Origin of the sequence: Bradyrhizobium sp. U531, assembly GCF_051710265.1 — a bacterium.
Taxonomy (GTDB): domain Bacteria; phylum Pseudomonadota; class Alphaproteobacteria; order Rhizobiales; family Xanthobacteraceae; genus Bradyrhizobium.
On the sequence record NZ_JASVEN010000001.1, the window covers coordinates 886,265 to 942,036 of the forward strand.

The following is a 55,772-nucleotide window of genomic DNA, read 5'->3' on the forward strand; positions in this document are numbered from 1 at the left end:
GTTCGTGCCGCACCAGGCCAACAAGCGAATCATCGACGCCTCCGCGCACAAGCTGCACATCGCGCCCGAGAAGGTGGTGCTGACGGTGGACCGTCACGGCAACACCTCGGCGGCCTCGATTCCGCTGGCGCTGGCGGTGGCGCGCAAGGACGGCCGCATCAAGAAGGGCGATATGGTGCTGCTGGAAGCCATGGGCGGCGGATTCACCTGGGGCTCCGCGCTCGTGCGCTGGTAGAGCCACAGTCGATAAAATTTTGCCGGAATCAGCGTCGATTATCGATGCGTCTGCATTGATGAGCGCTGTTGACCGCCGTAACGTAAGCTCATAATTTCAGACAACAATTGTTCGCCGTGATGTGGGGCAGGGCGATGACCGATCAAAGTAAAACCGTAACGCGTGTCGATCTCTGCGAAGCCGTCTACCAGAAGGTGGGCCTGTCGCGGACGGAATCGTCCGCCTTCGTGGAACTCGTGCTGAAGGAGATCACCGACTGCCTGGAGAAGGGCGAGACGGTGAAGCTGTCCTCGTTCGGGTCCTTCATGGTGCGCAAGAAGGGCCAGCGCATCGGCCGCAACCCGAAGACGGGCACCGAGGTGCCGATCTCGCCGCGGCGCGTCATGGTGTTCAAGCCGTCGGCGATCCTCAAGCAGCGGATCAACGCCCAGCACCGCACCAACGGGGACGCCAGCAAGGCGCAACCCGAGGCGTAACCGCCTTTCGAAAAGGATTGGCATTTGGACAAGGCGCCGGATGCGTTCCGAACCATCAGCGAAGTAGCGCAGGAGCTCGATATCCCGCAGCACGTGCTGCGGTTCTGGGAGACCCGCTTCTCCCAGATCAAGCCGATGAAGCGCAGCGGCGGCCGCCGCTATTACCGCCCTGATGACGTCGACCTGCTCAAGGGCATCCGCCGGCTGCTGTACGGCGAGGGCTACACCATCCGCGGCGTGCAGCGGATCCTCAAGGAGCACGGCGTCAAATCGGTGCAGGGCCTTGCCGACAGCGCCGCCGCGGTCTCGTTCGGCGCCATCGAGGATGCCATCGGGGCGAGCCTGATGGAGCCCGACGACGAGGAGGCGCCGATCAAGGGCGTCGCCGACAGCGACGATGACGACTACCAGGGCGACGAAGAGGAAGGCATCGACTTCCGCTTCACCGAGGTCGACGACGAGGAAATCCTCACCACCTTCCGCAAGGGCGGCACTCCCGCCGCACCCGCCGGCCCAAGCGCGCTGGACCGCGAACGGCTGGGCCGGGCGCTCGCCGACCTCGTCGCAGCCAGGGAAATGCTGGATCAGGCCCTGAACGAGGTGTAGGGGCGGTCTTCGGACCGCCTGCGGCCAGTTCCCCGGCGCTTTGGCCTCCGAGCCGATCGAGGAGAGGCGCCAAAATGGCGTCGCTCGCCTTGCGCATCGCGCCGATCCTAGCTAATGGAACGACGTTCGGAGCGTGGCGCAGCCCGGTTAGCGCACTAGTCTGGGAGACTAGGGGTCGGAGGTTCAAATCCTCTCGCTCCGACCATTTTTTCAAGGCAGCTGTTGGTGGATTGAACGTCGGCGTGGAGCCTGCTCCCGCCCGTGGCGGAGGCGCGACTAGGATTGCCGGCAGCCGTTCTGGGGGCGGCAAACCAAAATCTCGAAAACAACCCCATGCACAGTAAGGAAGTCGTGGGCAGAATGATGTTTTTCCGAAGAGATTTGTCGCGTCGGGCGGACAGGGTATGGTGTCATTGTGCCGGCCTGTGGGGTGACCTGTAGCGTAGTGCTTGCTCAGCGCGTTCGCGTTGGCTCCGAGCCTCCCTTAGATTGCCCGAAAGAACTCTTTCGTCAGTGACCCGAGCAAGTCGTGTGCGGTCGATCTCATAGCTCAGTGCTTGGGGACGACGGGCTCCGCGAAGAGAGGTTGGGCTGAAAGCGCGACACTCAGGATCATTCCGCGGGTGAGATATTGGCCGATATCAAGCAGTCCGACCAACTGGCCGTTCCGGGAGAATATCGGACTACCAATCATTCCTGATGCGACAGGGATATCGAGATCAAAGCGCACCGCATCGTCGTCGCCTTCGCCAACGGACGTCCAGGATGGGAGTTCTCGCGCGCGAAAAACGAACCGGTCGTTGTTGTCGACGCCGATCTTTCGTGTCTCTGATCGATCGCGGAATAAGCCGTCGGAGCGTTCGAGATAGCCGACTACGAAAAGAGGATCGCTTTTCCAGGGCGTTTCATCGTCGGTCGGAAATGCAGGTGCAGGTGTTTTGACCTTTGCGCCGGGGACCACGAGCCGGAGATAAGGAGATTTTCCTGCCGGCGAGACAGGCGCAACGGATTCCATCTTGTGAGTCTCCACAATCTTGCCGCAGCTGACAACTTGAACTTCTGTGCCTGCAGGGAGCATTTGGAGTTGTCGCTTATACGAACCAACGGTTACGACCGTATCATCCGCGATAATGATTCCCGTCCTGACGAGCAATTGCTTGTCCTGACCGGAGATGATCCGTACCACGTTGTCATACTGGTGCTTGACCTTGTCCGGGACATTGCGTTGTCGGTCTGAGGAATCCGTAGTTTCGCAATCTGTGCTGATCTGATCAGCGAAGTATGCGCGATCAATAGCTTTTCGCTCCGTAACCTCGGGCGGAAGGTGTTTGATCCAATCCGTGTATCGCGATGTTGGCCGCATGGCGAAGAAACTGATGAGGTCGACGAGCGAACCGATGGTGGCGGTTGTCGTCGCCGACAGCGTGACTTTCTCGTCGCCGACGTATCGTTCGAGGCCTCTGAGCGAAGAGTAAATCAGATCGTATTCGGGTTGAGCAAGGGCGGCGGCTTGAAACATCTCGCGAAGAAAGTCGACGTCGTCCTTGTACTTTTGCCTTTGAAATTCGTACGAGGGCAGGGCGTCGAACGTGCTGCGGATGTAAAGTAGCCGTGCAACGCGGCAAAATTCGCTGAAGTTGACGCCGAAAACGCTATCCGACTTGGCGCCATCCCATTGAGACCAGAGCATGTAACATGCAATTCGGAATGCGGTTGCGGTATCGCTTTCAACTGAACCTGAGAGCAGTGCCGGCACTGGACGTGTCTCTTTGCCCTTCCCGACCGACGGCGCGGTGACAAACACACGGCGCGAATTGTTGCCGCTAAAAATGGACGCCTTTAGCTCTCGTGGACTCGGTGTGACCAAGCCCCCAAGAGCCGAAAACAGATTTCTGATGTTGACGCCCTGAACGGTGATTTCTAGTTGCTGCAGCTCGCTGCTTTTGCTGCTTAGCTCGGCCAGTTGCTCGTTCCGGATGGGTGGCAACCGGCCCGACCTGTCTTCCTCTCCCTTGTTCGGTTCGCCACTCTCAAACTTCGTGCGTCCAGCCTCATTTTGAATCAAGCGGACGATAAGGTTGTAGAATTCAAACGTCTCGGCGCGCATCTGCTCGCCAAAATCTGCCTTCTTGGCGCCGTCCGAGTAATAGTTGAAATCGCCAACGGTGATCTTGCCGGATTGCCAAGTCGAGATGAGGCTTCTTACAAGCACAGCAATGACCAAGATGATAAAAACGGAGTAGCCGACACGCGAAAGGGTGACATGTTCGATGAGTTGAGAAACCGTCTTGGTAACCCAATCGAAGGCCTGCATGACAACACCCGCGATGTTTCGGTTTTCGAGGCGCAGCTTTATACGTTCGATCTTGCGCATGCCTCAATCTCGTTCAGTCAATTCCGCGATTGAATGACCTTATTGCCCAGGAGAAAAGCTTTATCGAGGGCCGGGCTGAAAGCTGTCGCCGTCATCGCCATCTGCAAAGGCCGACGGAGCGCGACCGCTAGGCAAATCCAAAATGACATGATCAAACTTCAGTTGTAAAAAGTAATGCTGCACATAGTCTCAGCCGTGCGGATTGGCGAACTTGCTGACCCGAGAAAGGAATAGAGAAAATCCACCTGCGCAAATCGCAATCATGCACCAAATTTAGATTCGCGCAATACGTGTGGTGAACTGACCGCGCGCCCGGGACGACTATCCTTTTTGGCTGGCCAATGACGAGCCGTTGGTTGGAGACGCTGCGGGACGGCTCGCGGCGGCAGAGCATCAGGCCAACTGCATGAAGGTGCAAATACAGGCTGCTCACCGGAAGGCCTATGCTCACGGGCGAGATGGCCTCACCGAAAAGATGAGCCCCGGGCGCTCGCTCGAAAACATTCCAGCCGCTCAGCGCAAATACCCCACCACCAGCCTCGTCGTTTCCTCCACCAGCACCTTCACCATCTTCTCCGACAGCATCTCCGCCCCGTTCAGCACGGTGTTGTGCGCCACCGACTCGATCGCGCTGACGCAGATGAAAGTTGCGACATCCAGGTCGACCTTGCGCATCTCCTTGCGGCGGCTTTCGAGATAGGTGCGCACGAGGGTGTGGACTTCGCGGTTGAAGGCTTCGACGTCCTTGAGCTGGCCGGTGCGCGGGATCTGCTCGGCGAGCACCCGATGCAGTTTCGGGTTGATGCGGTGGGCCTCGATCGCGACGGTGACGAGGTTGCGCACCGCCTTGTCGATCGGCTGGTCAGCGACCTCGATCAGCGCGGTGCGGACGAGGCCCATGATCTCCTCGTTGTGCCGGTCGATCACGGCGGCGACGAGGGCTTCCTTGGTCGGAAAATACTGGTAGAGCGAGCCGACGCTGACGCCGGCGACTTCCGCGATGCGGTTGGTGCTGGTCTTCTCGAAACCGTCGCGCACCAGAATGCGAGCGGTCGCCTCGACCAGCGCATCGACGGTGGCGCGTGATCGCGCCTGCGGGGGCGTTTTTCCGGGGCTTTGTCGGCGGCGTGCGCGCCATGGCGTTGCGATCCGAATGCGAGTATGAAAAGCGAGCGAATGCTCGCATTATATTGGCCCATGGCGGCCTTCCGGCAAGCGTCTTCGTCGCCATATGGATGCGAAATCCAGGCGGAGAGGGACCATGAGCGTCGCAAGACTTGTGTCGGCCTTGCAGTTTTGTCCTGTGATGTGCGCGCCGCGACACCGTGATCCCGCGCCGAGCCTGCAGAGCCGCCTGTTGAACGCGGTGCTGGCGCAGCTTCCCTACAAGCAACAGCTCGCGTCCGCCGAAGCCGTGCAGGCGCATGTGCAGAAGCTCGCCTTGCGGCCGGCCTCGTTCGAGCCGGTGGGGCTCGGCTATGGTGTCGAGGCGACGCTGACCAAGATGGGCGGCTGGCCGGTCTATTACACCGCGCCGTCGTCGGGTCATGAAGGCTGCAACTTCGTCATGTTCCTGCATGGCGGCGGCTACATCAACGAGATCGTGCCGGCGCATTGGCGCTTCGTCGGACAGATGACGCGCAAGGCGAACGTCGTGTGCGTCGTGCCGATCTATCCGCTGGCGCCGCGCGCGACCGCGGAGCATGTGGTGCCGGCGACGGGCGAACTCCTGCGCATGCTGCTGGAAGACGCCGGGCCTGCAAAGGTCACTGTGGTCGGCAACTCCGCCGGTGCGGGGCTTGCGCTCGCGGCGTGCCAATGGCTGCGCGATCGCGGCCATCGGCAGCCGGACCAGATGATGCTGATCTCGCCCGCGGCCGATGCCTCGGTCGGCCGCCCCGAGCAGATCGAGATCGCAAGGCGCGATCCGCTCCAGGACATTCCGGGAATCGTCGAGGCCGGGCATCTCTATGCCGGCGCGCTCGATATCGGCCATCCCTTCGTCAGCCCGCTCAACGGCGCCTTCCGCGCGCTGGCGCCGATGACGATCTTCTCAGGCACGCGCGATCTGCTCTACCCCGACAGCGTCGATCTCGCCGCGCGGGCGCGGGCCGTGGGCGTGCCGGTGGAGCTGCATCTGATGCGTGACCAGCCGCACAATTATGCGCTGATGCCGACGCCGGAGGGGCGGCGCGCGCGGGCGGTCATCTTGCGGGCGGTGGCGTGACGGAAGAATTGCGTGAGCGATGTCACGAAGCGCGCCGTCTCTTCGCGACTGGCGCGGTGCGGCCCGTCGGAGGCGGCCTCCGGGGCGTTTCCTCTTAATCCGTGGTTCACGGATCAGTAGTTTTGCGGGGCCTTAGGCGTGGCCCTTGATCTCGTAATGACCCGGCACGCATTTGTAGCGATCGAGGCGCCAATTGGCGTGATAGATCGGATGCTCGCCCATCCATTTCGCAAGCGGTGCCTGTGCGCCGACCGCACATTGCATCATAGAAATCTCGGGCGTCATGTTGCTGTCGGTCACGATTTCCTCGACGCAACTGCCTGAGCTAGCTGCGCTAAGCCGGCAGAGCACGGCTACGACGGTCACGAACATTCCTGTCACCTCATCGGTAGTTAAGGACCACGAAGAGGATGCAAGCGGAGTGCCAGAGCCTGTGACACGCAAACAACACGCTGGCCTGGCCGACTCGACCCAGCGTCCGGAGTCCATTTGACGATTCGGATTGTAAAAAATTTACCCATAAACCGAAGCCGGGCAAATACGGGAACCGGGAGACTACGGCCCCGCGCTGGGCGCCGCGCCTAGCAACGGCGCTCCTCGCGACGACGGAGCAAGCGCCTCGTCCTTCGAGACGACCGCCTTCAGCGGTCTCCTCAGGATGAGGCTGATCGGCGTCGGTGCTCTCTGAAACCAGCGCAACGGACTCCGACCTCATCCTGAGGGCCCGCCGACGGCGGGCGTCTCGAAGGATGCGCCGCGGGTGGAGCTTTCTCACATGTGCGGACCGCGTGGTGACTGCATCGGAGCTGCCAATAGTCCGCGCACCGAAATAACGCTGAGCGATGGCATCGCCAATCTGCTTTCATTTGCGCATGCAGCGCTGCTACATTTTGCGCGCGCGCCGAGCGGCGCTGTAATGAAGAAACATACCGACAAGGGGAGGGGCCGAAAGTCCCATGAAGGATTTCGCTGGAAAGATCGCGGTCATCACCGGGGGCGGCACGGGAATGGGGCGCGAGCTCGCGCGGCAACTCGTGGCCGAGGGCTGCAACGTCGCGATGTGCGACGTCTCGGAGGCCGCGATGGCGGAGACCAAGCGGCTGTGCGAGGTCGAGAAGCTGCCGCAGGGCCTGCGCGTCACGACGCATGTCGCCGACGTCGCGATCGAGGATCACCTGAAGCGGTTTCGCGACGAGCTCGCCGAGCAGCAAAAGACCGACAGGATCCATCTGTTGTTCAACAATGCCGGCATCGGCGGCGGCGGCAGCCTGTTCACCAACACGCGCGAGCAGTGGGAGCGCACCTTCAACATCTGCTGGGGCGGCGTCTACTTGGGCGTGCGCACCTTCCTGCCGATGCTGGTCGCCGCCGACGAGGCGCACATCGTCAACACCGCCAGCGTCAACGGCTTCTGGGCCTCCATCGGCATGGGGCAGGCGCACACCGCCTACAGCTCCGCCAAGTTCGCCGTGAAGGGATTCACCGAAGCGCTGATCAACGATCTGCGCCTGCACGCGCCGCACGTCAAATGCTCGGTGGTGATGCCCGGCCATATCGGCACCTCGATCGTCTCCAACTCGCGCAAGGTGCAGAGCACCGACGGCTCGGAACGGCTCAATGCCGACGAGGTCGCGCTGACGCGCAAGCGCATGGTCGCGGCCGGCGTGCCCGATGCCGACAGGATGTCGGACGAGGACATCCAGGCGGCGTTCGCCGAACGCGCCCGCAGCTTCCTGGAGGATGCGCCGACCACGGCCGCGCAGGCCGCGAAGATCATTCTCGACGGCGTCAAGGCGGAGCGCTGGCGCATCCTCGTCGGCGATGACGCAAGGCGCCTGGACGAGCGCGTGCGTGCGACGCCCGAGCAGGCCTATGACCGCGCCTTCTACGAAAGCTTCACGCAGGAGGTCGGCTGGCGGCTCGGTTGAGTCGCCGGGCCGGCGCGGACGCCGGGCGCGCCCATGTAGGTATGATAGTCATCATGACAAGAGGTGCGCCGCTGATATTGCGTGCCACCTCTTGCCAATCTTTCTTGCCGATGTTCAGGCCTGCATGCCGAATTGGAATGTCATGCATGCGTCATGAACCAGCGTTCAAGCGATGGTGATCTTGAACGGCCCTCATTCGGCGCGCGGCTGCTTGGTCGGCGAACTGAAATGGTTTAGTCAATCAGGAGTAACGCGAGATAGAGCGTAGCTCCCAATGATACCCGCCTGCCTCTCCGACGACTGGACCCTTTGCCCGGAGCGAGAGGACATCTCCGCTGAATTCACCCGGCTCCTGACCGCGGCCCAGGAGGGCGGCGCCACCATCGCCGAATGCCTGATGATCGCGCGGCATCTCAAGCGCGGCGACGACCGATCCTGGCATCGCGAATGGAAGCGGCTGGCGCAAGCCAACCGGCAGCGTGCTGAAGCTGCCTTCGCCGAAGGCCACATGGCGAGCGCCCAGCGCAACTGGCTGCGCGCCATGAATTACTATGGTGCCGCGGCGATGCCGCTCGACCAGGCCGACGAGCGCCGCTGGGTCGCCGTGCTCGCGATGCAGGAATGCGCACGCCGCTACCTTTCGGCGCGCAGCCCGGCCGGCGAGGTCGTGACGATTCCCTGGCTCGACGGGCACGCGCTGCAGGGCTACTTCCTGCCGGCGCCGTCGGGCGGCGCGCGGGCTCCGACCGTGATCTGCATCGGCGAGCCCGGCCATCGCAAGGAGGAGTTCCTGTACAAGCTCGTGCCGCATGCGCGCGAGCGGGGCTTCTCGATGCTGGCGCTCGACCTGTTCGGCGACCAGCGCGACGATTACATCGACGTGCTGCTCCGGCGCGGCGATCTCGAAAGCGCGATTCCTTGCGTGATGGACCATCTGGAGGCGCGCAGCGACGTCGATTTCGCGCGGGTCGGGATCATCGCGGATGGCTGGGGCTCGTCCTTCGTGGCGCGCGCCGTGCTGCAGGAGCCGCGGCTGGCCGCGGCCGTCTGCGACGGCGGCCTGTGGGACCTGCACGAGCGCGCGTTCTTTGCCAGCCGATTCGCGCTGAGCGACGTCGGCATCGTGCCGGTGCCGCATGCGCCGTTAATGGCCTCCAGTGCCGACTGTCCGGTGCTGATCACGCTCGGCGAGGACGGCTGGCTCAAGGCCGACCGGGCGCGCCAGATCGTCCAGAGCTCGCGGCACGGCGCTTCGGAAGTGATGCTGAAGGTGTTCACCGCAGCCGAGACCGGCGCGGCGCAGGCCCATGCGGACAATCCGAGCCTTGCCAACGAATACATCTTCGACTGGCTCGAATCGCGGCTCGGTGCCGCCGCCCGGCGGATCTGAGCGCCGCCTGGGCTTATTGTGTGGGCATGATCTTATCGGAAAACCGCTGCGCACTTTTCCGGATCATGCTCTAGAAGTCGAGCGAGATCCGGACGCAGGCCTTCTCGAGGCGGTTCTTCAGCGTCGCCAGCTTTGTGGTGAATTCCGTCAGCTCGTCCTCGTCGAATTCCTGGAAGACGAATTCGCGAATCGTCTTGTACTGCTCGTTGAGGCTCGCGATGTGCTTCTGCGTCTTGTCGGTCAGCGACAGCCGCACCACGCGGGCGTCGGTCGGCGAGGGGCGACGGCGCAACAGGCTCTTCTTCTCCAGCAGCTTGGACTGCGTGGTGATGAAGGACGGATCGACGTGGAGCAGCTTGGAGACGACGTTGACGGGGATGCCGTCGTCCTTGTCGAGGTCGGAAATGGCCATCAGAATCAGCCATTGCGGGCCGCTGATGCCGAGCGTCTTGGCCCAGAACTGACGCAACTCCTCCAGATGCATGTTGATCGACGATATCTCCCAGGTGAAACGCCTGATGATATCCAGGTTGCCGATCGAGCGCATTCGCGCTCCTTCTTTCCTCGTCGCGGACACAGCGTCACTCCAGGGAACGATAGTTCAGGCCGGTGTTCGTGGAGGGCCATAGTCCACGCAAGCCTGCTCTGACGCAAGTGCAGAGCAGGGTAATTTCGTCACTAAAATTACAAAGATGATCAGCTCAAGGATTGGCTCCGGGGACATACGGTGTGGCGCGCGGAGCACAGCTCGGGTGAAACCACAAAGCTGATCTAATAAACTATTTTGATTAGCGAACGACGCACTGCATATTGTTCCACGACGGTGGGGGGTACTCGATCGTCCCGTTGCAGGTGGCTCGCTCACGTTCCTCGCTTCAAAGCCGAGGTGTCCGAGAGCCGCCGGGCGGATTTGAGAGATGGGGATCTTGGGGGGCCTCACGGTCCGGTCTCCGCAACTTGGAGGTTTTTATATGAAAGTGGTGAAGAGCCTTTTGCTCGGCACTGCGGCGGGTCTGATCGCCGTCGGTGGAGCCCAGGCGGCCGATCTTCCGGTCAAGGCCAAGGCAGTCGAGTACGTCAAGATCTGCTCGCTGTACGGCGCGGGCTACTACTACATCCCGGGCACCGACACCTGCATCAAGCTGGGTGGCTACGTGCGTGCGGAAGTCGCGCTCAACGCCGGCGGCAACTACAGCGCCCAGTACAACGGCGTGTTCGCGGCCAACAACCGCCTGAACAACTACTACTCGATGCGCGCTCGTGAAGATCTCAACATCGATACGCGCACCTCGACCGAATACGGCGTCGTTCGCACCTATTTCGACGCGGTCTTCACCTGGACGACCGGTAACTACGGCGGCACGGGTTCGGCCACCGGCGCGACTGCGTACAGCGGCACCGTCGGCCTCAACGCGGCCGGCACCGGCCTCACCGGTTCGGGTGGCGGCGCCATCAACGGCACCGACGGCGCCCTCTCGGGCGGCGCGCTCGGCGTCTACTACGCCTTCATCCAGTTCGCCGGCTTCACCATGGGTAAGGCCGTGTCGCAGTTCGACGCGCCCTGGATCAACTATCCCGGCAACAACTTCGACCAGCTCGTCGGCGGCAGCGGCTCCACCAACGGTGTCGCGCAGTTCACCTACACGGCCGATTTCGGCCAGGGCATCACGGCGGCGTTCTCGGCGCAGGACCAGACGCAGGTCTATCAGACCAGCCTCTGGAACACGGCCGGCATGTCCACCACCGGCGTGCTCGGCGGTGCCTACGGCTCGAACGACATCGGCGGCAGCCGCTCGCCCGACCTCGTCGCGATGGTTCGCGTCGATCAGGCCTGGGGTCTGTTCCAGGCGTCGTTCGCAGCTCACGACAACCATGTCGCCTACTACGGTGCTTCCGAAGCCACCGGTCATCCCGAAGACAAGTGGGGCTGGGCCGTTCAGCTCGCCTTGGGCATCAAGAACATCCCGACCGGTGCCGGCGACGTGATCAACATCTCGGGCGTCTACACCGAGGGCGCGAGCCGCTACAACTTCCAGGAGCTGGCCGCGACCAGCTACTCGATGTTCGGCAGCTCCAACGCCGCTTATCAGAGCATCGGCTTCGCCGGCGTGTCTGACGCGGTGTTCGCTCCGGGCGGCCAGCTCGAGCTGACCAAGACCTACGGCGTCCGTGGTGCCTACACCCACAACTGGAGCCCGAACTGGAACACGGCGCTTTACGGCGCGTGGGCTGCGGTCAACTACAGCGGTACCGCCAAGGGCCTGATCTGCGGCAGCGCCGCGTTCGCCACCCTGACCGGCGCCTGCAACCCGGACTTCAACATCGGCCAGATCGGTGTCATCACCCGCTGGACGCCGGTGAAGAACCTGACCTTCTCGGCTGACTTCACCTACAGCCACCTCGACCAGAAGTACTCGGGCGCGATCACGACCGGTGCTCTGACGGGCGTCGCCAAGCCGGCGGCCACCTACGAGCTGAAGGACCAGGACACCTACAGCATGCTGCTGCGCGCCCAGCGCAACTGGTAAGCTCGACGTCCTTCAATGCGACAAGGCCCCGGCGGGAAACCGCCGGGGCTTTTTGCTTGCGCAGGATCTTCGCAACCCGATCCTTCGTGCGGCGGACGAAGACGAGCTATGCGATTCAATCGCCTCAAATTAATTTACTTACCTGAGTTACTAAGCTATATAGCTCCAGGCCAAATACGAAAGTTGCGGCTCTTAGCTTCACGCTAAGCCTCCAGAGACCTCCGGTGATGCCCCACCGGAGGTTTTTCGTTGTCGGGTTGCTGCAGAGCGCTTCAGGCAGGGAGGCTAGCCGCGCATCACGCGGGCGCGCCCATTCGGCCGGTAGGCGAGGCGGCTGTGGCCGGCGCAATAGGACTGGCCGTCGGGCGCGGAATTGCCGCAGAAGCAGAAATCCTCGGCACCCGGCGACGAGATCGGCCAGCGGCAGCGGTTCTCGGAAAGCTCCAGCAGCGAGCAGCGATTGGCCTCGTCGATCGGCCCTGTAACCATCGGGACGTCGGTATCGCCATAGATCGTGGCGAGCATCTCGAATTGCAGCCGCGGCACCGCCTTCGGCCGCGCAAAACTCCTGTCCTGACCCTTGCGGTCGTCGCCGGTGCGGCCGCGCGTCAGATTGAGGCGGGACAGCTTGCCGATCACGGCGTTGCGGCTGACGCCGATATCGGCGGCGATCTCGCGGCAGGAGAGGCCGGCCTCGAAGTGCTGCTTCAGAAGTTCAATTCGCTCGTCGGTCCAGGTGGGTGAGAGAACAGGCATGTGTAACGGTCCCAGGTTGCAGATGTCGGCCATCCGCATCGAGATCCGTCCGCATCACGCACCGCGCGCGTTCACGTCCTGCCATTGTCGCGGATCGACAAAAGCCCGTCCTTGATGGCGAGACGGATGCCTTCCTCGATCAGGGTGCGTGCAACGCCGGGAACGCTGGTGCCGTGGGTGCCCTGTCTCACCAACTTCTCCAGGTAGGTGATGGTCGAGAGCGCCAAGGTTACGGGAATGCGGTCAGTCTCGGCTTTTTCGGTGGCCATGGTCCGAACGCTAGCCTCATACTCAGGTACATAAAAGTAACGATTAAGACTCTATTTAGGTTCGGGGCCGGAAGTCAAATGCAGCCTGCGCCTGGCGCTCAGCACGTTGGAATCGCACGGGAAAATAGCCACGACTCAGGGCACTGCGCGGAAGACCGCGCGGCGTGGAGGCATCGACAGGGCGGGAGGAGCGGCCCGGGTCAGCCGTGCACGATGGCCTTTTCGATCATGCAATGGATGCCCTTGGAGCCGTTGACGGTCTGGGTCACCCTGAGGTCGGCGGCCAGGCTGCACAGCGTGTAGGCATCCTCGCGCGACAGGTTTCGCCGCTCGCCGAGCAGGGCGATCATGTCGCGCAGCGCGCGCACCACGCACTGGTCGAGGTCGGGGTCCATCGCCATGGTCATGTAGTGGGTGGCGGTCTCGGCGCGGGGATAGTCGAACTTCAGGTCCTTGCGCAGTGTCAGGCGAAAGCGGCCTTGCAAAGCGGTCTCGATCGCGGTGACGCAGACTTCGCCGTCGCCCTGCACGCCGTGGCCGTCGCCGCAGGAGAACATCGCGCCCGGCACGAACACCGGCAGATAGAGCGTCGCGCCGGCGCCCAGCTCCTTGTTGTCGAGATTGCCGCCCATCGCGCGCGGGATCAGCGAGGAGATACGGCCCCAGCCGGGCGGCGGCGAGACGCCCATCACGCCGAAAAAGGGTTTGAGCGGCAGATCGAGGCCCCACGGCATGCGGCCGGTCATCCGCGTCCGGTCGAGCGGGATGTTCAGGATCCGCGTCTCGTGGAAATCGTCGGGCAGGGTGCCGGACAGCGGCTTGATCATGTTCCAGCCCCAATCCTGGCGGAGCTGAACGTCGAGGATCTCGACCGCGAGCACGTCGCCGGGCTCGGCGCCTTCGACCGCGATCGGTCCGGTGAGGATATGGCCGGGCAGCATGCGCTCGTTGTTGGCGTGAACCTCGAACATCTCGGGGGGAATGTGAAACTTGTTGCGGTCGGGCAGCATGTCCGGCCCGCCGCTAATGGTGTCGACGGTGACCTCGTCGCCGCTGGCAATGGTGAGGACCGGCTTGAGCGCGGCTTCGAAGAAGCCCCAATGGCAGGTCTTGGGGCTGGAATGCAGGTGGTGATGGGTCATGTGCCTCGTCCGGTCGCTTTCATCAGGCCGGGCTTGACCCGGCGATCGATCCTCTTTCAAGAAGATTTCTGAAGATCGCCGGGCAGGTCAAGCCCCGCGCAGACTGGCACGATCATTCCAGCGAGGCTCCCCTGTTTTTCGTTCTGTCCAAGACCCTCGGCACCGCGCTCTTGCCGATCAACCTTCTGGTCGAGCTCGGCATCGTCTCGCTGCTGCTGATGGCGACGCGCTTTGCCGCGCTCGGCCGCAAGCTTGCCGTGACCACGCTGGTGCTGCTGGCGCTGGCGGCGTTCTCGCCGCTCGGCAATCTGCTGATCTATCCGCTTGAATCGCGCTTTCCGGCGTGGGACGCCGCGCGCGGCGCGCCCGACGGCATCATCGTGCTCGGCGGCTCCGTGGACACCGATCTGTCTGCGGCGCATCGCACCCCTGTCGTCGCGCACGCCGCCGACCGTCTGTTCGCGCCGGCCGAGCTCGCGCGTCGCTATCCGAATGCGCGCATCGTCTTTACCGGAGGGACTGCGAACCTGGTCGCGACCGATGCCAGGGAAGCCGATTACTCCGCGCCGATCCTGGAAAATCTGGGCATCCCGAAAGAGCGCCTCGTTCTGGAGCGCAGCTCCCGCAACACCTGGGAGAATGCGATCTTCACCAAAGAGCTGGTGAAGCCGAAGCCGGGCGAACGCTGGCTTTTGGTGACGTCGGCCTTTCACATGCCGCGCTCGATGGGAATCTTCCGCAAGGCCGGATTCGACGTCGAGGCTTATCCGGTGGACTGGCGGATGGGCGGACGTGACGATCTGTTCTCCTTCACCAACATGGGCGCGGACGGCCTTGGCCGAACTGAAGTCGCCGTGCGCGAGTGGATCGGCCTCGTCGCCTACCGTCTGATGGGCAGGACCGGCGAGTTGCTTCCGGGACCCGCGAAGGACTAGAACCAAGACCGCAAAACAAGAACATGCGGCGGAACGCGCCGCTCCGGAGGAAGCCATGCAACAGCAGAGCGCAGACAGCATCGATCTTGCCGGCCTCGTCGCCGATCTCAACAGCCTGCTCCGGCTGAAGACGAATGTGATCGGCATGAAGCTGTTCGCGCGCGCCGCGGACATGGAGGCGATCTCGAAAGTCCGGCGGCCGAATGCGGTCCACACCACCGACCAGATCGTCAGCATGGCCTCGCGCCTGGGCTGGACCGTCGGCATCACCGCCGACGATCTCGTCGGCGCGCAATGCCGTGCGGTGATCGGGCTCAGCCCCCAGGACGACAAATGGCTCGCCGGCGAAAATTATGTCGGGGTCTGGCACGGCACCGCCGAGGACGCGCGCAAGCGCCAGGAGGCGCTGGACGTGGTTCCGTTCGGACAATATCAGGCGCTCGCCGTCAGCCCGCTCGCGAGCGGCCGGCTCGATCCGCCCGACATCTGCCTCGTCTATGCGACGCCCGGGCAGATGATCATCCTGATCAACGGGCTGCAATATACCGGCTACAAGAAGTTCGAATGGGGCGTGGTCGGCGAGACCGCGTGCGCGGATTCCTGGGGGCGGGCGCTCAAGACCGGGGAGCCGAGCCTGTCCTTGCCATGCTATGCCGAACGGCGCTATGGCGGCGTGCCGGACGAGGAGATGCTGATGGCCTTGAAGCCGTCGCATCTCGCCAAGGCAATCGAGGGTATGAAGGCGCTGGCGAAGAACGGCCTGCGCTATCCGATCCCGCCTTATGGCATTCAAAGCGACGTCCGTGCCGGCATGGGCGTGAGTTACGCGAAAAAGTAAGGGACGACCATGAGCTCTGCGAAATTCGACATCGTCGTCTATGGTGCGACCGGTTTCACCGGCCAGCTCGTCGCCGAATATCTGACGAGGCAATACAAAACCGACAATTCGCTCAAATGGGCGATGGCAGGCCGTAGCCTCGGCAAGCTCAAATCGGTCCGCGATGCGGTCGGCGCGCCCGGGAATACGCCGCTGATTGTTGCGGATGCGTCGGACGCAGCCTCGCTGAAGGCGATGGCGGAGCAGACGATGTCGGTGATCACGACGGTTGGTCCCTATCAGCTCTACGGCGAGGAATTGTTGGCGGCCTGCGTCGCCACCGGCACGGATTATTTCGATCTCTGCGGTGAGCCGATCTGGATGCGGCAGATGATCGACAAGTACGAGGCAGCTGCGAAAGAGAGCGGCGCGCGCATCGTGTTCTCCTGCGGCTTCGATTCCGTGCCGTTCGAGCTCGGCACCTTCTTCGTGCAGGAAGAGGCCAAGCGCGTGTTCGGCGCCCCCGCCGCGCGCGTGAAGGGCCGCGTGCGCGACATGCGCGGCACGCTGTCGGGCGGCACCGCGGCGAGCGCGAAGGCGACCTTCGACGCCGTGGCCAAGGATATCAGCCTCGTCGCGATCCTGAACGACCCGTTTGCGTTGACGCCGGGCTTCACCGGTCCGAAGCAGCCGAGGGGCAACAAGCCGCTGATCGAGGAAGACCTGAATTCCTGGGCCGCGCCGTTCATGATGGCGCTGATCAACACCCGCAATGTCCATCGCTCCAACATGCTGATGGGCTTTCCGTACGGCCAGGACTTCGTCTACGACGAGATGGTTCTGACCGGTCCGGGCGAGAAGGGTGAGGCCAACGCCAAGCGCGTGATGGCCGCGAACGCCGAGAAGACCGGTCCCAGCGCGCCGAAGCCGGGCGAGGGGCCCTCGAAGGAAGAGCGCGAGAACGGGCTGTTCAATCTGCTCTACGTCGCGACCGCGCCCGACGGCCGCATGGTCCGCGCCGGCGTCACCGGCGACCGCGATCCCGGCTACGGCTCGACCTCGAAGATGATCTCCGAATGCGCGATCTGCATGCTGCGTGACACCACCGACGTCGCCGCCGGTTTCTGGACGCCGGGCGCAGCGATGCAACATAAGCTCATCAAGCGGCTGCGGGACAATGCGGGGCTGACGTTCAACGTGGAAGCCTGAGGTCGGTGTCCGCGAAGTTCGACATCGTCGTCTACGGCGCGACGGGGTACACCGGCCAGCTCGTGGCCGAATATCTCGCTGCGAACTACGTCGGTGACGGCGCGCCAAGCTGGGCGATGGCGGGGCGGAGCGGAGACAAGCTCGCCTCGGTTCGCGACGCGATCGGTGCGCCCAGGGATACGCCGCTCATCGTTGCGGACGCATCCGATCCGGCGTCGCTGCAGGCGATGGTCGATCAGGCGAAGCTGGTCGTCACCACCGTCGGTCCTTACCAGCTTTACGGATCCGACCTGCTGGCCGCCTGCGTCGCATCGGGCACCGACTACATGGATCTCTGCGGCGAGCCGATCTGGCTGAAGCAGATGATCGACAAGCACGAGGTGGCCGCCAAAGCGAGCGGCGCGCGCATCCTTTTCTCCTGCGGTTTCGATTCCATCCCGTTCGAACTCGGCGCATTCTTCGTGCAGGAGGAAGCCAGGCGCGTGTTCGGCGCGCCGGCGCCGCGCGTCAAGGGGCGCGTGCGCGACCTCAGCTGGAAGTTCTCCGGCGGTACCTCGGCGAGCGCGAGGGTTACCTTCGAAGCGGTCGCGCAGGATCTCAGCCTGGTGTCGATCCTCAAGGACCCCTTCGCATTCACGCCGGGATTTGAAGGACCAAAGCAGCCGCGCGGCAACAAGCCTGTCTTCGAGGACGACCTGCAATCCTGGTCCGCGCCGTTCGCGATGGCGATATTGAACACGCGCAACGTCCATCGCTCCAACATGCTGATGGGTTTCCCGTATGGCCGCGACTTCGTCTACGACGAGATGGTGCTGACGGGGGCGGGCGAGGAAGGGCAGGCCAACGCGAAGCTGGTGATGGCCGCCAACGGCGAAAAGACCGGCCCAAAGGCGCTCAAGCCCGGTGAGGGCCCGTCGAAGGAAGAGCGCGACAACGGTCGTTACGACCTGCTCTATGTCGCAATCGCGCCCGACGGCCGTCAGGTGCGTGCTGCGGTGAAGGGCGATCTCGATCCCGGCTACGCGTCGACCGCGAAGATGATCTCCGAATGCGCGATCTGCCTGCTGCGCGACACGCCGGATGTTCTGGCCGGTCTGTGGACCCCGGGCGCGGCGATGCAGCACAAGCTGATCAAGCGGCTGGTCGATCATGCCGGACTGAAGTTCGAGGTGGAGAGCTAGGTCGCTTTCTTCGCCTCGCCCCGCCTGCGGGGAGAGGCCGACACGCGAAGCGTGGCGGGTGAGGGGGACTCTCCGCGAGTCCAGCTCTCACCGTCTTCGCGGACGCAGCCCCTCACCCCAACCCTCTCCCCGTAAGAACGGGGAGAGGGAGAACAAGAAGCTACACCGCCCGCGCGTCATACGCGTACATGAAGTCCATGCTCTTCGCGCCGAGCGGCAGCAGCCATTTCATCATCTGATTTCTGACCCACGCGCCGGTGGCGCTGAATTCGCGCTTGTTGTTGCCGTTGCGTCGCGCCAGCGCGACGATCTTCTCGGTGCGCGGGCGGCGCTCGGCTTCGAATGCCTGGAAGGTGGCGCCGAGCTCCTGGCCTTCCTGCATCAGGCGGGCGAGGCGCATCGCATCCTCGAGCGCGAGCGAGGCGCCCTGGCCCGCGTGGGGACTGGTCGCGTGCGCGGCGTCCCCGATCAGCAGCGAACGCTCGCGTGACCAGGCCGGCAGGGTCGCGACGTCGAGCGTGTCGGTGACCACGATGTTCTCGGCGGCCTCGATGATGTCAGGGATCGGATCGTGCCAGCCATGATGGAAGCCGCGCAGATGCTGCTTCAGCGTCGCAGGATCGAGCGCGCGAAACATCGCCGCATCCATTCCGTGCGCAGACTGCGTGCTCCACCACATCACGCCATCATTCGGATCCGGGCTGCAATAGCCGTAGCCGAAGAAGCCGCTCTGGCCGAACGTGGTCTCGACATGCCGGCCGATCGACCGGCCGTCGAGGACGGCATGCGGCACGAAGCCGCCGAAGCCGATCAGGCCGGTGTCGAAGGGTTGCGGCCCGTCCGGCACGACCTGGCGGCGCGTGACGGAATGAACGCCGTCGGCACCGATCAGGAAGTCGCCTTCGGCGGTGGTGCCGTCGGCGAAATAAGCGACGATCGGCTGGTCGCCGCGATCCTCGACCTTGATCAGGCGCTTCTCGAAATAGAGCGAGGCGCAGGCGCACCAGGCCTTGTCGATCAGCATCTCGTTCAGAGCGGCGCGGCACACGTTCACCGCGGGCTGGCCGAAGCGCTGTGCCATGTTGCGGTTGATCGAGCCGAGCTTTGCGCCGCCTTGCGAGTAGAAGTCGAAGGACTCCGCGACCGAGCCGCGGTTGACCAGCTCGTTCGCAAGCCCGATCTCGTCCATCACGTGCATGCCGTTCGGCGCGATCTGGAGGCCGCCGCCGATGCCCTTGGAATAGGGCCAGGCCTCGTAGATCGCGGATTCGATGCCGGCGCGGCGCAGCAGGATCGCGGCCACGGGGCCGGCGATGCCGGCGCCGATGATCAGGGCCTTGCGGGGACGATAGGACATGGCTTGCTCCCGACGTTTCCGTGGTGCTAGGAGAAATTACGGTCGCTAAATCTCTTAGTGACTAAGATATATATCGCCTAAGATATGAGGCCGACCTTGTCAAGGACGAAGGCGCGCACGGCGCTGTTGCAGGAGCTCGAGGAGGCGATGCGCAGGTCTTCCGCGCAGGGCGTGCTTTACGGGCAAACGGTTGCCAACGTTGCCGGAATTGCCAATTCCGACCTTGAATGCATGGACATCCTGTATCTCGAGGGCCGCGTCACCGCAGGCAGGCTCGCCGAGGTCACGGGCCTCACGACCGGCGCCATCACCGGCGTGGTCGACCGGCTCGAAAAGGCCGGCCTCGTCCGCCGCGAGCGCGACGATACCGATCGCCGCAAGGTCTTCATCGCCGTCGTGCCGGAAGCGATCGCGAAGATCAGCCAGTTCTATGTGCCCATGCAGCAGGCGATGGAGAAGGTCTATACCGGCTATACCGACGAGGAACTGCGCCTGCTGCTGCGCTTCGCGAACGAGGGCTACAGGGGTGTGGTCGCGGCAACCGAAGCGCTGAAGGGACTGCTCGACACGCCGCCGGAGAAACGTCCGGCGCTCAAGCTGAAGACGCGTCCGCGTCAGCCCTGATCCTGTAGATCTGCGCGGCCGCGATCATGCCCCACATCGCGCCCAGCATCATCCAGAAGTGCCGCCAGTGGTCGGTGTCGATCACGAAGCTTTCGCCGACGGTGCCGATGAAGGCGGCGAACACGGCGAGATAAGCGCGCTGCCAGGGCACGCGGACGAAGACGTGGCGGAAGCCTGTGATCACGGTGGTGAAGACCAGCGCGGGATAGCACACGCCGGACAGCCAGCCGCCGGACATGAAGGCGTTGAGATAGGAGTTGTGGGTGTCCTCGGGGAAGAAGCGGTGGAATTGCAGGGGGCCGATGCCGAACGGCAGGTCGAGCGCCATCTCCGCGCCGAGGATGTGCCGGCCGAACCGGCCGAAGCGGCCTTCGTCGTAGCTCTGGTCGAAGCTCGCGCGCTGCTTGAACATCTCGGCGGTGGCGTCGAACGACAGCAGCGCCGCGATCAAGGCGAGGCCCAGAACCGCCGCCACGATCGCCATGATGATGATGCGCGAGCGCTGCGCGTTGGTGCGGCTGGTCAGCACCATCAGCGCCAGCATGAAGGCGGAGGTCAGCACCAGGCCGCCCCAGGCGGCGCGCGAGAAGGCGAGCAGGATCGCGAGCGACATGATGCCGAAGGCGAAGACGTTGCGGAACGCCTTGCCGAACTTGTCCGAAACCACGCTCTGGAGCGAGAACAGCGCGGGCAGGATCAGGAAGGCGCCGAGCACGTTCGGGTCCTTGAACGTGCCGCGCGCGCGTCCATAGAGCGTGAGGAGGTCGTTGCCGCCGGGCACGAGGTGAAAATAGCCGGCGACCGCCAGCACCGAGGCGATCATGGCGCCGACCACGAGGCCGCGGCGGAGCATGTCGAGCCGGGCCAGCGTATCCTCGGACATGACCATGGCGAAGAACACGACGGTGACCGCCATGTACCAGGAGGTCGCGATCCAGCTCACCACCTCGGACTGCTCGTAGAGCGGGATCGCGCTGATCGTGTAGCCGACATTGAGCAGGACCAACAGGCCGACCAGCGGCATCAGCGCGAGTCGCAGGCGAAGGCCGGTGGCGAAGAACGTGACGGCCGCGAGCAGCGTCATGATCTCGTAGGGGCTCGGCTCGATGAACACGACCGCGCCGGAGGCGCCGACCAGCCACACCAATGCGCGCTGCAGCGCCAGCACGCCGGGCGCAGCCGGTGCGGCTATGTTCATTCCATCGGCTGTCGCCGCATACGCCATCAGATGCTCATACGCTCACGCAACTCGTACGCCACAATGTCCGCTGTCATCGCCCGGCTTGACCGGGCGATCCAGTACTCCGTGGCGGTCATTGGAAAACACGACCGGCGCCGCGGCGTACTGGATGCCCCGCCTTCGCGGGGCATGACGGAAACTCAACTCAATACGCGTTCTCGTTCTTGGTCAGCAGCGAGATCGGCGTCTTCAGGAGAATGTAGAGGTCGAACAGCACCGACCAGTTCTCGATGTAATAGAGGTCGAACTCGACGCGCTTCTGGATCTTTTCCTGGTTGTCGATCTCGCCGCGCCAGCCGTTGATCTGGGCCCAGCCGGTGATGCCCGGCTTGACGCGGTGGCGGGCGAAATAGCCGTCGACGGCCTCGTCGAACAGCCGGCTCTGCAGCTTGCCCTGCACCGCATGCGGGCGCGGGCCGACCAGAGAGAGGTTGCCGGAGAACACCACGTTGAACAGCTGCGGCAGCTCGTCGAGGCTGGTCTTGCGGATGAAGCGGCCGACGCGGGTGACGCGCGGATCGTTCTTGGTCACGACCTTGGAGGCGGTCGGATCGGCCTGGTGGTGGTACATCGAGCGGAATTTGTAGACGTCGATGCGCTCGTTGTTGAAGCCGAACCGCTTCTGGCGGAACAGCACCGGGCCCGGGCTGTCGAGCCTCACCGCGAGCGCGACGAGGCCCATCACCGGAAGCGCCGCGAGCAGCGCGAGGCTGCCGACGACGCGGTCGAACAGCCATTTCATCACCAGATCCCAATCGGTGATCGGCGCCTCGAACACGTCGAGCGTCGGCACCTCGCCGAGATAGGAATAGGAGCGGGGGCGGAAGCGCAGCTTGTTGGTGTGCGCGGAGAGGCGGATGTCGACCGGCAGCACCCAGAGCTTCTTCAGCATCTCCAGGATGCGCGTCTCCGCGGAGATCGGCAGCGCGAACAGCACGAGATCGACGCGGGTGCGGCGGGCGAATTCAACGATGTCGTCGACCTTGCCGAGCTTGCGCGCGCCGGCGCAAGTATCGAGCGCGCGGCTGTCGTTGCGATCGTCGAACACGCCGAGCACGTGGATGTCGGAATCCTCCTGCGCCTTCAGCGCCTCGACCAGTTGCTCGCCGTTGCTGTCGGAACCGACGATGATGGTGCGGCGGTCGAGCCGCCCCTGGCGCGCCCAGCCGCGCACCAGCGAGCGCAGCACCAGCCGCTCGGCGATCAGCGCGGCGAGCCCGAGGAAATAGAAGGCGGCCAGCCACAGCCGCGAGATCTCGCTGCCGTATTTGGCGAAGAAGGAGATGCCGATGAACAGCAGGAAGACGAACGACCAGGACGAGATCATCCGCGTCATCTGCCGGAGCTGTCCGCGGAACAGCTGCACCTGGTAGATGTCGGCGGCCTGGAAGCAGATTACGGCGGCGGCCGCCACCGCGACGACTTCCGCGGGATAGATCCAGTTGAAGCCCGAGAGCGGCATCACATAGCCGGCATAGAGCGCGATGCCGACGATGCTCAGCAGCGCGAAATCGGCGAGGCGCACGAAGCCGGTGATCACGATCGGCGAATAGGCGCGGGCGACCTTCTGGTTGACGACGTCGAGCGCCGCGGGCGTCAGCCGGCGGCGGCGCTCGACGAAAGGTTGGTCAGCGGGCTTCGCCGCAGCGCTGGTCGCGGCGTCGAGCATCGAGCGTGCGTTGAGCGGTTCCACGGGCGTCCACGTCCATTCAAAAGCCCGCGGCACGGCCTTGAGCGCCCGGGCGAGCATCCCCTGGACCTTCGATTATCGAACAAATCGGAAGATTCTCTAAAGCGGGCTTAAGGATGGTTAATGATTGGCAAACGCTTCGCGATAGCCGGCGATCACGCCGTCGACCATCGCGGACTGCGAGAAATGCGCCGAGATGCGTTCGCGCAAGGTGACCGCGCGTTGCGCCGTGGTCTGGGGATCGTCGATCGCGGCGGCGATCGCCTCGGCCATCGCCTCGGGATTGCTCGGCGCGAACAGAGCGGGGCTGTCGCTGCCGAATATCTCGGGGATGCCGCCGATCCTCGACGCGATCATCGGGATGCCGGCCGCGCCGGCCTCGATCACCACATAGGGCATCGAATCGCCGCGGGAGGGGACGATGAGCAGCCGGCCCTTGGAGAAGCCGTAGCGCGCCTTGACGTGGCCGATGAAGCGGATGGCCTCGGTGAGGCCGAGCCGCGCGACCTGCGCCTTCAGCGCCGCCGTTTCCTCGCCGTCGCCGCCGAGCGTCAGCGTGACCTTCTTGCCGCCCTCGTGCAGGCGCGCCACGGCATCGACCAGCAGATCCGCGCCCTTGATGTGCCTGAACTCGCCGACATAGCAGAGATCGGTGGCATCGTCGGCGATCACGACGGGCTCGAACTCCTCGGGGGTGACACCGTTGAACACGCAATGCACCACGCCCTTGGGCGTGCCGACGATGCGTTGATAGGTGTCGCGGGCGAATGCGCTCTCGAACAGAAACAGGTCCGTCGAGCCCATCAGCGATCGCTCGAGCCGCGCGTAGAACTCGCCCTTGAGGGTGTTGAGCGGATAATGCAGCGAGCCGCCATGCGGCGTGTAGATGCGGATGGTGTCGTCGGAGCGCCTGCGCATGCGGATGAAAGCGCCAGCCTTGGCGCCGTGGCCGTGCATCACGTCGGGCTTCAGCGTGGCAATCAGGCGCTGCATGCGAAACCACACCAGGACGTCGTCGGGCGAGGGCTCGCGGCGGATCGCGAGCCGGTGCACGCCGAGCGTCAGGCGCGGTGCGAGCTCGGCGAGCGCCTGGTCGGCGCGCGCGCCGCCGGTGAGGCTGTCGGCGAGGATGCCGACATGATGGCCGCGATCGACCTGGCCGTTGGCGACGTCGAGGATGTGGCGGAAGATGCCGCCGACTGGAGCGCGCACGGCGTGGAGGATGCGAAGCGGCCGGTCGGGAGAGGGGGGCATGAATGAAGAACCAGCGCTCGACGGCGGATGCCGAACAATTCGAAAGGAAAATATCGAGACGGATTAAGGGGCCTCGTGGTTAACAAACGGTGACGAGCGCGCGTGCAATGAGCGCGGGATCCCGCGATTAACCCAGCGGCAACCTTAATGGAGTGTAATCGCCGCGGTTGAGGTAGCTTAGTGGCGTTGCCCCTGCGGGAGTGTTCGATGCGTTTAGCGTTCTGGCGTGCCGGCAAGGACAAGGCTGTGGTTGCGCGCGCCGTTGCGAAGCCCAAAGCCGAAGTCGCGCCCAAAGCTGAAGCCAAATCTGATGCCGTGTCTGAGGCGAGGGCTGCACTCGAAGTCGAGAACAGGCGCGAGCCCCGGATCGACGTTAGGCCTGCGCCCGTCGTCACCAAGCCGACGCAAGGCGAGTCCGGCGATATCGACCTGCATGCGCTCGGCGGGGCACTGGCGCGCAAGCGCGGCTGGATCATCGTGCCGACCGTGCTCGCGCTAGTCGGCTCCATCGCGATCGTCAATCTCGTTACGCCGCGCTACAAGTCCGAGACCCGCATCCTGATCGACGGCCGCGAGAACGTCTTCCTCCGTCCGAACAGCGATCGCACAGAGGAGCGCCAGGCACTCGATGCCGAGGCCGTCACTAGTCAGGTGCAGCTCGTGCTGTCGCGCGATCTGGCTCGCGAGATCATCAAGAAGAACAAGCTTGCCGAGCGTCCAGAATTCGATCCGGTGCTGCAAGGCGTTTCGCCGCTTAAGTCGCTGGCCGCGATGATCGGCATCGGCCGCGATCCGTTCTCGATGACGCCGGAAGAGCGCGTGCTCGACGCCTATTACGACCGCCTGCAGGCCTATGCCGTGGACAAGTCGCGCGTGATCGTCGTCGAATTTCAGTCCGCCGACCCCGAGCTTGCCGTGCGTGTCGCCAACTCGATCGCCGACGGCTATCTCGTGCTGCAGCAGGGGGCCCGCCAGGAGCAGGCCAAGAACGCCAGCCAGTGGCTCGCCGGCGAGATCGAGAGCCTGCGCAAGAAGGTCTCCGACGCCGAGGCCCGGGTCGAGGACTTCCGCTCCAAGTCGAGCCTGTTCGTCGGCACCAACAACACCACGCTGTCGAACCAGCAGATGGGCGAGGTCAACACCCAGCTCAACAATGCGCGCTCGATGAAGGCCGACGCAGAGTCCAAGGCACGGCTGATCAAGGAGATGCTCCAGAGCGGCAAGCCGATCGAGGCATCGGAAGTCGTGAACTCGGAGTTGATGCGGCGGCTGTCGGAGCAACGCGTCACGCTGCGTGCGCAGCTTGCCGAACAATCGTCCACGCTGCTCGGCAATCACCCGCGGATCAAGGAGCTGAAGGCGCAGCTGGGCGACCTCGACAATCAGATCCGCGACGAAGCGGCCAAGATCTCGCGCTCGCTCGAAAGCGACTCGCGGATCGCCAGCGGCCGGGTCGATGGCTTGATCACGAGCCTCGAGCAGTTGAAGAAGCAGGCGACCTCGACCAACGGCCAGGATGTTCAGCTCCGCGCGCTGGAGCGCGAAGCCAAGGCACAGCGCGATCTGCTCGAGACCTATCTTGCCAAGTACCGCGAGGCCAATACCCGCGAAACCATCGACACAGCGCCGACGGACGGCCGCGTCATCTCGCGCGCCTTGGTCTCCAACACGCCGGCCTATCCGAAGAAGCTGCCGATCGTGCTGATCGCGACGATCGCGACGCTGCTGCTCTCGTCCGGTGTCGTCGTCACCGGCGAGCTGCTGCGTCAGACCGCGCCGCGCGCAGTGGCTGCGGTGCTCCCGGCACGGGCGCCGCTGCGCCAGGAGGCACCGCTCCAGCCGGTCGTGGAGCGGGTCGCCGATCCCCGCATCGAGCTCCCTCCTGCAGAGCCTGCGCCGCTGCAGCCGGACATGACGGCCGATGCCGACGCCACCGAATTCAGCGAGATCGAGCAACTGGCCGACAGATTGCGGGCCGCGGGCGCTGCGGCGAAAAAGGTCACGGTGCTCGGCACCGCCTCGGGCGAAGCCATCACGCTGTCGACGCTGACGCTTGCGCGGCACCTGGCGCGCGAGGCGCGTGTCGTCGTGGTCGATCTTGCCGCGTCCTCGCCGACGATCGCCGCTGTGTCCGTCGATGCTTCGGCGCCCGGGCTTGCCGAACTGATGCAGGGCGAGGCCACGTTCGCGCAAGTCATCACCCGGGACAGGCTGTCGCGGCTGCACCTCGTCATGGCCGGCCGTCCCGGCTTCGACCGCAGCCTGCTGCAATCGCCGCGGGTGACGCTCGCGATCGACGCGCTGCTGCGCGCCTATGATCACGTGTTGATCGACGCCGGAAGTGCCTCCGACCTTCCGGCCGAGCTGCTGACGGCGCATGCCCGCGCCGTCGTGGTGCCCGATGCCGCGATGGCACAGGACGCACGCACGCTGATGTGCGAGCAGCTCAGCGCGGTCGGCTTCAGCGACGTGACCATGCTGAGCAAGCCGGTGCAGGCGTCGAACGCCGCGGAAGCCCCGCGCGTCGTGGCGGCGTAGGCTTCTGTTTTCCCTCTCCCCTTGTGGGAGAGGGTGGCTTCGCGAAGCGAAGACGGGTGAGGGGTTCTCTCCTCACGAGCAGTCTGGCAAGCGGAGGAAACCCCCTCATCCGGCGCTTCGCGCCACCTTCTCCCACAAGGGGAGAAGGAGTGCAGCAGTGCAAGCAGCGAGGTCTTACCCGAACGCTTGTCGCAGCCGCCGGGCCAGGTCGAACAGCATCTGGTTCTGCTTCACCAGCCGCTTGCCGTAGCTGAGCGAGGACATCGCCATCGCCGCGAGCCGTCCGCGGGAGGTCAGCGGGACGAAGCTGTCGAAGATCTCTTCGTCGTCCTTGCAGAACATCCGCTTGTAGTCGTCCGAGCCGATGCCGAGGTCGAGCGAGCGGTAGCCGCGCTCGCCGTAGCGATCGATGATGTAGCGCATCAGGATAAGCCCGGGGCTGTAACGGGCGTGCTCGGACATCGTGTAGGTGTTGAACATCATCGAGAAGCGCTGGCCGTCGGCGACGCCGGCATAGATCGCGATGACCTCCTCGTCGCATTCGAGCGCATGGATGTCGATGACCCGGCCTTCGCCCCGCGGCGCAAGGCAGGCGCTGCGGATGAACTGCTCGACCCCGGGCTCGGCGAAGACGTTGGGCAGCTTCTGTTCCGCCATCCGCGCCGGCTTGACGCGGAAGAACCAGTCGAGCAGGCGGGTGACGTCGGCATCGGACGTCGCCAGATGATAGCGATAGCCGGCGAGGGACTGGAGCTTCTTTTCCTTGCTTTTGAGGCGGCGGCGGAAGGAATTGCTGATGCGCGATGGCGGCGGGCCGCCGGGCTCCATCACGAGCTGCGGGCAGCCGTTGATCGCGCTCTGTCGCGGCAGCAATGCAAACGGGTTCTGCTGGTCGCGCCAGCGCAGCGGCTGCTGCGTCAGCGCGAGCACGTCGGCATGCTCGCGGAGCGGCGCCAGCAGCGCGTCGAGATCGGCGGCACCGGTCTGCGCGGCGCACGCGGCGTCCCAGAGGCCCATGTTGAAGGTCGTATGCTTGCCGCCCATGAAGGCGGCCGTGCGCACGCCGTGGCTCTGGCGCAGCGAGAGCGGCAGCAGCAGCACCGGCTTGTGATCGCCATCGCGGCCGATGACCACGAGTGGGCGGGCGCCTTCGCACGCGCCGACCAGGCGCTGCCAGGGGCTCAGCAGATCGAACCGCTGATAGGGCGTGAAGAGATGGCCGGGCTCCTCGAAAGCGCGCCAGAGCGCCTCAATGGCGTCGAGGTCGGTGACGATATCGACATGCGCGATACCGCTCGCTTTCGACCGCGCTGGCGCTTCTGCCGTCCGGCTTTGCATCGCCGCAGCCATGGTCATCCGCGAAACCTGTCGAGAAATCAGAAAGTGGCGTCAATCGGCCGATGGCCGACCTTTGCAAAGAAATGTCAACAAAGGGTAAGGACAATAAGAGCGGGGATCGGGCGCCTTCGGGGCGTGAGGGGTGGAATCTTGGAATCCGACGACAGATGGCTGGAACGGCTGCGCCTCGAGATCGCCTGGTTCACCGGCCGGGCCGCGCTGGGCAGCCGCGGTGCCGGCGCCATCCTGCGCTTCGAGCGTGTGCGCCCGCAACGGCGCGGCGGGTTTCAGCCGCTGCGCGCGCACGAGATCACGCCGCAATTCCTCGATCGCGCCATTCGCGCGCTGAAGCGCTGGCAATACGATTTTATCGGCATGGACGAAGTGTGCCGGCGCGCGGTGACGCTGCCAGAGCCGCGGCGCTTCGTGGCGCTGACCTTCGACGGTGCCGGCAAGGATCTGATCGAGAGTGCCTATCCGGTGCTGGCGCATCACGCCGTGCCCTTCACGATCTATTTGCCCACCGCGTTTCCCGATGGCGTCGGCGAGGCCTGGTGGCTCGGGCTCGAACAGGTGATCGCGCGCGAGAGCCGCATCAGCCTGATGATGGGCGAAAAGGAGCAGCGCTTCGTCGTCACCGATCCCTCCGAAAAGCAGGCGCTGTTTTCGCATCTCGAAGGCTGGCTGCGCTCGCTGTCGCCGGCGGAGCTGTCGGCGGCGATCGCTGATCTCTGCACGCGTTATCGCATCGATCTTGCCGCGCTCTCGCGCGAGGCGTCGATGAACTGGGAGGATCTGGCGAAGCTCGCCGCCGATCCGCTCGTCACAATCGGCAGCGCCACCGTGAACTATCCCGTGCTCGCCAACATGAAGGACGGTGCGGCGCTGCGCGAGATGACGATGGGCAAGGCGGTTGCCGAATCCGCCGTCCGCCGCAACATCGCGCATTTCGCCTTTCCGTTCGGCGACCGCACCTCGTTCCGGCGCAGCCACGTCGTGATGGCGGAGGAGGCGGGATTTACCAGCGCGGTGTCGGCGATATCTGGTGTCGTGGACGCGGAGGGGCGCACCAATCTGCGCGCGCTGCCGCGGATCTCCTGGGACGGTCGCATCCGCTCGCTGCGCATGCTGCGCGTGCTGGTGTCGGGCGTGGCCTTTGCGCCGGTGAAGCCGACCGGCAGCGCTACCGGCCAGACTTGACGCGATCGGGACGCTGCATCCAGCTCACGATCGGCATCGCCGGCAGCACCCAGCCCATGCCGACCACGACGTAATAGATCGCCTGCCGCCAGCCGGATTCGGCGATCCACGGCATCTGTGCCGCGGCCATGCCGAGCAGGGCCCAGACGGTGGCCAGCACCAGGAGCAGGATGGCGCCGAGGAACTTGCGGGTGCGGATATTCATGGCGGACTAGGAGCGGCTTTCGCGTAACTTGCGCTGCGGAAGCGGGGGACTATAAGGGGCACGCAGTTCGGTTCAAGTCTGGTTTTTGCCCCTGATGACGACGAAATCCGCCCCGTTCGAGCCGCATCGCGCCGTGCGCTGGTGGCTGATCTCCGTCGCCGCGCTGATCGCGCTGATGGTGCTGGTCGGCGGCGCGACGCGGCTGACGGAATCGGGCCTGTCGATCGTCGAATGGAAGCCGGTCACGGGCAGCGTTCCGCCGCTGTCGGAGGCGCAGTGGACCGAGGCGTTCGAGGCCTACAAGAAGATCCCGCAATATCGCGAACTCAATGCCGGCATGAGCCTGGCCGAGTTCAAGGAGATCTTCTGGTGGGAGTGGAGCCACCGGCTGCTCGGCCGTTTCATCGGCGTCGCCTATCTCTTACCGTTCCTGTTCTTCCTGTGGCGCGGCGGTCTCTCCGGTGAATTGAAGCGGCGGCTATGGCTGCTGTTCGCGCTTGGCGGCCTCCAGGGCGCGGTCGGCTGGTGGATGGTCGCCTCTGGCCTCACCGGGCGCGTCGAGGTCTCGCAATATCGGCTGGCGACGCATCTCATCCTCGCGCTGCTGATCTTCGCCGGCATCGTCTGGACGGTGCGGCGGCTCAAGGAGCGGCCGCAGATCGCTGGCCCGGCGCGGCTGCGATTCACCAGCGCGCTGCTGCTCGTCGTGACCTTTGTGCAGATCTATTTCGGCGCGCTCGTCGCGGGCCTGCGCGCCGGGCGCGTCTACAACACCTGGCCGCAGATCGACGGCGCGTTCATTCCCTCGGCCGAGCGGCTGTGGTTCGAGACGCCGTGGTGGCGCAACATGTTTGACAATGTCCTGACGGTGCAGTTCGAGCACCGGATGACCGCTTATGCGCTGCTGGTGCTGGCGCTGTTGCACGCGATCGACGCGGTGCGCTCGCGCGCAGGTGCGGCCGCGAGCGGGGCGCTATGGCTGCTCGCGGCGGTGAGCGTGCAGGCGGTGCTCGGCATCCTCACGCTGCTGAACCAGGTGCCGATCGATCTTGCGCTGTCGCACCAGGCGGTCGCGATCGCAGTGCTTACGCTCGCGGTGATGCAGGTGGAGCGGCTGGCGTCGCGGCAGTCCGCGGAGACGCAGCCGCGCGCTGTTCCGGCCGGGCAGCCCGGCTGATCAGCAATAGCCGTAGATGCCGCACGAATAGGGCAGGCGCCAGAAATAATCGACCTGCTTCCCGCCGTAATACGAGCCTTGATAGTCGTAATCCCAGGGGCGGCCGTAATAGCCCGGCAGCGTGTGCGAGCCCGGCAGCAGGGGCGTGCCCGGCAGGTTCCGGATGTAGCTGCCGATGCCGTGGGCCGGCGAGATCAGCGCGTCGGGATCTGTGTCCACCCAAACCTTGGGCGGCTCCTGCTGCGCGGCGGCGGCCCGCCGTTTCGGCGTGGCCGGCAAGTCGGCAGCCAGCGCGCTCGAGACCGTCAGCATCGCGGCAAGGGCAGGCACCATCCAGCGCAGCATCGTCGGCTCCGAATCAAAGGGTCGATCCAAAGACGATGTATGCGGCAGATATGGTTAATGATCGTTAACCGACGGACGCCAAAGCGCCCGTCATTCCGCGGCGAGCGTGAGCAACGGAATCCCGTAGCCCGGATTGCGCTTCGCTCCATCCGGGCTACGAGAGGAACTTACGCCACTAGCGCCTGTTCCAGATCCGCGATCAGGTCTTCCTTGTCCTCGATGCCGACCGAGAGGCGCACCACGTCGGGGCCGGCGCCGGACTTCACCTTGGCGGCATCGTCGAGCTGGCTGTGCGTGGTCGAGGCGGGGTGAATGACGAGCGAGCGGGTGTCGCCGACATTGGCGAGGTGCGAGAACAGCTGCAGTTTCGACACCAGATTGACGCCGGCGTCATAGCCACCCTTCAGGCTGAAGGTGAACACGGCGCCGGCGCCCTTCGGCGCGTATTTGCGCGCAAGCTGGTGGTACTTGTCGCTCGGCAGGCCGGCATAATTGACCGAGGCCACCGCCGGGTGGCCGGCGAGGAATTCGGCGACCGCTTTCGCATTGTCGCAGTGCTTCTGCATGCGCAGCGGCAGCGTCTCGATGCCGGTCAGGATCATGAAGGCGTTGAACGGCGACAGCGCCGGGCCGAGGTCACGCAAGCCCAGCACGCGGCAGGCGATCGCGAAGGCGAAATTGCCGAAGGTCTCCTGCAGGCGGATGCCGTGATATTCGGGCCGCGGCTCCGACAGCATCGGGTACTTGCCGCCCGTGGACCAGTCGAAGGTGCCGGCATCGACGATGATGCCGCCGAGCGAATTGCCGTGGCCGCCCAGAAACTTCGTCAGCGAGTGCACGACGATGTCGGCGCCGTGGTCGATCGGGCGAATGAGGTACGGCGAGGCCAGCGTGTTGTCGACGATCAGCGGCACGCCCGCCTTGCGCGCCACCGTCGAGATCGCCTCGATGTCGGTGACGCTGCCGGCGGGATTGGCGATGGATTCGATGAAGATGGCTTTCGTGCGCGGCGTCACCGCGTGCTCGAAGCTTGCGATGTCATCGGGGTCGGCCCACACCACGTTCCAGCCGAAGCTCTTGAACGCGTGCGTGAACTGGTTGATCGAGCCGCCATAGAGCTTTCGCGCGGCGATGAACTCGTCGCCGGGCTGGAGCAGCTGCTGCAGGATCACGACCTGTGCGGCGTGGCCCGAGGCCACTGCGAGCGCGGCGGTGCCGCCTTCGAGTGCGGCGACGCGCTCTTCGAGCACGGCATTGGTGGGGTTGCCGATGCGGGTATAGATGTTGCCGAACGCTTGCAGGCCGAACAGCGAGGCCGCGTGGTCGGCATCGTTGAAGACGAAGGACGTCGTCTGATAGATCGGAGTTGCGCGGGCGCCGGTGGTCGGATCGGGCTGTGCACCGGCATGCACGGCGAGGGTCGAAAATCCCGGAAGGCGATCGCTCATTGGGGCGTCCTATTTCTCGTGGTCTGAAATCGCGCGGCATGCTGATGGGCGCGGCGTCCGTCGTCAAGCCGCCGCTTCACATCAGGATGATTTGGGAATGATCCTGCTACGCATTGTCGCGTTCGCGAAATGAACGCTTCGCAATTGCGTCAGCTTTGCTCGGTCTTGTTTTTCGCGGCGCGATCGGATGCGGCGGTGTCGCCGCCGCTGACGCTCATCCGATTGAGGGACAGCCGCATGCCCTGTGTCGGTGCCGGGGCGCGCTTGGAACTGAGCGTGCGCGAATTCACCCCCATCCAGGAGATTTCGGACGACAGGCGGCCATATTCGATCTTCGGGCAGCGGTTCATCACCACCTTGATACCGACCGCTTCGGCCTTCGCCGCAGCCGCATCGTCGCGCGCCCCGAGCTGCATCCAGATCACTTTCGGCAGCGGATCGAGCGTGAGCGCCTCTTCGACAACGGGCAGGATGTGGCTGGAATTGCGGAAGATGTCGATCATGTCGACGGGGCGGCCGATGGCCGACAGGGACGCGACGAAGGGCTTGCCGAGCAGCTCCTTGCCGACATGACCGGGGTTGACCGGGATCATGTCGTAGCCGCGCTGCGCCAGATATTTGAACGCGAAATAGCTCGGCCGCACGTTGACCGGCGAAGCGCCGACCATCGCGATCGACTTCACGGAGTTGAGGATGCCGCGGATGTAATTGTCGGGATAGGCGTCGTGGTTCATTTGTCGTTCTTTTTCCTTGTCATTGCGAGAAGCGAAGCGACGAAGCAATCCAGTCTGTTTCCGCGGAGGGATTTCTGGATTGCTTCGCTGCGCTCGCAATGACGATTCTACTCATCCCGCCATGTCGGCGTGCGCTTCTCGATGAAGGCGCCGATGCCTTCTTCGGCGTCGCGCGCCATCATGTTCTCGGTCATCACCTCTGCCGCATAGCGATAGGCGTCCGCAAGGCTCATCTCGGCCTGGCGGTAGAACGCCTCCTTGCCGAGCTTGACCGTGTAGGCGGATTTCAGCGCGACCTTCTCGGCGAGCGCGATCGCAGCCTCGCGTTCGGTGCCGGCGGCGACCACGCGGTTGACGAGCCCGATCTCGCGAGCGCGCGCCGCCGTGATCGGCTCGCCCGTCAGCAGCATTTCCATGGCCTGCTTGCGCGGCACGTTGCGCGACAGCGCCACCATCGGCGTCGAGCAGAACAGGCCGATGTCGACGCCCGGGGTGGCGAAGCTTGCCGCTTCCGAAGCAATCGCAAGGTCGCAGCTCGCCACGAGCTGGCAGCCGGCCGCGGTCGCGATGCCCTGGACGGACGCGACCACGGGCTTCGGCAAATGCACGATCGCCTGCATCATCGCGCTGCAGTCCGTCATCATCTCGGCGAAGAAGGCGCGGCCGCGATCGGGATCCGTGCGGCGCGCGGTCAGTTCCTTCATGTCGTGGCCGGCGGAGAAGGCGGGACCGTTGGCCGCGATCACGACGCCGCGGACGGCCTTGTCGTCGCGGATCGCGTCGAGCTCGGCGTGCAGGCTGGCGATCATCGCCGCCGACAGGCTGTTGCGCGCGGCCGGGCGGTTCAGCGTCAGGATCGCGATGGGCCCTGCGGTCTCGCGCAGCAGGATCGGCGGTTGCGGGGAGGGGGCGCGGGCGGCCGTGACGGACATTGACGCGATTTCCGCTAGATGATTGCAATTGGATGACGCAGATAACTTAATGTAACAGGTCAAGTGAAGCGAGGGTGGGGAACAGCATGGCGTTAGCGAAAATGAGCGTGGCAGAGGTCGAGCAGTTCCTCCGTCACGAGTTTCCCCAGGCTTTCAGCGGCGACGACATCACGATCGAGAGCGCCGACGGCCAGACCTGCCTGTTGCGGCAGCGGTACAGCGAAAGGATGCTGCGGCCGGGCGGGACCGTGTCCGGCCCGACGCTGATGACGCTGGCCGATTTCGCGATGTACGTGGTGCTGTTGTCCGCGATCGGGCCGGTCGGGCTCGCCGTGACCACCAATCTCAACATCAATTTCCTGCGCAAGGGCCAGCCGGGCCAGGACGTGCTGGCCGAGGCGCGGCTGCTCAAGCTCGGCAAGCGTCTGGCGGTCGGGGAAGTGAAGCTGCTGTCCGGTTCCTCGCCCGATCCGGTCGCCCATGTCACCTCGACCTATTCCATTCCAAATGTTTGATGTTTTCGCAGGTAATATAGCACCATATTTTCAAGCCATTGATATTGCATAGGTAAATTATGTCGTGAGACATTGACCGGAGCGCGTCTGTTCTCTAGAAACCCGCGCAGCCGGTGCGGTGTTCGCGCCGATATCTCCCGTCCACGGAAACTCCGACATGAAAACCTTTTCGGCAAAGCCGGCTGAGGTGACGAAGAAGTGGGTGCTGATCGACGCCAAGGGTCTGGTCGTCGGTCGTCTCGCCACCATCGTCGCCATGCGCCTGCGCGGCAAGCACCTCCCGACCTACACCCCGCACGTTGATTGCGGCGACAACGTCATCATCATCAATGCGCAGCATGCAGTCCTCACCGGCCGCAAGCGCGAGCAGAAGACCTATTACAAGCACACCGGCTATGTCGGCCACGTCAAGGAGCGCACCGCGCGCCAGATCCTCGAGGGCAAGCATCCCGAGCGTGTGCTCGAGAAGGCCGTCGAGCGCATGATCCCGCGTGGTCCGCTCGGTCGCGTGCAGATGGGCAACCTCCGTGTCTACGGCGGCGCCGATCATCCGCACGAGGCGCAGCAGCCCGAGAAGGTCGATATCGCCAAGTTGAACCGCAAGAACACGAGGGCCGCATAACATGGCCGAATCCATCCAGTCGCTCGACCAGCTCTCGCAGCTCAAGACGGCGGCGCCCGACGCGCCCAAGCACGAGAAGAAGGTCGACAAGTTCAATCGCGCCTATGCCACCGGCAAGCGCAAGGACGCGGTCGCCCGCGTGTGGATCAAGCCGGGCGCCGGCAAGGTCACCGTCAATTCGCGCGAGGTCGAGGTCTATTTCGCCCGTCCCGTGCTGCGCATGATGATCGAGCAGCCGTTCTCGGTGGCTGCGCGTTCCGGCCAGTACGACGTGATCTGCACGGTTGCCGGCGGCGGTCTCTCCGGCCAGGCCGGCGCGGTCCGTCACGGCATCTCCAAGGCGCTCACCTATTTCGAGCCGGAGCTGCGCTCCGTGCTGAAGAAGGGCGGCTTCCTGACCCGCGACTCGCGCGTGGTCGAGCGCAAGAAGTACGGCAAGGCCAAGGCCCGCCGGTCCTTCCAGTTCTCGAAGCGTTAATCGCTTCGGTCACATTCGCCGCGAAAGCGGCTTCAATGAGATGCAAAAGGGCGCTGATTTCAGCGCCCTTTTTGCTGTTCGTTTGTACGCAAATTGATGGCGTGTTTCCGGAAAACTTGGGGGCGCGCGAAAACCTGAATGGAACCCGCCGGACCTAGCGTCGCCTTCGGAAGGGCGCGCAAATCGGATGTACCGATCGCGTAACTGCTATGTTCTAGAGGGGGCCGACATGATGTCGCTCGATAGCATCACGCTCTATTTGGTCGCCACCATGGTCGCCGCACTGCTCGGCGCCATGATGGTGTTTTTCGGCAGGCAGGAGGACAGCCCTGCACTGAAATGGTGGGGCACCGCCTATCTGCTCGGTGCCGCCTCCGTCGCGCTATGGACCGCGGCCGGCGACAAGCTCGGACCGCAGCTCTATCTCGCGCTGAATGCCGTCGGCTTCGTCGCCTGCGGCATGGTGTGGAATGCGGCGCGCGTTTTCCACGGTCGCAAGCCGAACTGGCCCGGCCTCGTGCTCGGCGCGCTCGCCTGGGTCGCCGCCGTCTCGCTGCTCGATCCCACCGCGTCCATGCTGCGCATGATCATCGGCGCCGGAATCGTCTCGGTCTACGCGGCGCTGACCGCGAGCGAGCTCTGGACCGAACGGCGCAAGAGCCTGCAGCGGAGCTGGCCGGCCTTCGTCGTGCCGGTCATGCACGGCTGCGTCCTGATGCTGCCGATCGTGCTCGGCAGCTTCCTGCGCCCGCACGATGCCGGCTTCTCCCAGAGCATCTGGGTCACGGTGTTCGCGGTCGAGCTCATTCTCTACGCCGTTGGTACCGTGTTCGTGATCTTCATGCTGGTGTCCGAGCGCACCGTCACCGCACACCGGACCGCGGCGTCCACCGATCCGCTCACCGGCATGCTGAACCGCCGCGGCTTCTCGGAAGCCTGCGCCCGCGTGATCGAGCGCGAGGCCAAGGGGGGACGTCCCGTCACCGTGATGATCTTCGACATCGACCACTTCAAGTCGATCAACGACCGCTTCGGCCATCCCGCCGGCGACGAGATGCTGAGGCTGTTCTCGACCGTCGTCGTCAACAACTTGCGCATCACCGACCTGTCGGGCCGCATCGGCGGCGAGGAATTCGCAGCGCTGCTGCCGTGTTCGCTCGAGGAGGGCGTGCTGGTCGCCGAGCGCGTGCGCGAGGCGTTCGAGACCTCCGGCGTCGTGGTCGACGAGGGCCCGGTCGACACCACCGTCAGCATCGGCGTCGCCGGCGGCCCGGCCGGCACCGAGCTCGAGGTGCTGCTGGCCTCGGCTGACACCGCGCTCTACCAGGCCAAGCGCGGCGGCCGTAACCGCGTCGAGGCGGCGGAGGAGCTGCCGCTGTCGCTGGAGAACTGGCGCCGACAGAGCGCCGCGCGGGTCGGTGTGCCGCAGGCGCGGCCGGCCACCGCCTGAGACGCGAGGTGCTTGCGGTAAGGCTCTGTTTACCATTCGGTCCCTACCATTGCGGTCATGGAATCGATCCGTCGACAGAACCCGCAAGTCACCCTGATGTCGCTCGAAGCCGCTGCGGCCTCGGCCCGCAGCGGTTTCGCCTGCCTGTTCTCGACCGCGGATGAATACGAGAGCGCGCTGATCAACGAGCGCCGCGCGCAGGGGCGCTACACGCAAAGCCGCAGCTACTGGCCGCTGGCGCTGTTCATCGGCTGCTCCCTCATCGTGGCGGGCACGGTCCTGCTGCTGGTCTGAGAGATCCCGCATTTTCGAGCTGCCAGGGCGCCGTTTCGGCGCCTTTTTCTTTGCCTGCGGCTGCGGTAGACAAACCGATCGAACAAAAAGGGTGGAAACCGATGATTACCGAGATCGCGCAAATCGACGTCAAGCCGGGCAGCGAGAAGGATTTCGAGGCCGCGGTCGCCAAGGCCAAGGCCGCCTTCGGCCGCGCCAAGGGCTTTCATGGCTTCGAGCTGCACAAGTCGATCGAGAAGCCGCAGCGCTACCGGTTGATGGTGCAGTGGGCGACGCTGGAAAACCACACCGTCGATTTCCGCGGCTCGGAGAATTTCACCGAATGGCGCGGCCTGGTCGGCCAGTATTTTGCCGCGCCTCCGGAGGTCGAGCACACCGAGACCGTGCTGACGACCTGAGGATCACGCCGCCTCCGGATCATGCTGCCTGAGGCGGCGCCTCATACGTCTTGAAATGGTCAATCATGACCTTGCCGATGGCGACCAGCGGCAGCGCCAGCGCCAGGCCCCAGATTCCGAACACGACGCCGAGCACGATCTGGAACGCGAACAGCGTGGCCGGCGGGATGTCGAGCGCCTGCCGCTGCAGGATCGGCGTCAGCACATAGCTCTCCATCGCGTGCACGCCCATGAAGAGCAGGAACGCCGATAGCGCCGGGATCCAGCCTGAGGCGAGGCTCGCCAGCACCACGATCACGCCCGCGATGATGGCCCCGACCGTCGGGATGAAGGCGAGCAGGCCGGCCTGGATTCCCAGGATGAACGAGCCGGGGATGCCGATCAGGAGAAGCCCGATCCAGGTCACCACGCCGACCGCGAGCATCACGATGATCTGCGCGATCAGCCAGCGCTCCAGCGTCTCGCTGATGCGGTCGATGACGAGGGTGACGCGGGTGCGGTGCCTGGCCGGCGCCAGGTAGAGCAGGCCGTCGTGATAGACGGCGGGCTGAGCGGCGAAGGCGAAGCCCAGGAACAGCACGATGAAGATGTTGCCGACACCGTGGATGGTGCCGAGCAACAGCTTGAAGGTCTGGCTCACGATCGCGCCGCCGCTCGAGGCCAGGGCGCCCGCGCTGGGCAAGGCGCCGCGCGAAGGCGCTGCGGGCGACGTCGTCGCCTCCGACGTCGCGTTGCCAGTGGCTTCGGCCGCGCCGTTGCCGAGATCGAAGAAGCTGGTGTCGATGCCGTGGCTGTCCAGGAAGGACCTGACATTGGCAAGCTGCGACTTGAGGGTCTTGCTCAGCAGCGAGGCCTGCTCGGCAATGGTGGCGCCGCCGAGATAGGCGATGCCGGCGAGCATCAAGGCGAGCGCGATGCAGACGATCGCAAGCCGCACCGCATGCGGCAGGGGCACGCGGCGGCCGAGCGCGATCGTCAGGGCATTGAGGCCGAGACCAAGCAGCATGCCGGTGAAGATCAGAAGCACGGTGGCGGCGAAATACCAGGTGAAGGCGAGCAGGGCGGTGAACAGCACCACGCCGATTCCCCCGACCGAGATCGCCCAGGCCTGATCCCAAGACCGATTGGAAGCCTGATTCGAAGCCTGATCTGCGGCGAGGTCGCCGCGGGTCCGGGAGCGTTCATCTTTGGGCAGGGTCACTTCGGGTCCTTTCGGCGCGATGCGCGCCGCACTCTCTCGATAAACGTGCCTCCGATCAAGACCGCGTCAACGCGCTGGTTTGACGCCGGCGCGCCGACGGTGCAGAGCGATGAGAACAGAACAACGGGGGCGGCTTGAGCTTCATCAGCAAATGGGCGGGTCTGCTCGGGCTTCTTGCCCTGATCGTGATCGGCGACCAGATCCGGATCAACCGGCCCGGCCACAAATTTCGTCTCACGGTCGAGGTCACGACGCCCGACGGCATCAGGGCCGCGTCCGGCATTGTGGCCGTCGTACCCGACCGCAACTACAACCGCAGCGGCCGCACCATCATGCGCGGGGAGGCGGTGTATGTCGACCTTGGCCAGAACGGGGCCAAGGGCGGGAATCTGGTGGCGTTGCTGGCGCACCGGCAGGACGCCAAGCTGGACTTCGACGACATCAACTATGTCGCGCTCCGCGCCTATGGCGCCGCGCGCGGAAGCCGCGTCTCGTTCAACGATATCAACCGCCAGACCGGCGCCGTCCCGGTGCAGGGCGACCTCGTTCCGGTGCTCGTGAGCTTTGGCGATCCCGGGGATCCCGCCACCGCGCGGCTCGTCGCCGCCGACCACGCCGAGGCGGTCCTGGGCGCGGGCTATGCGATCCGGGCCATCACGGCCGAGGTCGTGCCCAACGGGCTTTGGCCGATCGATTTCGGCGGGGCGCTCGGGGAGCCCGTGACGCGCGGCATCGCGGCGAAGCTGCCCTGGCTGTCCGGGCCCGGCGACCCCGCCGCAACCGCCCTGCAGGCCGCCGGCCTGCCCTCCGGGGGCGAGGCCAGGGAGGCATTTGCGCGAAAATAGCATTGCCGTCCCGCGATCCCTTCTGTTGAATTTGTTCCATCGGACGGGCATGTTTGGGGAATCTTGTTTCGCAGAGGCACGGAACGGCAGATGAGAAAGCCGGTCGTCGGCGTGATCGGGAATTCCCACCGCGTCGAAAATCGATTTCAGGTCCAGATGGTGGGCGAGCGCAATTTGCGCGCCGTGGCGGAGGTTTCCGGCGGCTTGCCGGTGATGTTCGCGGGCTCGCCTGACATCACCGATATCGCTGCACTGCTCGACACCGTGGACGGCGTCGTGCTCACCGGCGCCAGGGCCAACGTCCATCCGACACGGTTCAACGTCGATCCCTGCGAGCGCCACGAGCCCTACGACATCCACCGCGACGAGGTCGCGCTGGCTCTGTCGGTGGCCTGCGTTGCCCGCGGCGTCCCCTTGTTCGGCATCTGCCGCGGCCTGCAGGAGATGAACGTCGCCTTCGGCGGCTCGCTGCATCCCGAGATCCGCGAAATTCCCGGCCGCATGAACCATCGCATGCCCCGGCTCGAGAACGGCGAGATCCATCCCGATCCGACCGTCGTGTTCGCCGACCGTCACGACGTCGACCTGACGCCCGGCGGAGCCTTCGCAGGACTGCTCGGCTGCGACAGGATCAGGGTCAATTCGCTGCACGGCCAGGGCATTCTCGAGCCCGGCAAGCGCGTGCTGATCGAGGGCGTCGCCGAGGACGGCACCATCGAGGCGATCCGGATCGCGGAAGCCCCGACCTTTGCGCTCGGCGTGCAATGGCACGCCGAATACGATCCCCAGCACAACCCGATCAACCGCAAGCTGTTCGAGGCCTTCGGCGAGGCGCTGGTCGCGCGGCAGAGGGCGGCGGCGTAGGGCGCGGCGCTGCGGTTCGGGTCACGAGAGTAGGCTGAGGCGCTCTCTCCACCGTCATTGCGAGCGTAGCGAAGCAATCCAGAGTCTTTCCGCGGAGGCAGTCTGGATTGCTTCGCTGCGCTCGCAATGACGGCGGATGAAGCGATAGCTGGCTCCTCCAAATGACGGTGTCATTCCCGCGAAGGCGGGGAATCCAGTACGCCGCGGCTTCTCGGTTTGATCATTGCCGTCTCTGGAATACTGGATCGCCCGCCCCCGTGCGCAATAGCGCACAAGGCGGGCGATGACAGCGAGTGTGTGGCAGCAGACATGCGTCCTCATTCCCGCGGCGCGTTCGCCCGAGCTTTGCGGATCGTTTCGCGCTCTCTGGGGACCAAAGGGCGCAGGGAAGGCCGGGTGCCGGCGGCACCCGCAAGTCCGTGCGCAGTAAGAGGTGCACACGGGGTGGACCACAGGTGATGCCGGCTCCCGGCCTTCCCTGCGCGGCTGGTTTTAACGGTGTCCTTCGTGCTCTCCTCGGGGAGCGATGCACTATTGCCCCCGTCGCCTTCGCGGGATGATCGATGCGCGCACCGGTTGGCCGCCGCATCACCGCCAAGACTTGACGCCAGAACCGCGGGCGTCGGGACCACACGACTTCTCCGTCCGCGGACGGTCCCGCCGATTACCCGAGGGCTTGCGTGTGCTCGCCCCCGGGCATCGATGAGACCGCTGTGACCGCGCCGGGTCGTATCGCGTCGCCCGGGGACTCACGGTTGCCCGCCCTGTCCTGAGCTGATCCGCGCCGGCGCTACCGCGTCCACCGCAAGCCCGGCCCGCATCTCGTGACGATCGCGAAGCGCCCCTTTGGCAGGGGCCGGGATGCGCCAGTGTATGCCATAAATCCGAAATTCGGGAAAGTGGAATGTTTTTGCGACGAGGGGTTGACGGGTTTGGGGTGTTTTGCCCGACGCTTCGCAGCCGGCAAAAGGTTGTCGCCGAGCGCGGCTGCTTTTGTCATTTGAGTCCGCGTCAGGTGTGCCGAATCCATCTATTGCTGCATCGGGCTCGATGAGCGCCACTTCACAAAACCAGGGGTGCCCGATGGACGGGGCAGCGATCGAGACCGCCATGCAACGCCATGTCGACGCCGGCGAGCTTGCCGGCGCGGCCATGCTCGTCTGGCGAGGCGGCACGGCCCGCACCATTTGCGTTGGCTGGCGCGATATCGAGGCGCGGCGGCTCGTCGAGAGGGACACCATCTTCCGCATCGCCTCCATGTCCAAGCCCGTCACGTCCCTGTTGACGCTGATGTTGTTCGAAGAAGGCTCGCTCGCGCTCGATGATCCGATCATCCGCTGGGTCCCGGAGTTCTCCAGGATGCGGGTGCTGCGCTCGCCACAGGGGCTTCTGAGCGAGACGGAGCAGGCCGAGCGGCCGATCACGGTCGCGGATCTGCTGACCCACCGCTCGGGGCTGACATATGGCGATTTTCATCGGGGGCCGATTGCGGCCGCTTACGGCACGCTCGGTGGCGATATCGACAGCGAGTTGTCGCCGGACGACTGGATCGCACGCCTGGCTGAGTTGCCGTTGATCGATCAGCCCGGGCGTCAATTCCACTACGGCAAATCCACCGACCTGCTCGGGCTGATTATCGCGCGTATCGCGGATGCGCCGCTGGCGGACGTGTTGAAACGCCGTATCCTCGATCCGCTCGGAATGAAGGATACCGGCTTTATTGTGCCGAGGACGAATGAGCGGCGGCGTGCCGGGCTGCACGGTTTCGACGCCGAGGGTCGTCTCACGACGCTGCAATCGGCTCCGGGCGGACACGCATTGGCCGAGCGCCCCGAAAGCATGACGTTCGTGTCCGGCGGCCAGGGTCTATGGTCGACGCTCGACGACTATCTCGCCTTCGCGCGCGTCTTCGTCGGGGGAGGGGCGGTCGATGGCGTCCGGCTGTTGCAGCCGCAAACGCTGGCGATGATGGCGACAAACCACTTGACTGATCTCCAGCGTTCTCAGGCCCGTCTGTTGGGCATGCCGATCTTTGCGCAAGGGCACGGCTTTGGAATGGGCGTCGCGGTGGTGATGGAGCCGGACAAGGCCGATCCCGTCAGATGCGGCGGAGGACCGGGCTCGCTCGGCTGGCCGGGCGCCTATGGGGGGTGGTGGCAGGCCGATCCGAATGACGGCTCGGTGATGATCTTCCTCGCCCACAGCATGGTGGAACTGGAGCAGCTCGCCCGGGGCATCGGATTGGGCGTGTGGAGCGCGATCAGCGAATTCCAGTCGCTTGGCTCCCGCCTGCAGTAGCTGTCAGCGGTCAACCGCGCATCGCGCCGAGATCGATCTCCATGTCGGCAAAGCCGCCGTGGGCGACGGTGTCTGAGTTGCGTTATCCCAATGCCAGCGGCCGCCTGATCCGACAGACTGGTGCGATCGGTTCGGCAGATACCATCTATAGCTGCGTCTCACGACGAAGGATTAGCCCCATGAGCAGACCTGTGAAGACGGAAAGCGAGCTCATCGCCATGGCGAAAGCCGAGCTGAAGGTTCACGCCGACTGTCCCGATGGAATGATCATTTCCGTCCTTCGCGACGGCCGTTCCTGGGAGTTTCGGGCCAGCGCGGATCGGGCAACCTCGGATCGGCCGGGCTACCCCGAATGCGTCGCCATGCTTGTGCAGATCGGCGATCACCTCTGCAAGCAGTACGACGTCGAGGGCTAGACATCGCGACCTGCGACCATGCTGTGGATGTTGCTGCGGAAGATCGCGCATTTTCCTGTTGACCCGGAATTGGCCGACAGTAATGGTTCCCGTGCTTCACGCGGCGGGCGAGACCTGAACATGTCTCGCCAAAAGCCGGCAACAAGACCGGGCGGAAGCATCTGGAGGGTGGACTAGCTCCCGCGCAGGAACGGAAGGCTGCCGATATGGCGCCTGCTCCTGCCCGTCTGGGGTCAGCACTCAGCGAGCGGGGGAAACGGCATCGATGCGCCCATTGTTGGCGGTGAGTACGGCTATCGACTGGCTGAACGAAAAGGTCGGAAACGTCTGCAACATTCTGGTTCTCGCGGCCTGCCTGGTCAGCGCCGTGAATGCGATGATCCGCTACGCGTTCAGCTACAGCTCCAACAGCTGGCTCGAGACGCAGTGGTACATGTTCGCCGTCGTCGTGATGTTCGGCTCGTCCTACACCTTCAAGCGCAACGAGCACGTGCGGGTCGAAATCCTCTACCTCATGCTGTCCGAACGCGGCCAGCTGTGGCTCGACCTGATCGGGACATTGGTCTTCCTCGTCCCGGCCTGCCTGCTCCTCAGCTACCTGTCGTGGTCGATGTTCTACAACTCATTCATCATCGGGGAGATGTCCAACAACGCCGGCGGCCTGATGCGGTGGCCGATCAAGTTCGTCCTGCCGGCGGGATTTTTCATGGTGGCTTTGCAAGGCGTGTCGGAGGCGATCAAGCGCATGGCGGCCTTGCGCGGTGAAGTCACCATCGACGCGAAATACGAGCGGCCAACCCAATGATCACGATTGAGATGATGCCGCCGCTGATGTTCGGCGGCCTGGTCCTTGCCATGCTGATCGGGTACCCGGTCGCCTTCACGCTTGCCGCGCTCGGCCTGTCGTTCGGATTTCTCGCGATCCACGAAGGGTTTTTCGGGTTCAGCTTCCTGCAGGCGATCCCGGAGCGCATCTACGGCAGCGTTCTGGCGAACGAACTGCTGCTGGCCATTCCGTTCTTCACGTTCATGGGCTCGATCCTCGAGAGATGCGGCCTCGCCGAGGACATGCTGGACTCCATGGGGCAGTTGTTCGGCCCCATTCGCGGCGGTCTCGGCTATTCCGTGATCATCGTCGGCTTCATCCTCGGGGCCATCACGGGCACCGTGGCGGCACAGGTGATCGCGATGGCGCTGATCTCGATGCCGGTGATGATCCGCTACGGCTACAACATGCGTTACATCACCGGCGTGCTCGCGGCGTCCGGCACCATCACCCAGCTGGTGCCGCCCTCGCTGGTCCTGATCGTGCTCGCGGACCAGCTCGGGAAGTCGGTCGGCGATATGTATCTGGGCGCCTGGGGACCTTCGATCCTGCAGATCGCGCTGTTCGCCGGCTACACGTTCGTCCTGAGCGTGATCAAGCCGGGCCACGTTCCGGCGGTGCCGAAGGACGCAAGGACGCTCACGGGCTGGGCGCTCTGGCGCAAGTGCCTTCTGGGCATCATTCCGTCCGCGGTGCTGATCTTCGTGGTGCTCGGCACCATGATGCTCGGCCTTGCCACCCCGACCGAAGCAGGCGCGATGGGCGCGGTCGGTGCCATCGTCCTCGCCGTGATCCATCACAAGGATTTCAGCTCGGCCGGGCACAAGGTTCTGCTGGTCGGCGTCGCGGCAGCGGGTGTCGGCACCATCATCGGCATCTACTTCACGCCCAACCTGGCGTTCAAGATCGCCTTCGCGATCGCCTATCTCGCGGTCGCCTGGGTCTGCCTCGAGGCGGTCAGGATTCCGGACCTGCGCGACCTGGTCAAGCAGGGCTACCAGACCACCATGCGCATCACCTGCATGGTGACGTTCATCCTGATCGGATCGACCTGCTTCTCGATCGTCTTCCTCGGCTGCAACGGTGGTGTCTGGCTGGAGCACATGCTGACATCGCTGCCGGGGGGCGTCTGGGGCTTCCTGATCTTCATGAACCTCTTCATCTTCTTCATCGCGTTCTTCCTCGACTTCTTCGAGATCGCCTTCATCATCATCCCGATGATCGCGCCGATCGCGCAGAAGCTGCTCGCGCCCGTCGTCGGCGCGGACGCCGCGCTGATCTGGTTCGGCGTCATGCTCTGCGTCAACATGCAGACCTCCTTCCTGCATCCTCCCTTCGGCTTCGCCCTGTTCTACCTGCGGGGCGTGGCGCCGAAGGAGGTCAAGAGCTCGGACATCTATTGGGGCGCGATGCCCTGGATCGGCCTGCAGGCGATCATGGTCGCGGTCGTCATCGCATTCCCGATCACCGTGACCGCGTTGCTGGACGCCCCCAGAAATGTGGACCTGGACAAGATCAAGATTGAAATTCCCGATGTCGAGCTGCCGCCGCCATTTCTGGATTTCGGCCAGCCGAAGAATTGACGGGATCGCTCTGACCGGGGATTGATCCTGCGGGTTGCTCGCAGTGACGGAAAGGCCCGCGTCCCGCTCGCAGCCCGCATCGCGGATCGACTTTCGCAATCTCGTCGATGCTTTCGAGTTGGCCGGATGATCCGCGCGCGCTACTTTCCGGCCCGTTCTTGAAATGGGATTGCCTCGCGATGATCCGCAGTGTCACCGTCCTAACGCTTCTCCTGCTGTCGTCCTCCGCATTCGCCCAGAGCCCCCCGCCGCAGGAGGGGTCGATCACCTGTGCTGCGCCGGTTGCGCCTGACGATACCGAGCGGAGCCTGAAGCAGCGCTACGGCAAGGACGCCGTGGTGCAAAATCTGCCGGGCGCCGAAGGCGAGACCTACAAGGGCATCGTGCTGTTTCCGAAGGCGAGGGACCGCCGCGTCGAAATCGCTTTCACCGATGACAAGGCCGGGCGCGCCTCCGGCTTGACCTTGCGCGACGCCGGCAAGACCAGCCTCTGGAATGTCGCCGGCGTCTCGATCGGATCCAGTCTCGCCGACGTGCAGAAGGCCAACGGCAAGCCGTTCCTCGTCAGCGGATTCGAGTGGGACTATGGCGGCTTCGTCACCGACTGGAAGGGCGGCACGCTGGGCCGGCCGTTGCAAGGCGGCTGTCGGGTCACGATCCGCTTCAGCGGCAAGACCGGCGCGCCGAAATCATTGTCCGGCGACGGCGTGAAAGTGGCCTCCGACAACGCGGCGCTGGTGAAGTTCGCGCCTGTTGTGACGGAGATCGGGGTGAATTTTCCGGACAAGTAGGATGTGAGTGCGTAGGGCGGATTAGCCGCAGGCGTAATCCGCCATCTTGACCTGATCGGGCAGCCTGCCTGTTCCCTGAGGGTTGGCGGAAGTTCGCCGCACCGACGGTCACTTTGGCGAACGTGCGTGAGCGTTGTGAGCAGCCGGCGGATTACGCCTTCGGCTAATCCGCCCTACGGACTGGTGCGACGCGTAGGGCGGATTAGCCGCAGGCGTAATCCGCCATCTTGACTTGATCGGGCAGCCTGCCTGTTCCCTGAGGGCTGGCGGAAGTTCGCCGCACCGACGGTCACTTTGGCGAACGTGCGTGAGCGTTGTGAGCAGCCGGCGGATTACGCCTGCGGCTAATCCGCCCTACGGGACTGCGCCATGTGTCTGGAGTAAACCAATCGGTAGGAATTGGTTCGATGCGATTTTCGCGTCTCTGATTTGTTCTTTGAGAACGAAGTGGAGTTAGATGCAGAACGAAAGTTGGCTTCTCTGCGGCGCGACGCGGACCTTACGCCGTCCGCTCCATCCGCCGTGCGCGATAGGCCTGCGGTGACATCAAGGTGAGCTTGCGGAACGCCTTGCGAAAGCTGCTCTCGTCCTCATAGCCGGCCGTGCGCGCGATCGTCTTGACCGGCTGCGTCGTCGTCTCCAGCAGCGTGCGGGCGTGCTCGACGCGGCGGCGCATGATGAAGGCCTGCGGCGGCTCGTGCGTGAGCTCCTGAAACTTGCGGTTCAGCGTGCGCTCGCTGAGGCCGAGCGCGCCGGCGAGGCGCTTGACCGTCATCGGGGCCTTGCCGGTGCGGCGAACCAGCAGGTCGGCCCTGGTTAGCAGCGGATCCTGCGACAGCAGATAGCCGACCGGCATGAAGATCGACTGGGTGCGCTGCGCGGTGTCGATGACGACGTAGTCCGCGCATAGTTTCGCGATCTCCTTGCCTTCGACCAGTTCGATCAATCTGAGCAGGAGATCGACCCACGACATCGGGCCGGCCGCGCAGACGATGCGGTCCGCAACCGTGACGACGGCGTCGGCGGCGAGGTCGATGCTGGGATGGCGCTGCCGCAATTCGCCTTGCAGCCACCAGGTGATGGTGGCGCGGCGATGGTCGAGCAGGCCGGCGCCGGCCAGCAGGAACACGCCGCTGCAGAATGCGCCGATCAGCCGGCCGCCCGCGTGCTGCTGCCGCAGCCAGGCGCCGGCGCGGGCATATTGCGGCTGCAGGCGCGCGGCGGTGACGTGATCCACGAGGTTGCCGGGGACGAGGATCGCATCGAAGCGCCCGCGCTGGCCGATCGCGCCATCGACGGCAACCATCTGGCCGCCGCCGGCGCGCACGAACCTGCCGTCGAGTGAAAGCGTCTGGCAGCTGAAGCGGGGCTTTGCGCCGCTCTGCTGCATGACGTGATTGGCGAGCGCCAGGATATCGACGACGCCGGCGATCGCCGAATGCATGCAGCCTTCGACGGCCAGAATAGCGAGCTTCATGGGACCTCCGCACCGGACGCGGCGATCCTATCCGATCGATGCGCGGACCGCGTGGCGGAAATTGCCCGATCTCTGTCTTATCCGCCACTGCCGATTTCGGCGCGTTCGGTGCAATTTCCAGCCGTCGACACACGACATGATTGGAGAGAAGACATGCCTTACGTCACGATTTCCACCGTCCGCGGCATCCTGGATACCGCACAGAAGAAGCAACTGCTCGAGCGCGTCACCGATGTGCTGGTCGAGGTCGAAGGGCAGGGCAATGCGGATTTCCGACGCAACGTCTGGGTTCGGATCGAGGAGCAGGACCCCTCGCACTGGTCGCTCGGCGGCATGCAGCCGACGCCCGAGATCATCGCCGGCACGTTCGGCGCGATCGGCGCGGACGGGATGCGGATCGCGAAATCGAACGCGGCGTAGCGGGGATAGGATGGGGTGAGCGAAGCGAAACCCATCGCTCTCGCAGCGGGTGGAACGATGGGTTTCGCAAGGGCTCACCCATCCTGCGAGACCATCGCTCCAAACGAAAAGGCGCTCCGCGAGGAGCGCCTTTTGCCTGTTGCATTCAGTTCGGGCCGTTTAGCCCGAATAGTACATCTCGAACTCGACCGGATGCGGGGTCATCTCGAAGCGGGCGACTTCGGTCATCTTCAGCTCGATGTAAGCGTCGATGAAGTCGTCGTCGAACACGCCGCCGTTCTTGAGGAAGCCGCGGTCCTTGTCGAGGTTTTCCAGCGCCTCGCGGAGCGAGCCGCAGACGGTCGGGATCTGCTTCAGCTCTTCCTTCGGCAGGTCGTAGAGGTCCTTGTCCATCGCCGGACCCGGATCGATCTTGTTCTTGATGCCGTCGAGACCGGCCATCAGCATCGCGGCGAAGCCGAGATAGGGGTTCGCCATCGGATCGGGGAAGCGCACCTCGACGCGCTTGGCCTTCGGCGAAGCGGTGTAGGGGATGCGGCAGGAGGCCGAACGGTTGCGCGCGGAATAGGCGAGCAGCACGGGGGCCTCGTAGCCCGGGACCAGACGCTTGTAGGAGTTGGTCGAGGGGTTGGTGAAGGCGTTGATCGCCTTGGCGTGCTTGATGATGCCGCCGATGTAGTGCAGGCAGGTCTCCGACAGGTCGGCATATTTGTTGCCGGCGAACACCGGCTTGCCGTCCTTCCAGATCGACTGGTGCACGTGCATGCCCGAGCCATTGTCGCCGAAGATCGGCTTCGGCATGAAGGTGGCGGTCTTGCCGTAGATGTGCGCGACCTGGTGGATGCAGTACTTGTAGATCTGCATGTGGTCGGCCATCAGCGTCAGCGTGTCGAACTTCATGCCGAGCTCGTGCTGGGCGGAAGCGACCTCGTGGTGATGCTTCTCGACCTTGACGCCCATCTTGGCCATGGCGCCGAGCATTTCCGAGCGCATGTCCTGCACCGAGTCCTGCGGCGGGACGGGGAAGTAGCCGCCCTTGGTGCGGATGCGGTGGCCGAGATTGCCGCCTTCATATTCGGTGTCGGAGTTGGTCGGCAGCTCCGAGGAGTCGAGGCGGAAGCCGGTTTTGTAGGGCTCGGCCGAAAAGCGCACGTCGTCGAACACGAAGAACTCGGCTTCGGGGCCAACGAACACAGTGTCGCCCACGCCCATCGACTTCACCATGGCTTCCGCCTTCTTGGCGATGCCGCGGGGGTCGCGGTTGTAGGGCTCGCCCGTGGTGGGCTCGAGCACGTCGCAGGTGATGACCATGGTGGTCTCGGCGAAGAACGGGTCGATCGTCGCGGTGACCGGATCGGGCATCAGGCACATGTCGGACTCGTTGATCGCCTTCCAGCCGGCGATCGAGGAGCCGTCGAACATCGTTCCTTCGGCGAAGATGTCTTCATCGATCATGCTGATGTCGAACGTCACATGCTGCCACTTGCCGCGCGGATCGGTGAAGCGCAGGTCGACGTACTTGACGTCGTTGTCCTTGATCGATTTCAGGACGTCTTTGGCGGTCTTCATGCATACCCCTTTTGGCTCTGCGGGTCGGTTTCCAGATGAGCAAAATTATTCTCGCTCGGGCGAGTTTTGCGCGATCGCACAAACGAAATCAGGCCGCCGAAGCAGCCTTCATTCTAGTCGGAGTGTCGCAAAATTCGGGATAGCACCCGGCTCAGATAGCGTCCAGCCCGGATTCGCCGGTTCGGATGCGGATCGCCTCTTCGATATTGGAGACGAAGATCTTACCGTCGCCGATGCGCCCGGTTTGCGCGGCGCGGCGGATGGCGTCGATGGCGCGCTCGACGAGGTCGTCGCCGATCACGATCTCGATCTTCACCTTGGGCAGGAAGTCGACGATGTATTCTGCGCCGCGGTAGAGTTCGGCGTGGCCCTTCTGCCGGCCAAAACCCTTGGCTTCGGTGACGGTGATGCCCTGAAGGCCGACTTCCTGAAGCGCTTCCTTCACCTCGTCGAGCTTGAATGGCTTGATGATGGCTTCGATTTTCTTCACTGCGCGCCTCCCGGCCTTTTCGATCAATAGCAACGTCTTCGTCAGGATGCGCTTTTGTAACGCACGATCTTGTCTTCGCTATGCCGGGAGTCCTGAACCTGTCCGGCAACCACGGCCGGCGACACCCTGATAAATGCCAGTGAGCACGACGAACCGAAGCGGCTTCCTCGAAAGCAGGGTCTATGCCAAGTTGCAAATGCCCTGATTATTGGAGCGTTATCAGCCTTTTAACGAGCATCCCGGCGTGGTGGCGCCAACCTGCACAAAATACCCAAGACTACGAAATAGGCAAACGGTTCAATATGTGTGCAGATCGTTGTTCCCCGGCTCGGTTTGGCGCGGAAGATGCCTGTTGAAAAGGCGATTGTACTAGGGAAGTGGCATGGAAGTTCTGACCAACGCCGAAATGCAGCGGGCGGACCAGCTCACCATCGCGGCAGGCACGCCCGGCTTCAAGCTGATGCTGAGTGCGGGCCAGGCGGTCGCCGAGGCCGCGCAGGCGCTGGTCGAGGAGGGCCCGATCCTGATCGTGGCCGGACCCGGCAACAATGGCGGTGACGGTTTTGTCGCAGCCGCCGAGCTCGCCGCCCAGGGGCGCGAGGTCTCGGTGATCCCGATGTGCGAGCGCGAGCAGCTGCAGGGCGACGCGGCCTCCGCCGCCCGCGGCTGGAAGCATCCCTTGCTGCCGTTCAATCCCCAGGCGATCGGACGTCCCGCGCTGATCATCGATGCGCTGTTCGGCGCCGGCCTCAGCCGCCCCGTCGACGGCGAGGTGCGCGCGATGATCGAGGCGATCAACGCCAACGGCGCTCCCGTGCTCGCCGTCGACCTGCCGAGCGGCATCAACGGCACCAGCGCGGCGGTGATGGGCGCGGCGGTGAACGCCACCGAGACCGTCACCTTCTTCCGCAAGAAGCCGGCGCATCTGCTGCTGCCAGGGCGGATGCATTGCGGCCTGGTGCGCGTTGCCGACATCGGCATCGACGCAGCTGTGCTGAACGAGATCGGCCCGCAGATTTTCGAGAACGACCCTGATGCCTGGGGCGCTGCCTTCCCGGTGCCGCGCATCGACGGCCACAAATACGCGCGAGGGCACGTGCTGGCGGTCTCGGGCGATGCGGCCGCGACCGGCGCTGCGCGGCTCGCCGCGCGCGGTGCGCTGCGGGCAGGGGCGGGCCTCGTGACGCTGGCGAGTCCGCGCGATGCGCTCGCGATCAACGCGGCCGCGCTGACGGCGGTGATGGTTCGCCCCGTCGACACCGTGGTCGAGTTCGGCGAGCTGCTCGGCGACAAGCGCTACAACACCTGCATCATCGGCCCCGGCGCGGGCGTCGGAGAGCGCACCTGCGACCTCGTCCACACCGCGCTTAACGCGCAGCGGCATCTGGTGCTGGATGCGGACGCGCTGACCAGCTTTGCCGCGAAGCCCGAGCGCCTGTTGGAATCCATCAAATCGTCGGAGCACAATGCGGTGGTGCTGACACCGCACGAGGGCGAGTTTCCGCGCCTGTTCTCCGACCTCGGCAACAAGCATCCGGGCCGCTCCAAGCTCGAGCGCGTGCGCGCCGCCGCCGAGCGTTCCGGCGCCGTCGTGCTGCTGAAGGGGCCGGACACCACCATCGCCGCCCCCGACGGCCGCGTCACCATCGCCGCCAACGCGCCGCCCTGGCTCGCCACCGCCGGTGCCGGCGATGTCCTGGCCGGGATCATCGCAGGCCTGCTCGCACAGGGCGTGCCGGCCTTCGAGGCCGCCAGCATCGGCGTCTGGATGCATGGCGAGGCGGCACGCGAAGCGGGCCCCGGCCTGATCGCGGAAGATCTCACCGAGACGCTGCCGGCGGTGCACCGGCGGATCTATGACGCGCTGGGGGTGGAGTACTGATGCTCAGACGGCTCGTGCTCGCCGACATGGACGCGGCAGCGCGGGTCCATCGGATCGCGTTCGACGCGGCGATGCCCTGGCTCGCCGGCCTGCACACGCCGGACGAGGATCGCTGGTTCTACCGCGAGCGGATCTTTCCGGCGTGTCAGGTCTGGGGATGGTTCGCCGACGACGGTCTGGGCGGGGTCATCGCCTTCCGCGATGGCTGGGTTGAACAGCTCTACGTTCGTCCCGCGGCGCAGGGCCGGGGCGCCGGCACCCAGCTTCTAGATGTCGCCAAGCACGCTTCTGATCGGTTGGAGCTCTGGACCTTCCAGCGCAACGCGCCCGCGCGCCGCTTCTACGAAGCCCGCGGCTTCGCGCCGGTCGAGCAGACCGACGGGGCGCGGAACGAGGAGAAGGAGCCCGATGTCCGCTATCTCTGGGCACGGATGCCACTTGATTGAGGGGTGATTGTAGTCTAAAAACTACAGGTGGCCGAGCTCAAACAGACAGAGACGTTTCGGAAGTGGTGATCGCGTCTTCTGGATGAGCGTGCCAGAGCCCTGATTGCATCGCGGTTGGATCGGTTAGCTCAAGGCCATGCGGGCGACGTTGAGCCAGTCGGCGATGGAGTGAGCGAGCTACGTATCCACTACGGCCCCGGCTATCGCATCTATTTTCACAAGCGGGGCAACACGATCATCGTTTTGCTGTGCGGTGGCGACAAGAGCACGCAAGCGAAAGACATAAAGGCGGCGAAGAGCCTTGCCGCCACGTGGAGCGAATGAGATGGGCGAGAAGCTGACGACTTATGATCCGGCCGAGGACCTCCGGTCCGACGAAGCCATTGCCGTCTTCATGGAAGAGGCGTTCAAGACGGAAGATGCAGCCTATATCGCGCATGCGCTTGGCGTCGTCGCACGCGCCAAAGGAATGACGCAGATTGCCAAAGATACTGGCCTGTCTCGCGAGCAGCTCTATCGCTCGTTCAGCACCAACGGCAATCCGACGCTCAAGACGACGATCGCGGTCATGAAGGCGCTTGGAATCGAACTTACCGCCAAGCCGCACGCTTAGCCGCGCGCCTCACTCCACCCCATACCAGCGCACCAGCCGCGGCGCGGCCCAGTCGGTGGCGACAGATTCGATCAGCCAGCGTCCAGGCGCGGTCGCCGCGAAGGCGATGCGCTGGGTCTGGCCGGGTTCGACCGCGAGCGTGTCGAGCCAATAGGGCTTCCAGCCGTCGTCGAGCCTGTCGAGCAGGCGGAAGGGATGGCCGTGAAGGTGGAACACGGTCGCGATGGAGCCCGGGTTCTTCAGGGCCAGCACGACCGTGCGGCCTGGCTTGGCGCGGAAGGCCGGCGCGGAATTCACGGAGAAGCTGGCGGGCCGCGCCCAGCCAGCGTCGGGTGCACCAAGCGCGACATCGAACCGCAGGGCGCCCTTGAGGTCGAGCGTCTCGGGCAGGCCGTTCTGGGGCAGTGGCTGCGGCGGCGACAGCGGCCGGCGCTCCAGTCTGCCCGAGATCGTGAGGCTGCCGACCTGGCGCGCCTCCTTGCCGTCATGGAGCAGGAATCGTCCCGATGCGGCCGCATCCACCAGGGCATCCGCGCGGGCGCCGGGGGCCAGCACCAGGGCGCCATTGCGCGCCTGGAACGGCTCGGCCGGCTGGCCGTCCATGGCCATGATCTGGACCTCGTGGTTCTCCAATTTGATCGCCAGAACAGAGCGTTGCGAGCCATTGATGAAGCGCAGCCGCAGCCGCTCTCCGGCCTGAGCTGAGAGTTCGAATGAAGTCCCGCCGTTGACCGTGTAGAGCGCGGCCGTGTCCTTGGGATCCCGGCCCGGGGGAAGGGCGGTGCTGTCCGGCCGCAGGCGCCATTCCTCGATCAGAACGACCACGTCCCGGTCGACGGCAACCGGGCTGGACTCGGCGACGACGATCGGAAGCGGACGGGCGGGCTGCTTCTGACCGTCCTCGAACAGCCGGAAGTCGGCCAGCAGGGTCCCCGCGTTGGGCATTGAAATATTTGACGTTTCCGTGGCATCCGGCGCCACCGGTCCGCGCCCCCGGAACTGATCGGCCACCGCCGGGGCATTCAGGCCGTACCAGACTGGTGCAAGCGGCACAGTCAGGTTGTTCCGGAACACCACCTGGCAGCTATCGAAGCGCTTGAGGCGGACGTCGCCGAGGTGGCTGACAGCGGCCAGCTCCCAGACGGGTGTCGCGGGCTGACCCGGCCTGAGGGCGAGGGTTGCCGCCCTGGCCTGGAGGGCGAGCTGGGCGGTCACCAGCGGGCCTGCGCCACCCGCGATCAGGCCGGCCGCCGAGGCTCGAAGGGAGGCTCCGATCCCGGCCAAAACCTCACGCCTGTTCGGGTCAAGGATCCGCGGTTTCATGCCACGATCCGGACCACGCCGCGCTGGATAAGTCCAGCCATCGTGCCTACTTGAAGCCTGCCTCCATCAGGCCATTTTTTTGCTGCGAACAGTCAGGCGCATGCTATAAGCCCGGCCGCCCGCGGCATCGCGGCCGGTCTTGATGCAACTTCACGCGGGCGTGGCGGAACTGGTAGACGCGCTGGATTTAGGTTCCAGTGACGAAAGTTGTGGGGGTTCGAGTCCCTCCGCCCGCACCAAGCGCTCTTCGCGTTTGCACGGATTACGAGACCTGCGTCCGCGCGGATGTTTTGTCCGCCTGGAGTTGGTCCGATGAGCACCGGCGTTGAGGCAACCGCCTCGCGCCGGATCGATTAATGACAGCGTCCCGACGCATGCGCGACGGGACCGAACGAGAAGAAGATTGGACGCCATGCAGGTCACAGAAACCCTCGCGGAAGGTTTGAAGCACGAGTTCAAGATCAGCGTTCCCGCAGCTGATCTCGACGCCAAGGCCGGTGCCAAGCTCGTTGACCTCAAGGACAAGGTCCGCATCAACGGCTTCCGTCCCGGCAAGGTGCCGGTCGCTCACCTGAAGAAGGTCTATGGCCGCTCGGTGATGGCCGAGACCATCGACCAGACCATCCGCGACACCAACACCCAGCTGTTCTCCGAGCGCGGCTTCCGCCTTGCGACCGAGCCGAAGATCACCATGCCGAGCGAGCAGGCCGAGGTCGAGGAGCTCTTGAGCGGCAAGACCGATCTGACCTACACGGTCGCGATCGAGGTGGTGCCGGCGATCGCGCTCGCCGACTTCAAGACCTTCCAGGTCGAGAA

The 55,772-nt window shown here is 64.6% G+C and carries 56 protein-coding genes and 2 tRNA genes (2 of these 58 running past the window's edge); 36 read left to right on the forward strand and 22 right to left on the reverse strand.

The features are described 5' to 3' along the window. From QRQ56_RS04470 to QRQ56_RS04485, 4 genes are all read left to right on the forward strand, one after another. A protein-coding gene (locus QRQ56_RS04470) for a beta-ketoacyl-ACP synthase III (protein ID WP_438737855.1) crosses the window boundary here: on the forward strand, positions 1-235 show its end. Its footprint begins 746 nt before the window's first position; 235 of the gene's 981 nt are visible here — the last part of the coding sequence; its start codon lies off the left edge, out of view; its stop codon occupies positions 233-235. Positions 236-369: 134 nt separating this feature from the next. Next, on the forward strand, positions 370-711 hold the full coding sequence (locus QRQ56_RS04475) for an integration host factor subunit alpha (protein WP_018456841.1): 342 nt from the start codon (positions 370-372) through the stop codon (positions 709-711). 24 nt (positions 712-735) lie between these two features. Then, entirely contained in the window at positions 736-1,317 is a 582-nt protein-coding gene (locus QRQ56_RS04480) for a MerR family transcriptional regulator (protein WP_438737857.1), read from the forward strand. A 127-nt stretch (positions 1,318-1,444) separates the two neighbouring features. Then, positions 1,445-1,522 (forward strand) — tRNA-Pro (locus QRQ56_RS04485). A 345-nt stretch (positions 1,523-1,867) separates the two neighbouring features. On the opposite strand, the gene QRQ56_RS04490 is transcribed toward QRQ56_RS04485, so the two are convergent. Together QRQ56_RS04490 and QRQ56_RS04495 are read right to left on the reverse strand one after the other, a co-directional pair. Continuing rightward, complete coding sequence (locus QRQ56_RS04490) at positions 1,868-3,691, reverse strand: hypothetical protein (protein WP_438737859.1); 1,824 nt, start codon at positions 3,689-3,691, stop codon at positions 1,868-1,870. Positions 3,692-4,204: 513 nt separating this feature from the next. Continuing rightward, positions 4,205-4,729 (reverse strand): TetR/AcrR family transcriptional regulator, encoded by a 525-nt coding sequence (locus tag QRQ56_RS04495; protein ID WP_438737861.1) that lies wholly within the window; start codon positions 4,727-4,729, stop codon positions 4,205-4,207. A gap of 223 nt (positions 4,730-4,952) precedes the next feature. Here QRQ56_RS04495 and QRQ56_RS04500 point away from each other — a divergent pair, with 223 nt between their 5' ends. Further along, entirely contained in the window at positions 4,953-5,918 is a 966-nt protein-coding gene (locus tag QRQ56_RS04500) for an alpha/beta hydrolase fold domain-containing protein (protein ID WP_438737862.1), read from the forward strand. Between the two features lie 132 nt (positions 5,919-6,050). On the opposite strand, the gene QRQ56_RS04505 is transcribed toward QRQ56_RS04500, so the two are convergent. Next, on the reverse strand, positions 6,051-6,218 hold the full coding sequence (locus QRQ56_RS04505; RefSeq protein ID WP_245448343.1) for a hypothetical protein: 168 nt from the start codon (positions 6,216-6,218) through the stop codon (positions 6,051-6,053). Positions 6,219-6,874: 656 nt separating this feature from the next. Here QRQ56_RS04505 and QRQ56_RS04510 point away from each other — a divergent pair. Then, complete coding sequence (locus QRQ56_RS04510) at positions 6,875-7,846, forward strand: SDR family NAD(P)-dependent oxidoreductase (protein WP_438737863.1); 972 nt, start codon at positions 6,875-6,877, stop codon at positions 7,844-7,846. Positions 7,847-8,120: 274 nt separating this feature from the next. Further along, positions 8,121-9,236, forward strand: coding sequence for an alpha/beta hydrolase family protein (locus tag QRQ56_RS04515; protein ID WP_438737864.1), 1,116 nt, complete (start codon positions 8,121-8,123; stop codon positions 9,234-9,236). Positions 9,237-9,306: 70 nt separating this feature from the next. On the opposite strand, the gene QRQ56_RS04520 is transcribed toward QRQ56_RS04515, so the two are convergent. Continuing rightward, positions 9,307-9,813 carry a MarR family winged helix-turn-helix transcriptional regulator gene (locus QRQ56_RS04520; protein ID WP_438737866.1) on the reverse strand — a complete coding sequence of 169 codons (507 nt, stop codon included), beginning with the start codon at positions 9,811-9,813 and terminating at the stop codon, positions 9,307-9,309. A gap of 394 nt (positions 9,814-10,207) precedes the next feature. Between QRQ56_RS04520 and QRQ56_RS04525 the strand changes: the two genes are divergently transcribed. Beyond that, on the forward strand, positions 10,208-11,764 hold the full coding sequence (locus QRQ56_RS04525; protein ID WP_438737868.1) for a porin: 1,557 nt from the start codon (positions 10,208-10,210) through the stop codon (positions 11,762-11,764). A 285-nt stretch (positions 11,765-12,049) separates the two neighbouring features. Here the strand turns inward: QRQ56_RS04525 and QRQ56_RS04530 are convergent, their stop codons facing one another. The 3 genes from QRQ56_RS04530 to QRQ56_RS04540 form a co-directional block, all read right to left on the reverse strand. Further along, positions 12,050-12,520, reverse strand: a complete 471-nt coding sequence (locus tag QRQ56_RS04530) for a GcrA family cell cycle regulator (RefSeq protein WP_438737869.1) — start codon at positions 12,518-12,520, stop codon at positions 12,050-12,052. Positions 12,521-12,591: 71 nt separating this feature from the next. Further along, entirely contained in the window at positions 12,592-12,789 is a 198-nt protein-coding gene (locus QRQ56_RS04535; RefSeq protein ID WP_007603456.1) for a hypothetical protein, read from the reverse strand. A 200-nt stretch (positions 12,790-12,989) separates the two neighbouring features. Continuing rightward, positions 12,990-13,931, reverse strand: coding sequence for an acetamidase/formamidase family protein (locus QRQ56_RS04540; protein WP_438737871.1), 942 nt, complete (start codon positions 13,929-13,931; stop codon positions 12,990-12,992). Between the two features lie 131 nt (positions 13,932-14,062). Between QRQ56_RS04540 and QRQ56_RS04545 the strand changes: the two genes are divergently transcribed. From QRQ56_RS04545 to QRQ56_RS04560, 4 genes are read left to right on the forward strand one after another with little or no spacing between them, the layout of a single operon-like run. Beyond that, entirely contained in the window at positions 14,063-14,866 is an 804-nt protein-coding gene (locus QRQ56_RS04545) for a YdcF family protein (RefSeq protein WP_438740068.1), read from the forward strand. A 55-nt stretch (positions 14,867-14,921) separates the two neighbouring features. Beyond that, positions 14,922-15,704 (forward strand): DUF169 domain-containing protein, encoded by a 783-nt coding sequence (locus tag QRQ56_RS04550; RefSeq protein ID WP_438737873.1) that lies wholly within the window; start codon positions 14,922-14,924, stop codon positions 15,702-15,704. A 9-nt stretch (positions 15,705-15,713) separates the two neighbouring features. Continuing rightward, positions 15,714-16,892 (forward strand): saccharopine dehydrogenase family protein, encoded by a 1,179-nt coding sequence (locus tag QRQ56_RS04555; protein WP_438737875.1) that lies wholly within the window; start codon positions 15,714-15,716, stop codon positions 16,890-16,892. A gap of 5 nt (positions 16,893-16,897) precedes the next feature. After that, positions 16,898-18,073 carry a saccharopine dehydrogenase family protein gene (locus tag QRQ56_RS04560; RefSeq protein ID WP_438737877.1) on the forward strand — a complete coding sequence of 392 codons (1,176 nt, stop codon included), beginning with the start codon at positions 16,898-16,900 and terminating at the stop codon, positions 18,071-18,073. Between the two features lie 160 nt (positions 18,074-18,233). Here QRQ56_RS04560 and QRQ56_RS04565 read toward each other — a convergent pair whose 3' ends face one another. Beyond that, positions 18,234-19,430 carry an FAD-dependent monooxygenase gene (locus QRQ56_RS04565; RefSeq protein ID WP_438737878.1) on the reverse strand — a complete coding sequence of 399 codons (1,197 nt, stop codon included), beginning with the start codon at positions 19,428-19,430 and terminating at the stop codon, positions 18,234-18,236. 147 nt (positions 19,431-19,577) lie between these two features. On the opposite strand from QRQ56_RS04565, the gene QRQ56_RS04570 reads away from it, so the two are divergent. Continuing rightward, entirely contained in the window at positions 19,578-20,054 is a 477-nt protein-coding gene (locus tag QRQ56_RS04570; RefSeq protein WP_438740069.1) for a MarR family transcriptional regulator, read from the forward strand. On the opposite strand, the gene QRQ56_RS04575 is transcribed toward QRQ56_RS04570, so the two are convergent. The 3 genes from QRQ56_RS04575 to QRQ56_RS04585 form a co-directional block, all read right to left on the reverse strand. Next, complete coding sequence (locus QRQ56_RS04575; protein ID WP_438737880.1) at positions 20,023-21,279, reverse strand: O-antigen ligase family protein; 1,257 nt, start codon at positions 21,277-21,279, stop codon at positions 20,023-20,025. The two genes, QRQ56_RS04570 and QRQ56_RS04575, sit on opposite strands and share 32 nt — an antisense overlap. 160 nt (positions 21,280-21,439) lie before the next feature. Next, positions 21,440-22,987, reverse strand: coding sequence for an undecaprenyl-phosphate glucose phosphotransferase (locus QRQ56_RS04580; RefSeq protein WP_438737882.1), 1,548 nt, complete (start codon positions 22,985-22,987; stop codon positions 21,440-21,442). A gap of 117 nt (positions 22,988-23,104) precedes the next feature. Beyond that, a complete protein-coding gene (locus QRQ56_RS04585; protein ID WP_438737884.1) occupies positions 23,105-24,238 on the reverse strand; it encodes a glycosyltransferase family 4 protein in 1,134 nt (377 codons plus the stop codon). A gap of 207 nt (positions 24,239-24,445) precedes the next feature. Here QRQ56_RS04585 and QRQ56_RS04590 point away from each other — a divergent pair, with 207 nt between their 5' ends. Continuing rightward, on the forward strand, positions 24,446-26,776 hold the full coding sequence (locus QRQ56_RS04590) for a GumC family protein (protein ID WP_438737886.1): 2,331 nt from the start codon (positions 24,446-24,448) through the stop codon (positions 26,774-26,776). Between the two features lie 174 nt (positions 26,777-26,950). Here the strand turns inward: QRQ56_RS04590 and QRQ56_RS04595 are convergent, their stop codons facing one another. Then, positions 26,951-28,132, reverse strand: a complete 1,182-nt coding sequence (locus QRQ56_RS04595; RefSeq protein WP_438737888.1) for a GNAT family N-acetyltransferase — start codon at positions 28,130-28,132, stop codon at positions 26,951-26,953. 132 nt (positions 28,133-28,264) lie between these two features. Between QRQ56_RS04595 and QRQ56_RS04600 the strand changes: the two genes are divergently transcribed. After that, entirely contained in the window at positions 28,265-29,314 is a 1,050-nt protein-coding gene (locus QRQ56_RS04600; protein ID WP_438737890.1) for a polysaccharide deacetylase family protein, read from the forward strand. On the opposite strand, the gene QRQ56_RS04605 is transcribed toward QRQ56_RS04600, so the two are convergent. Beyond that, positions 29,298-29,519, reverse strand: coding sequence for a DUF2842 domain-containing protein (locus tag QRQ56_RS04605; RefSeq protein WP_063194821.1), 222 nt, complete (start codon positions 29,517-29,519; stop codon positions 29,298-29,300). The genes QRQ56_RS04600 and QRQ56_RS04605 overlap by 17 nt on opposite strands. 94 nt (positions 29,520-29,613) lie before the next feature. Between QRQ56_RS04605 and QRQ56_RS04610 the strand changes: the two genes are divergently transcribed. Further along, a complete protein-coding gene (locus tag QRQ56_RS04610; protein ID WP_438737892.1) occupies positions 29,614-30,696 on the forward strand; it encodes a COX15/CtaA family protein in 1,083 nt (360 codons plus the stop codon). Here QRQ56_RS04610 and QRQ56_RS04615 read toward each other — a convergent pair whose 3' ends face one another. From QRQ56_RS04615 to QRQ56_RS04630, 4 genes are all read right to left on the reverse strand, one after another. Then, positions 30,697-31,041, reverse strand: a complete 345-nt coding sequence (locus tag QRQ56_RS04615; protein WP_438737894.1) for a hypothetical protein — start codon at positions 31,039-31,041, stop codon at positions 30,697-30,699. 167 nt (positions 31,042-31,208) lie between these two features. Continuing rightward, positions 31,209-32,489: an O-acetylhomoserine aminocarboxypropyltransferase gene (locus QRQ56_RS04620; protein WP_438737895.1), complete on the reverse strand. Its 1,281-nt coding sequence runs from the start codon at positions 32,487-32,489 to the stop codon at positions 31,209-31,211. A gap of 149 nt (positions 32,490-32,638) precedes the next feature. Beyond that, a complete protein-coding gene (locus tag QRQ56_RS04625) occupies positions 32,639-33,223 on the reverse strand; it encodes a CoA-binding protein (protein WP_438737897.1) in 585 nt (194 codons plus the stop codon). Between the two features lie 107 nt (positions 33,224-33,330). Next, complete coding sequence (locus tag QRQ56_RS04630; protein WP_438737899.1) at positions 33,331-34,155, reverse strand: enoyl-CoA hydratase; 825 nt, start codon at positions 34,153-34,155, stop codon at positions 33,331-33,333. A gap of 86 nt (positions 34,156-34,241) precedes the next feature. On the opposite strand from QRQ56_RS04630, the gene QRQ56_RS04635 reads away from it, so the two are divergent. The 6 genes from QRQ56_RS04635 to QRQ56_RS04660 all read left to right on the forward strand — a co-directional run bounded on the left by QRQ56_RS04635 (position 34,242) and on the right by QRQ56_RS04660 (position 37,912). Continuing rightward, the gene (locus QRQ56_RS04635) at positions 34,242-34,670 is read left to right on the forward strand and encodes a PaaI family thioesterase (RefSeq protein WP_438737901.1); all 429 of its coding nucleotides are present in this window, start codon (positions 34,242-34,244) and stop codon (positions 34,668-34,670) included. A gap of 157 nt (positions 34,671-34,827) precedes the next feature. Next, positions 34,828-35,292, forward strand: coding sequence for a 50S ribosomal protein L13 (gene rplM, locus QRQ56_RS04640; protein WP_063194814.1), 465 nt, complete (start codon positions 34,828-34,830; stop codon positions 35,290-35,292). A gap of 1 nt (position 35,293) precedes the next feature. Continuing rightward, positions 35,294-35,770, forward strand: a complete 477-nt coding sequence (gene rpsI / locus QRQ56_RS04645) for a 30S ribosomal protein S9 (RefSeq protein ID WP_438737902.1) — start codon at positions 35,294-35,296, stop codon at positions 35,768-35,770. Positions 35,771-35,999: 229 nt separating this feature from the next. Beyond that, positions 36,000-37,220, forward strand: coding sequence for a diguanylate cyclase (locus QRQ56_RS04650; RefSeq protein WP_438737904.1), 1,221 nt, complete (start codon positions 36,000-36,002; stop codon positions 37,218-37,220). A 57-nt stretch (positions 37,221-37,277) separates the two neighbouring features. Next, complete coding sequence (locus QRQ56_RS04655) at positions 37,278-37,514, forward strand: hypothetical protein (protein WP_438737905.1); 237 nt, start codon at positions 37,278-37,280, stop codon at positions 37,512-37,514. A gap of 101 nt (positions 37,515-37,615) precedes the next feature. Further along, complete coding sequence (locus tag QRQ56_RS04660; protein ID WP_438737907.1) at positions 37,616-37,912, forward strand: antibiotic biosynthesis monooxygenase family protein; 297 nt, start codon at positions 37,616-37,618, stop codon at positions 37,910-37,912. Positions 37,913-37,931: 19 nt separating this feature from the next. On the opposite strand, the gene QRQ56_RS04665 is transcribed toward QRQ56_RS04660, so the two are convergent. After that, on the reverse strand, positions 37,932-39,113 hold the full coding sequence (locus QRQ56_RS04665) for an AI-2E family transporter (protein WP_438737908.1): 1,182 nt from the start codon (positions 39,111-39,113) through the stop codon (positions 37,932-37,934). A 134-nt stretch (positions 39,114-39,247) separates the two neighbouring features. On the opposite strand from QRQ56_RS04665, the gene QRQ56_RS04670 reads away from it, so the two are divergent. The 7 genes from QRQ56_RS04670 to QRQ56_RS04700 all read left to right on the forward strand — a co-directional run bounded on the left by QRQ56_RS04670 (position 39,248) and on the right by QRQ56_RS04700 (position 46,736). Further along, positions 39,248-39,958: a hypothetical protein gene (locus tag QRQ56_RS04670; protein WP_438737910.1), complete on the forward strand. Its 711-nt coding sequence runs from the start codon at positions 39,248-39,250 to the stop codon at positions 39,956-39,958. 90 nt (positions 39,959-40,048) lie between these two features. Then, positions 40,049-40,822 (forward strand): gamma-glutamyl-gamma-aminobutyrate hydrolase family protein, encoded by a 774-nt coding sequence (locus QRQ56_RS04675; RefSeq protein WP_438737911.1) that lies wholly within the window; start codon positions 40,049-40,051, stop codon positions 40,820-40,822. Between the two features lie 1,083 nt (positions 40,823-41,905). Further along, the gene (locus tag QRQ56_RS04680; RefSeq protein ID WP_438737912.1) at positions 41,906-43,120 is read left to right on the forward strand and encodes a serine hydrolase domain-containing protein; all 1,215 of its coding nucleotides are present in this window, start codon (positions 41,906-41,908) and stop codon (positions 43,118-43,120) included. Positions 43,121-43,299: 179 nt separating this feature from the next. Then, positions 43,300-43,536, forward strand: coding sequence for a hypothetical protein (locus tag QRQ56_RS04685; protein WP_438737914.1), 237 nt, complete (start codon positions 43,300-43,302; stop codon positions 43,534-43,536). A gap of 265 nt (positions 43,537-43,801) precedes the next feature. After that, positions 43,802-44,341 (forward strand): TRAP transporter small permease subunit, encoded by a 540-nt coding sequence (locus tag QRQ56_RS04690; protein WP_438737915.1) that lies wholly within the window; start codon positions 43,802-43,804, stop codon positions 44,339-44,341. Then, on the forward strand, positions 44,338-45,945 hold the full coding sequence (locus tag QRQ56_RS04695) for a TRAP transporter large permease (RefSeq protein ID WP_438737917.1): 1,608 nt from the start codon (positions 44,338-44,340) through the stop codon (positions 45,943-45,945). Before QRQ56_RS04690 ends, QRQ56_RS04695 begins: the two co-directional genes overlap by 4 nt. Before the next feature lie 179 nt (positions 45,946-46,124). Next, on the forward strand, positions 46,125-46,736 hold the full coding sequence (locus QRQ56_RS04700; RefSeq protein ID WP_438737918.1) for a hypothetical protein: 612 nt from the start codon (positions 46,125-46,127) through the stop codon (positions 46,734-46,736). 499 nt (positions 46,737-47,235) lie between these two features. Here QRQ56_RS04700 and QRQ56_RS04705 read toward each other — a convergent pair whose 3' ends face one another. Further along, on the reverse strand, positions 47,236-48,213 hold the full coding sequence (locus QRQ56_RS04705; RefSeq protein WP_438737920.1) for a GlxA family transcriptional regulator: 978 nt from the start codon (positions 48,211-48,213) through the stop codon (positions 47,236-47,238). 153 nt (positions 48,214-48,366) lie between these two features. On the opposite strand from QRQ56_RS04705, the gene QRQ56_RS04710 reads away from it, so the two are divergent. Then, the gene (locus QRQ56_RS04710; protein WP_438737922.1) at positions 48,367-48,633 is read left to right on the forward strand and encodes a tautomerase family protein; all 267 of its coding nucleotides are present in this window, start codon (positions 48,367-48,369) and stop codon (positions 48,631-48,633) included. A gap of 159 nt (positions 48,634-48,792) precedes the next feature. Here the strand turns inward: QRQ56_RS04710 and glnA are convergent, their stop codons facing one another. Together glnA and QRQ56_RS04720 are read right to left on the reverse strand one after the other, a co-directional pair. Beyond that, on the reverse strand, positions 48,793-50,202 hold the full coding sequence (glnA, locus tag QRQ56_RS04715; RefSeq protein ID WP_438737923.1) for a type I glutamate--ammonia ligase: 1,410 nt from the start codon (positions 50,200-50,202) through the stop codon (positions 48,793-48,795). A gap of 151 nt (positions 50,203-50,353) precedes the next feature. Next, positions 50,354-50,692, reverse strand: coding sequence for a P-II family nitrogen regulator (locus QRQ56_RS04720; RefSeq protein WP_007603495.1), 339 nt, complete (start codon positions 50,690-50,692; stop codon positions 50,354-50,356). Positions 50,693-51,074: 382 nt separating this feature from the next. Between QRQ56_RS04720 and QRQ56_RS04725 the strand changes: the two genes are divergently transcribed. From QRQ56_RS04725 to QRQ56_RS04740, 4 genes are all read left to right on the forward strand, one after another. Continuing rightward, positions 51,075-52,574 (forward strand): NAD(P)H-hydrate dehydratase, encoded by a 1,500-nt coding sequence (locus tag QRQ56_RS04725; RefSeq protein WP_438737925.1) that lies wholly within the window; start codon positions 51,075-51,077, stop codon positions 52,572-52,574. Beyond that, positions 52,574-53,020 (forward strand): GNAT family N-acetyltransferase, encoded by a 447-nt coding sequence (locus QRQ56_RS04730; RefSeq protein WP_438737927.1) that lies wholly within the window; start codon positions 52,574-52,576, stop codon positions 53,018-53,020. The genes QRQ56_RS04725 and QRQ56_RS04730 overlap by 1 nt, the downstream gene beginning before the upstream one ends. A gap of 78 nt (positions 53,021-53,098) precedes the next feature. Further along, a complete protein-coding gene (locus QRQ56_RS04735) occupies positions 53,099-53,344 on the forward strand; it encodes a type II toxin-antitoxin system RelE/ParE family toxin (RefSeq protein ID WP_438740071.1) in 246 nt (81 codons plus the stop codon). Between the two features lies 1 nt (position 53,345). Next, the gene (locus QRQ56_RS04740) at positions 53,346-53,633 is read left to right on the forward strand and encodes an addiction module antidote protein (protein WP_438737929.1); all 288 of its coding nucleotides are present in this window, start codon (positions 53,346-53,348) and stop codon (positions 53,631-53,633) included. Positions 53,634-53,642: 9 nt separating this feature from the next. On the opposite strand, the gene QRQ56_RS04745 is transcribed toward QRQ56_RS04740, so the two are convergent. Beyond that, the gene (locus QRQ56_RS04745; RefSeq protein WP_438737931.1) at positions 53,643-54,956 is read right to left on the reverse strand and encodes a multicopper oxidase family protein; all 1,314 of its coding nucleotides are present in this window, start codon (positions 54,954-54,956) and stop codon (positions 53,643-53,645) included. Positions 54,957-55,110: 154 nt separating this feature from the next. Between QRQ56_RS04745 and QRQ56_RS04750 the strand changes: the two genes are divergently transcribed. Together QRQ56_RS04750 and tig are read left to right on the forward strand one after the other, a co-directional pair. Next, a tRNA-Leu gene (locus QRQ56_RS04750) sits at positions 55,111-55,195 on the forward strand. Positions 55,196-55,368: 173 nt separating this feature from the next. Next, positions 55,369-55,772: the start of a trigger factor gene (gene tig / locus QRQ56_RS04755; protein ID WP_438737932.1), read on the forward strand. 958 nt of this gene lie beyond the right edge of the window; only the first 404 of its 1,362 coding nucleotides appear in the window; its start codon is at positions 55,369-55,371; its stop codon lies off the right edge, out of view.

Excerpts from the sequence above, each read along its gene's own strand:
- QRQ56_RS04475 (WP_018456841.1), top strand. The coding sequence starts at position 370 with ATGACCGATCAAAGTAAAACCGTAACGCGTGTCGATCTCTGCGAAGCC.
- QRQ56_RS04490 (WP_438737859.1), bottom strand. The coding sequence starts at position 3,691 with ATGCGCAAGATCGAACGTATAAAGCTGCGCCTCGAAAACCGAAACATC.
- QRQ56_RS04500 (WP_438737862.1), top strand. The coding sequence starts at position 4,953 with ATGAGCGTCGCAAGACTTGTGTCGGCCTTGCAGTTTTGTCCTGTGATG.
- QRQ56_RS04510 (WP_438737863.1), top strand. The coding sequence starts at position 6,875 with ATGAAGGATTTCGCTGGAAAGATCGCGGTCATCACCGGGGGCGGCACG.
- QRQ56_RS04515 (WP_438737864.1), top strand. The coding sequence starts at position 8,121 with ATGATACCCGCCTGCCTCTCCGACGACTGGACCCTTTGCCCGGAGCGA.
- QRQ56_RS04525 (WP_438737868.1), top strand. The coding sequence starts at position 10,208 with ATGAAAGTGGTGAAGAGCCTTTTGCTCGGCACTGCGGCGGGTCTGATC.
- QRQ56_RS04530 (WP_438737869.1), bottom strand. The coding sequence starts at position 12,520 with ATGCCTGTTCTCTCACCCACCTGGACCGACGAGCGAATTGAACTTCTG.
- QRQ56_RS04535 (WP_007603456.1), bottom strand. The coding sequence starts at position 12,789 with ATGGCCACCGAAAAAGCCGAGACTGACCGCATTCCCGTAACCTTGGCG.
- QRQ56_RS04540 (WP_438737871.1), bottom strand. The coding sequence starts at position 13,931 with ATGACCCATCACCACCTGCATTCCAGCCCCAAGACCTGCCATTGGGGC.
- QRQ56_RS04550 (WP_438737873.1), top strand. The coding sequence starts at position 14,922 with ATGCAACAGCAGAGCGCAGACAGCATCGATCTTGCCGGCCTCGTCGCC.
- QRQ56_RS04555 (WP_438737875.1), top strand. The coding sequence starts at position 15,714 with ATGAGCTCTGCGAAATTCGACATCGTCGTCTATGGTGCGACCGGTTTC.
- QRQ56_RS04565 (WP_438737878.1), bottom strand. The coding sequence starts at position 19,430 with ATGTCCTATCGTCCCCGCAAGGCCCTGATCATCGGCGCCGGCATCGCC.
- QRQ56_RS04570 (WP_438740069.1), top strand. The coding sequence starts at position 19,578 with ATGCGCAGGTCTTCCGCGCAGGGCGTGCTTTACGGGCAAACGGTTGCC.
- QRQ56_RS04575 (WP_438737880.1), bottom strand. The coding sequence starts at position 21,279 with ATGGCGTATGCGGCGACAGCCGATGGAATGAACATAGCCGCACCGGCT.
- QRQ56_RS04585 (WP_438737884.1), bottom strand. The coding sequence starts at position 24,238 with ATGCCCCCCTCTCCCGACCGGCCGCTTCGCATCCTCCACGCCGTGCGC.
- QRQ56_RS04590 (WP_438737886.1), top strand. The coding sequence starts at position 24,446 with ATGCGTTTAGCGTTCTGGCGTGCCGGCAAGGACAAGGCTGTGGTTGCG.
- QRQ56_RS04595 (WP_438737888.1), bottom strand. The coding sequence starts at position 28,132 with ATGACCATGGCTGCGGCGATGCAAAGCCGGACGGCAGAAGCGCCAGCG.
- QRQ56_RS04605 (WP_063194821.1), bottom strand. The coding sequence starts at position 29,519 with ATGAATATCCGCACCCGCAAGTTCCTCGGCGCCATCCTGCTCCTGGTG.
- QRQ56_RS04610 (WP_438737892.1), top strand. The coding sequence starts at position 29,614 with ATGACGACGAAATCCGCCCCGTTCGAGCCGCATCGCGCCGTGCGCTGG.
- QRQ56_RS04615 (WP_438737894.1), bottom strand. The coding sequence starts at position 31,041 with ATGCTGCGCTGGATGGTGCCTGCCCTTGCCGCGATGCTGACGGTCTCG.
- QRQ56_RS04620 (WP_438737895.1), bottom strand. The coding sequence starts at position 32,489 with ATGAGCGATCGCCTTCCGGGATTTTCGACCCTCGCCGTGCATGCCGGT.
- QRQ56_RS04625 (WP_438737897.1), bottom strand. The coding sequence starts at position 33,223 with ATGAACCACGACGCCTATCCCGACAATTACATCCGCGGCATCCTCAAC.
- QRQ56_RS04630 (WP_438737899.1), bottom strand. The coding sequence starts at position 34,155 with ATGTCCGTCACGGCCGCCCGCGCCCCCTCCCCGCAACCGCCGATCCTG.
- QRQ56_RS04635 (WP_438737901.1), top strand. The coding sequence starts at position 34,242 with ATGGCGTTAGCGAAAATGAGCGTGGCAGAGGTCGAGCAGTTCCTCCGT.
- rplM (WP_063194814.1), top strand. The coding sequence starts at position 34,828 with ATGAAAACCTTTTCGGCAAAGCCGGCTGAGGTGACGAAGAAGTGGGTG.
- rpsI (WP_438737902.1), top strand. The coding sequence starts at position 35,294 with ATGGCCGAATCCATCCAGTCGCTCGACCAGCTCTCGCAGCTCAAGACG.
- QRQ56_RS04650 (WP_438737904.1), top strand. The coding sequence starts at position 36,000 with ATGATGTCGCTCGATAGCATCACGCTCTATTTGGTCGCCACCATGGTC.
- QRQ56_RS04655 (WP_438737905.1), top strand. The coding sequence starts at position 37,278 with ATGGAATCGATCCGTCGACAGAACCCGCAAGTCACCCTGATGTCGCTC.
- QRQ56_RS04660 (WP_438737907.1), top strand. The coding sequence starts at position 37,616 with ATGATTACCGAGATCGCGCAAATCGACGTCAAGCCGGGCAGCGAGAAG.
- QRQ56_RS04675 (WP_438737911.1), top strand. The coding sequence starts at position 40,049 with ATGAGAAAGCCGGTCGTCGGCGTGATCGGGAATTCCCACCGCGTCGAA.
- QRQ56_RS04680 (WP_438737912.1), top strand. The coding sequence starts at position 41,906 with ATGGACGGGGCAGCGATCGAGACCGCCATGCAACGCCATGTCGACGCC.
- QRQ56_RS04685 (WP_438737914.1), top strand. The coding sequence starts at position 43,300 with ATGAGCAGACCTGTGAAGACGGAAAGCGAGCTCATCGCCATGGCGAAA.
- QRQ56_RS04690 (WP_438737915.1), top strand. The coding sequence starts at position 43,802 with ATGCGCCCATTGTTGGCGGTGAGTACGGCTATCGACTGGCTGAACGAA.
- QRQ56_RS04695 (WP_438737917.1), top strand. The coding sequence starts at position 44,338 with ATGATCACGATTGAGATGATGCCGCCGCTGATGTTCGGCGGCCTGGTC.
- QRQ56_RS04700 (WP_438737918.1), top strand. The coding sequence starts at position 46,125 with ATGATCCGCAGTGTCACCGTCCTAACGCTTCTCCTGCTGTCGTCCTCC.
- QRQ56_RS04705 (WP_438737920.1), bottom strand. The coding sequence starts at position 48,213 with ATGAAGCTCGCTATTCTGGCCGTCGAAGGCTGCATGCATTCGGCGATC.
- QRQ56_RS04710 (WP_438737922.1), top strand. The coding sequence starts at position 48,367 with ATGCCTTACGTCACGATTTCCACCGTCCGCGGCATCCTGGATACCGCA.
- glnA (WP_438737923.1), bottom strand. The coding sequence starts at position 50,202 with ATGAAGACCGCCAAAGACGTCCTGAAATCGATCAAGGACAACGACGTC.
- QRQ56_RS04725 (WP_438737925.1), top strand. The coding sequence starts at position 51,075 with ATGGAAGTTCTGACCAACGCCGAAATGCAGCGGGCGGACCAGCTCACC.
- QRQ56_RS04730 (WP_438737927.1), top strand. The coding sequence starts at position 52,574 with ATGCTCAGACGGCTCGTGCTCGCCGACATGGACGCGGCAGCGCGGGTC.
- QRQ56_RS04740 (WP_438737929.1), top strand. The coding sequence starts at position 53,346 with ATGGGCGAGAAGCTGACGACTTATGATCCGGCCGAGGACCTCCGGTCC.
- QRQ56_RS04745 (WP_438737931.1), bottom strand. The coding sequence starts at position 54,956 with ATGAAACCGCGGATCCTTGACCCGAACAGGCGTGAGGTTTTGGCCGGG.